Below are 54,874 nucleotides of genomic sequence, written 5' to 3' on the forward strand. Positions count from 1 at the left end.
ACAATCCTTTAAATAACAGTCTAACTTTTTGGGGTCAGATCAAAATAACCGCACTTTTTAATTAATGACAGTTTATGAATTAATCTATATAAATGGGAAAATGTCTTAGTGAGCAAGCACCTGTTTCACTGCTACATCCAATCCTGCAGTTGGACGGCCAAGCAATTTCTCAAGGATTTTGTCTTCTGAGAATAATGCACCGTTTGACGCATCTACATCCCATTGTGCGATTAAGCCTGCAAAGCCTTCATCTAATCCTGCTTGCACAAGTGCTGCGGCATAATCTGCTGCAAGAATATCCACGTAAGGGATATCTTTACCTGTTTGTTTGCTGATTTCTGCGGCAAGATCAGATAATGCCCAGCTGGTTGATCCGGCAAGCTCGTAAGTTTGGTTTTCATGGCCTTCACCTAAAGCCACATTTACGGCCGCTTCTGCAAGTTCTGCGCGAAGTACGGAGGAAATTTTGCCGTTTTTTGCCGAACCGTAGAAAGCATTGTTCGCTAATGCTGCCGGAATTGAAGCTGTGTAGTTCTCTGTGTACCAGCCATTGCGTAAAATCGTATAAGTGATGCCGGAGGCTTTTAATGCGGCTTCGGTTGCAACGTGTTCACCGGCAAGGGATTTCACAGTATTGTCGTTGGTGGCGCCGAGTAAGCTGGTGTAGATAATATGTTTCACACCTGCTTTTTTTGCCGCTTCAATCACGTTGTTGTGCTGTACAAAACGCTGACCGATTTCATTGCTTGACACCAAAATTAACGTATCCACGCCTTGTAATGCCTCTACTTGCCCTTTTGTTTTTGAATAATCAAATTTGCGGGCTGCTGCTCCTGAAATTTTTCCTGGAGAGCGTACAAGCGCGATGACGTTTGCTTGCTTTGCTTTTAATAAGTCTAATGCGATTGCGCCAAATTGACCTGTTGCACCAGTAATTGCGATAGTTTTAGTAGTCATGATATTTTCCTTCTTGTTAAGTTGAAATGATATTTGAACATTTGATTGTTCGCTTGATGTGGCGTATTATATTTTAAAACTTCCTTTTAGGAAGTACTTATAAAAATGTAAGTTTTGGAAAATTTAAAAATATTTTTTAATTAATTGATTTATAAGGAATTAAAAATGGAAAAAATTTTTGATCGGGGTAATGTATTGGCTTCAGCTTGTCCATCTCGCCAAATTTTGCAACATTTAACCAGTCGTTGGGGTGCATTGGTATTAGTAAGTTTACATTCGGGCACCAAGCGTTTTAGTGAACTTCGCCGTGCTATTGATGGTGTTAGCGAACGTATGTTGACTAAAACCCTGCAGGAATTAGAAGCCGATGGGATGTTAATTCGTAAATCCTATAATACCGTGCCACCGCAAGTGGATTACACATTAACAGAATTTGGGGCTGAAGCTTCCAATAAGATGTTTGAGTTAGTGGATTGGTTGGAAACAAATTTGACAGGAATTTTGGCTGCAACAAAAAAACATTAAGGAAATCTACCGCACTTTTAAGTAAAATAGCGCAATTTTTTAAAGAGATAATAAATATGAAAGCCAAATTAGTCAGTTTACTTGCGCAAGCAAATATAAAAATAAGTGATAAACAAATTCAGCAGTTGATTGATCTTGTCAATTTACTCAATAAATGGAATAAAGCTTATAATTTGACGTCAGTTCGTGATCCACAAGAAATGTTAGTCAAACATATTTTAGATAGTCTTGTTGTAAGCCCTTATTTACAAGGCGATCGTTTCATCGATGTCGGTACAGGCCCTGGCTTGCCTGGTCTACCTTTAGCAATTATTAATCCTTCTAAACAATTTGTTCTCCTTGATAGTTTAGGCAAACGTATTAGTTTTATTAGAAATGCAGTACGTGAGCTTGGGCTCACTAATGTAACGCCTGTTTTGAGTCGAGTAGAAGAATATCAACCTGAAGATAAATTTGATGGCGTATTAAGTCGCGCTTTTGCTTCGTTAAAAGATATGACTGAGTGGTGCCATCATTTACCCAAAGAAAACGGTCATTTTTATTCATTAAAAGGTATTTATCAGGAAGATGAAATTAATGAATTGAATGAAAAATATACTATTCAAGAAGTGATTGAATTACATGTTCCAGAACTTATAGGTGAACGACATTTAATCGTTTTGCGTTAAATAGTTACAATTTTGTAAAAAATTTTCTAAAAGTGTGATTTAGTTAACGTTTTTCAGTGCTTTTTAAGTTGAATCTAATTTGATCAAATGTATAATTAGGGCGTTTTAAGGTTTTAAAAATGTCGAGAATTGTACAACAAGCGAAAGTTCAGTATCAAAAAGCTATTTTTATTGAAATAGTCATTATGCTGCTATTGGCTTGTTTTTTTGCTTTATGGCAAATGAAAAGTGCGCTTGATTTTTTATTCGGATTTCTTTCGGCATTAATTCCTTTTGGTGTTTTTGTGTATGTGGTTTTTTATAGAAAACAACATTTAGCCACAAAATTAACCGCACTTTATAAAGGAGAAGCAATAAAGTTTGTTCTAACCATTGTTTTTATTAGTATTTCATTTAAATACTTTTCGGTTACAAATTTTATTATTTTTTTTAGTGGTTTTTTTATTGCATTAATGTTGAATAATTTAGTTCCATTTTTGCTTCGCCGAATTTGATTTTTATACTTGTACTAAGGGTTTATTATGTCTGGACAAACAACATCGGAATACATTAGCCACCATTTATCCTTTCTTAAAACAGGGGATGGATTTTGGAATGTTCATATAGATACGTTGTTCTTTTCTATTCTTGCTGCGGTTATTTTCCTATTTGTTTTTTCTCGAGTAGGGAAAAAAGCAACAACTGGCGTTCCAGGAAAAATGCAATGCTTAGTTGAAATTGTTGTGGAATGGGTTAATGGAATCGTGAAAGAAAATTTTCATGGTCCACGTAATGTGGTTGCGCCACTTGCATTAACCATTTTCTGTTGGGTATTCATCATGAATGCTATCGACTTAATTCCTGTTGATTTCTTACCTCAATTCTCAGGTTTGTTCGGTATTCATTATCTTCGTGCAGTCCCGACAGCAGATATTAGCGCAACTTTGGGTATGTCCATTTGCGTTTTCTTTTTAATTCTTTTCTACACAGTAAAATCTAAAGGATTCAAAGGTTTAGTTAAAGAATATACGCTTCATCCATTCAACCATTGGGCGTTTATTCCTGTTAACTTTATTCTTGAAACCGTGACTTTATTGGCTAAACCAATTTCACTCGCATTCCGTTTGTTTGGTAACATGTATGCAGGGGAATTGATCTTTATTCTTATCGCTGTGATGTATTCCGCTAATATGGCCATTGCAGCATTAGGGATTCCGTTACATCTTGCTTGGGCTATTTTCCATATTTTGGTTATTACCTTACAGGCTTTCATCTTTATGATGTTGACGGTTGTTTATTTAAGTATTGCTTATAACAAAGCAGATCATTAATCATTTTTTATTAACCGGCTCTAGGGCTAAAACTTAACTTCTATTGGAGAAAATTATGGAAACTGTAATTACAGCTACAATCATCGGTGCATCAATTCTTCTTGCATTTGCTGCATTAGGTACTGCAATTGGCTTTGCTATTCTAGGTGGTAAATTCTTAGAATCATCAGCTCGCCAACCAGAATTAGCATCTAGCTTACAAACTAAAATGTTTATCGTGGCTGGTCTTTTAGATGCGATTGCAATGATTGCTGTTGGTATTTCATTACTTTTCATTTTCGCGAACCCATTCATCGGTTTATTACACTAATCACCTTATTTGCTTATCAACGTAAAACAAGCATAGTAAGGAGGACGTTGTGAATTTAAATGCAACATTGATTGGTCAACTTATCGCATTCGCACTTTTTGTGTGGTTTTGCATGAAGTTTGTTTGGCCACCAATTATTAATGCGATTGAAACACGTCAAAGCCAAATTGCGAACGCTTTAGCGTCAGCTGAAGCAGCTAAAAAAGAGCAAGCAGATACGAAAAATCTTGTTGAACAAGAACTTTCAGCTGCAAAATTACAAGCTCAAGAGATTTTAGATGCTGCGAATAAACGTCGCAATGAAGTATTAGACGAAGTGAAGGCAGAAGCCGAAGAACTAAAAGCAAAAATTATTGCTCAAGGTTATGCAGAAGTAGAAGCAGAACGTAAACGTGTTCAAGAAGAATTACGTCTTAAAGTGGCTTCATTGGCAGTGGCTGGTGCTGAGAAAATTGTGGGTCGTTCTATTGATGAAGCGGCAAACAATGACATTATTGATAAATTAGTTGCAGAGTTATAAGAGGCTTAGCTTATGTCAGAATTAACTACAATAGCTCGCCCTTATGCAAAAGCTGCATTCGACTTTGCCATTGAACAAAGTGCGGTCGAAAAATGGACTGAAATGTTAGGTTTTGCTGCAGCCGTAGCTGAAGATGAAACGGTAAAAGCTTACTTAAGTAGTTCTCTTTCTGCACAGAAATTAGCTGATACAGTAATTTCTATTTGTGGCGAACAATTGGATCAATATGGGCAAAATCTTATTCGGTTAATGGCTGAAAATAAGCGTTTGAGTGCTATTCCTGCGGTGTTTGAAGAATTTAAACATCACGTAGAGGAGCACCAAGCTATTGCAGAAGTTGAAGTAACGTCTGCGCAACCATTGAATGCAACACAAATCGAAAAAATTGCAGCTGTAATGGAAAAAAGATTAGCTCGCAAAGTGAAATTAAATTGCAACGTGGATAACGCACTTATTGCTGGTGTGATTATTCGTACTGAAGACTTTGTGATTGACGGAAGTAGCCGTGGGCAACTTACTCGTCTCGCAAATGAGTTGCAATTATAAGAGGAATACAAGATGCAACTAAATTCAACTGAAATTAGTGAATTGATTAAAAAACGCATCGCTCAATTCGACGTGGTCAGTGAAGCGCGTAATACAGGGACAATTGTTTCTGTAAGCGATGGTATTATTCGCATCCACGGTTTAAGCGATGTAATGCAAGGTGAAATGATCGCCTTACCAGGTAATCGTTATGCGATGGCACTTAACCTTGAACGTGATTCTGTTGGTGCTGTAGTTATGGGACCTTACGCAGATTTAGCGGAAGGTATGGAAGTTCAATGTACAGGTCGTATTCTTGAAGTACCCGTTGGTCGTGGTTTATTAGGTCGTGTAGTTAATACGCTTGGTCAACCAATCGATGGTAAAGGCGAAATTGAAAATGATGGCTTCTCACCAGTAGAAGTGATTGCGCCAGGCGTTATCGATCGTCGTTCTGTTGATCAACCTGTTCAAACCGGTTACAAAGCCGTTGACTCAATGGTGCCAATCGGTCGTGGTCAACGTGAATTAATCATCGGTGACCGTCAAACTGGTAAAACTGCGTTAGCAATTGACGCTATTATTAACCAACGTAATTCAGGTATTAAATGTATCTATGTTGCGATTGGTCAAAAAGCCTCTACTATCGCAAACGTCGTGCGTAAATTAGAAGAACATGGTGCGCTTGCAAATACTATCGTGGTAGCCGCATCTGCATCTGAATCAGCAGCGTTACAATATTTAGCACCTTATGCTGGTTGTGCGATGGGTGAATATTTCCGTGATCGCGGTGAAGATGCGTTAATTGTTTATGATGATTTATCAAAACAAGCCGTAGCTTATCGTCAAATTTCATTATTATTACGTCGTCCACCAGGTCGTGAAGCCTATCCAGGTGATGTGTTCTATTTACATTCTCGTTTACTAGAACGTGCTTCTCGTGTAAACGAAGATTACGTAGAAAAATTCACTAAAGGTGAAGTAAAAGGAAAAACTGGTTCTTTAACCGCACTTCCGATTATTGAAACCCAAGCGGGTGACGTTTCAGCATTCGTTCCAACCAACGTAATTTCTATTACCGACGGTCAGATCTTCTTAGAATCTAACTTGTTTAACTCAGGTATTCGTCCTGCGGTAAACCCAGGTATTTCGGTATCTCGTGTTGGTGGTTCAGCGCAAACTAAAGTTATTAAGAAATTAGCGGGTGGTATTCGTACCGCGCTAGCTCAATATCGTGAATTAGCAGCTTTTGCACAGTTTGCATCAGATCTAGATGATGCGACTCGTAAGCAACTTTCTCACGGTGAAAAAGTAACTGAATTATTAAAACAAAAACAATTTGCTCCATTATCTGTTGCAGAACAAGCGGTTGTATTGTTTGCTGTTGAATTTGGTTATTTGGATGACGTGGAATTATCAAAAATTGCAAGTTTTGAGACCGCACTTTTAGATTATTCTAACCGTAATCACGCTGAGTTTATGCAAGAGCTTACTAAAACCGGTAACTATAATGACGAAATCAAAGATACATTAAAAGGTATTTTAGATAGTTTTAAAGCGAATAGTGCTTGGTAGTAACGGAGAGATAAGATGGCAGGTGCAAAAGAGATAAAAACCAAAATTGCCAGTGTACAAAGTACACAAAAAATTACTAAGGCAATGGAAATGGTGGCGACCTCGAAAATGCGTAAAACGCAGGATCGTATGGCTGCATCTCGTCCGTATTCTGAAACTATCCGTAACGTTATTAGTCATGTGTCTAAAGCAAGTATCGGTTATAAACATCCGTTCTTAGTTGAGCGTGAAGTGAAGAAAATCGGTATCTTGGTTATTTCAACAGATCGTGGTATGTGTGGTGGTTTAAATGTTAATTTATTCAAAACCACACTTAACCAAATCAAAAATTGGAAAGAACAAAATATCTCTACAGATTTGGGCTTAATAGGTTCAAAAGGGATTAGTTTTTTCCGTTCCTTTGGATTTAATATCAAAGGTCAACTTTCTGGTTTAGGCGATATGCCCGCTTTAGAAGAATTAATTGGTGTCGCAAACACAATGTTTGATGCTTATCGTAATGGTGAAATTGATGCAGTTTATATTGCATATAATAAATTTGTTAATACGATGTCGCAAAAACCTGTTGTACAACAATTAGTTCCTTTACCAGAATCTAAAGACGATCATTTAAATGAAAGACAACAGACTTGGGATTATCTTTATGAGCCAGAACCAAAAGTACTATTAGATAGTCTTTTAGTTCGTTATTTAGAATCCCAAATTTATCAAGCGGTTGTAGATAATTTAGCTTCAGAACAAGCGGCTCGAATGGTAGCAATGAAAGCAGCAACTGATAATGCAGGTAATTTAATTAATGATCTGCGGTTGGTGTATAACAAAGCTCGTCAAGCAAGTATCACAAATGAATTGAATGAAATCGTAGCCGGTGCGGCAGCGATTTAAGAAAAGAGGAACGGTAATGTCAGCAGGAAAAATTGTACAAATCATCGGTGCGGTGATTGACGTTGAATTTCCACAAGATGCAGTGCCAAAAGTTTACGATGCATTAAAAGTTGAATCAGGTTTAACACTTGAGGTGCAACAACAATTAGGTGGCGGTGTGGTACGTTGTATCGCATTAGGTGCTTCTGATGGTTTAAAACGTGGTTTAAAAGTAGAAAACACGAATGATCCGATTCAAGTACCGGTAGGCACAAAAACCCTTGGTCGTATTATGAATGTATTGGGTGAACCAATTGACGAACAAGGTCCAATCGGTGAAGAAGAGCGTTGGGCTATCCACCGTTCTGCACCAAGCTATGAAGAACAATCAAACAGTACGGAATTATTAGAAACTGGTATCAAAGTTATCGACTTAATTTGTCCATTTGCTAAAGGTGGTAAAGTTGGTTTATTCGGTGGTGCGGGTGTCGGTAAAACCGTAAACATGATGGAATTAATCCGTAACATCGCGATCGAGCACTCTGGTTACTCTGTATTTGCGGGTGTAGGTGAACGTACTCGTGAAGGTAACGACTTCTATCATGAAATGAAAGATTCTAACGTATTAGATAAAGTATCTTTGGTTTATGGTCAGATGAATGAGCCACCAGGTAACCGTTTACGTGTCGCGTTAACTGGCTTAACTATGGCTGAAAAATTCCGTGATGAAGGTCGTGATGTATTATTCTTCGTGGATAATATCTATCGTTATACCCTTGCTGGTACAGAAGTATCTGCGTTATTAGGTCGTATGCCATCAGCGGTAGGTTACCAACCAACTCTTGCTGAAGAAATGGGTGTGTTACAAGAACGTATCACTTCAACCAAAACAGGTTCTATTACCTCTGTACAAGCGGTATACGTACCTGCGGATGACTTAACTGACCCATCTCCAGCAACAACCTTTGCACACTTAGACTCAACCGTTGTATTAAGTCGTCAAATTGCATCTTTAGGTATCTACCCTGCGGTTGATCCATTAGATTCAACTTCACGTCAGCTAGACCCACTTGTTGTTGGTCAAGAACATTATGATGTTGCTCGTGGTGTACAAGGTATTTTACAACGTTATAAAGAATTGAAAGATATTATCGCAATTCTTGGTATGGACGAATTATCTGAAGAAGATAAATTAGTGGTAGCACGTGCACGTAAAATTGAACGTTTCTTATCACAACCATTCTTCGTTGCTGAAGTATTTAACGGTACTCCGGGTAAATATGTTCCATTAAAAGAAACCATTCGCGGCTTTAAAGGTATTTTAAGCGGTGATTACGACCATATCCCAGAACAAGCGTTCTATATGGTAGGTTCAATCGACGAAGCGCTAGAAAAAGCCAAAAATATGTAATCACTTCAAGTCATTTGAAGGAGAACAAAAATGGCGACATTTAATTTAACAATAGTAAGCGCAGAGCGAAAAATCTTTGAAGGTGAAGTAAAACAAATCCAAGCAACAGGTGTTGAGGGGGAATTAGGTATTCTCCCTGGACACACTCCATTGCTAACGGCAATTAAGCCAGGGATTGTTAAATTTACCCTTCAAGATGGAAATGAAGAAGTTATCTATGTTTCCGGTGGTTTTTTAGAGGTTCAACCAAATATTGTTACGGTACTAGCAGATGTTGCTATCCGTGGTAGTGAATTAGATGCTGATCGTATTCGCGAAGCAAAACGTAAAGCTGAAGAGAACATTGTATCTCATGCATCAGATGTAGATCATGATTTACTGGTTGCGAAACTTTCTAAAGAGTTAGCAAAACTTCGAGCTTATGAATTGACTGAAAAACTCTTGAAAACAAGACGGTAATAAAAAAGTGCGGTGAATTTTCACCGCACTTTTGTTTGTTTCCTTAAAGAAATTTTACATAGTTATTTCGCTTAAATTCAGGTCTAAATAATTCTTCTAGTTGCCCAAAATAGAGAAACAAATCCTGCTCTCCTGCTGCGTAAGGGGCGATTTCATAGACATCATAAATAAAATGTACACCTCTAGAATCTAAGTAAATATTGTTCGATAAATTAAAACTATCGGCTCCAATAAGAGGTTCATATTCCTTGTTGCTATTATTATATTGCTCCCATAAAAGTTTTTTTACTTTCGGTAAATCTTTTTCATTAAATAAATCATTTAATGTCAAAATATGGCGTGTAGTTAGATCAATCGTGAAATAGCGATTGCCTTCTATCCCATGAGCACCACCTTCATAGTCATAATAACTAATAGCAAAGGTTGCAAGTTTTTCTTTTTGTGCAATAAAATCTGTCCACATAGAATGAGAAATACCAAAAGATGGTGTTTCTTTTACTTCTTTTTTGTCTTCCTCAAAAGCTGTTTGATAACGTGCTACAAATTGTTCTCGAGAAATATTTTTCGTTTCTTCGTTTTCAGTCAATTTTTTCCATAACAAATCATTAAGCCAATCAATATTGGTTTTTATTGTTGAAATTGAATACTCAATTTTGGTTTCTTCAGGCTGATAATCTTCTTTCGATTTAGGATGTTTAATAATTTCAGATTGATTAAATATTTCATCATTTTCCACAAAAATTGCTGGGATTGTTTTTTCTATTTGATCTTTTAATTTGGTATTTTCAGCACTGAGTTGTGCTACTGTTTGATTTAGTTGTTTTATTTTTGCTTCAGTATCTTTATCTTGGCAGCCTGTGAGTAAAATGACAGAACTAATTAATGCAGCAACGAGCGTTTTTTTCATACTTTTTTCCTTTTTAAATCATAAATCAAAAACATTCTTATCGCGTAGAATATGGTCATTGCCTTTGCGACGTAAAAATCCCATTCGGTCGAAATATTCCATCAGTTGAACGGTAAGTTTGCGCCCGAAATTCAATTTATCACGTACTTCATTTACTGAAACTTTTCCTTTTTCTTCTGCGATTTGTTTGATGAGCCTTGCATAAGCATAGATGGTTTCAGTTAAGAAAAATCTATCTTTCACGATTGGTGTGAGGTAACCCAATTTCCCAGCTTTATACATAAAATTACGCATGGTACTTTCATCCATCGCCAAGGCATTCGCCATATCACGTACCCAAATGGCTTGACCTTGGGCTTTTTCAAATTCATCGAGTACACTTGACCAATATTTTTGTTCTTCTTGGCTAAATTGGATTTTATGTTCGGGTAAGTGAAGCCAACCTCGAGTTTGCTGTAATCTTCCCTCTTCTAACATTTCATCAATAAAATGATTGATCAAGTTTTCAGGCTGGTGTAAGGCAGTCATTCGATATAATCTGGCTTTGCTTACACCAAGTTGATCATTATGTTGCTCGTGATAAGTATTAAGTGCGGTTAAAATTTGCTGTGTTTTTTCTTGTACGTAATTAGTATTAAAACACCAATCTTGATAACGTACGGCGTCCCGCTCGGCGAGTGCTTTATCTAATTGCAAGGAAGTCAGTTGCTCCGTCCACATTAATTGGCGTGCTGTTGTCGCATTATGTTGAAGGGTAAGTGCAATACGTTGCGAAGCATTTTCTGCCAATGCTAAATTCGCTAAGAAATTTAACCGCACTTCAGTACGTTTATGACGTTTTGGCGAGTTAATTTCCAATACTCGTGCGCCAGCAATTAAGGTTTTTGTATCGCCACTGCGTAAAATAAGTTTGTCTCCAAAAGCCAAGAATAATGGCGAATCTAATATGATTTCAGCTAAAGTGCGGTCATTTTTTGCGACATTTTTTCCTTGTAATAAGGTGAGCTTACCCGTAGTGCGACTCGCTCCGTGATAAATATGCACAGGTTGGCTTTCATTTAATGGTACTTCAGCCAAAATTTGTACACTGATGCGATCTGTTGGTGAGAGGGGTTCATCCTGCAATAACCAATCGCCTCGTTTCATTGGTATGCGGTCTAAATCAGCATTTAAATTTAACGCTAAACGCTGCCCTGCAATACCTTGTTCGCTTGATGTATTTTGTGCGTGAATCGCTTTTACACGAACTTTCTGTCCAGTGGAAAGGTAAAGTTCATCGTTTACTTTCACTGTTCCTGAAAAGGCTGTGCCTGTCACGACGGTGCCCGCCCCTTTTACACTGAATACTCGGTCTATTGCGTAGCGGAAAGGTTTCTGGGTATCAGCCAATTCAGGTAGATTAGCTAAGTAATGACGTAATTCACTAATGCCTTGTCCCGTTTCTGCTGAGGTAACGAAGTAGTTAGCATCGCGTAAAAAACTATAATCTTGTTTAATTGTTTGGATTAACGATTCTATTTGCTCTGAATTTGTACGATCTGCTTTTGTGATGACAACAATAATTTCGTGGAATTGAAGTTGGCGTAATATCGCTAAATGTTCTTTTGTTTGCGCTGCAACGCCTTCATCCGCAGCCACAATTAACATTGCATAATGCACACCACCTAAGCCCGCCAGCATGTTTGACAAGAATTTCTCGTGCCCCGGCACATCAATAAAGCCAAGAACTTTATTTTCTAAAGGCAGATAGGCATACCCCAAATCAATGGTCATACCGCGTTTTTTTTCTTCTGGTAAATGCGCGGTACTTGTGCCAGTTAATGCTTTTAATAATGCTGTTTTGCCGTGATCAACGTGACCTGAAGTGACAATAATCATAGTTCGTCCAATGTATTTAATAATGTTTCAATATCCGCGAGGCTACGTAAGTCTAGCCAAATTTTTCCGTTTTCCATTCGCCCAATAATAGGTTGGGAAAGTTGTTTAAAACGAGATGAAAGTGCGGAAAGTTTTACGTTTGTTTTTTCTTCAATAGTAACAGCAATGGAAGGGATTCTTTCCATTGGTTGTGATCCACTACCGATTTGTGCTTGACTAGCTTCAATTTGAATCTCAAATTGTGAACTTAAGCGAGATTCTAACCGCTCTTTTAGACGCATAGCATTTATTTTGAGTTGCTCTAATGGCTGCGTGAGTAATCGCAAAGTCGGTAATTTTTCAGTTAATTTTTCAGGATTTAAATATAAACGTAATGTGGCTTCTAAGCCGGCTAAAATGACTTTATCGCAACGTAATACACGCTTGAGAGGATGGGCTTGTAATTGTTCGATCCATTCTTTTTTACCCACGATAATACCTGCTTGCACACCGCCAAGTAATTTATCGCCAGAGAAAGAGACCAAATCTACGCCTTGGGCGACTTTTTCTTGCACGGTCGGTTCTTTTGGCAAGCCATATTGGCTTAAATCAACTAACGCACCACTGCCTAAATCCGTTACTACGGGCACATTCATTTCTCGCCCCAGCTCTGAGAGTTCTTCTTCTGAAACTGAAGAAGTAAAACCACAAATTTGATAATTGCTGCTATGCACTTTCATTAAAAAAGCCGTATTTTCAGTGATAGCATTGCGATAATCTTTCAGGTGAGTACGATTAGTGGTGCCCACTTCCACTAAATGACATCCAGCTTGTTCCATAATATCTGGAATACGAAATGAGCCGCCAATTTCAATTAATTCGCCACGAGAAATAATTACTTCTTTACCTTGAGCAAAGGTCGCTAACATTAACAATACCGCAGCGGCGTTGTTATTCACTATACAGGCTGCTTCAGCACCTATGAGTTTGCATAATAATTCACTGATGTAATTATCGCGATGACTACGCTTACCTTCATCTAAATCATATTCAAGCGAAACATTTTTCTGCATCGCAGAAAGCGCTGCCTGTTGTGCTGCTTCAGACCAAAGTGCCCGCCCAAGATTTGTGTGTAACACCGTGCCAGTCAGATTATGTACCGCTTTGATTTGTACTTGGTTTTGTTTTTGTAGGCGAGAATGAATTTCTATAAAAGTGCGGTCAGAATTAGAAAAATATTCAGGAAGTTGATTGTTTTTTTGAATAAATTGACGAGCTTGCGTTAATAATTCTCGACATATTGCCACGACTGCAGTGTGACCAAATTCGGTAATGAGTTGTAGGCCTTGAGGTGTTTTGAGAATTTTGTCAACGGAAGGAAGTTGTTGAAAAAGTGCGGTCATTTTTGAATCCGTTTAAAATAACGTTGAATTGCTGATTAATTTACGCTAAAGTAACCGCAATTTCAACTACGGAGGGGCGTCATCTCCGGTGAGGTGGCAGGATTTCAAATCCTGTTGAGGACGCCAGCGTTCTTGGGTGGGTTCGACTCCCATTCCCCTCCGCCAATTCTATATATTTCATTTTTATCATTTCTATTTTTTATAAAAATAAAAGCGGTCAAAACCGTTTTTAATTTTGACCGCTCTTTAGGATTAATACCTAATTATTTTGCTGGAATGTCCGCGAGTACTCTTGTCAATAAATCCCAATAAGTTTGTACCGTTGCAATTTCCACTTTCTCATCTGGTGAGTGAGCATTTCGAATTGTTGGCCCAACTGAAATCATTTCTATGTGTGGATAATGTTCTTTTAAAAGACCACATTCTAATCCTGCGTGAATGACTTTCACTACAGGTTGCTCGCCTAGCACTTCAGCATAATGTTTGCGAGTAACGTCTAAGATGGTTGAGTCATTTACAGGTTGCCAGCCAGGATAAGGCGCAGAAAACTCAACTTTTGCATTTGCTAAGATTGCAAGTGAGCTAAGCATTTCAGTCACGTAATATTTACCGCTTTCAATTAATGAACGAACTAAAATAGTGCTTTTTACAACATTGCCTTCTGTTTTCAATACGCCAACGCTTAATGAACTTTCTACAACATTTTTAACTACATCACTATTGCGGATTACGCCGTTTGGCAATACGTTGAGTGCGTTAATAACCGTTTGAGTGCTTTGTGCTGTGAATACGGTAGGGGATTTTTCTGCAAATTCTACAAAAAGTGTGAAATTAGGTTCTGCAATTGCTAATTCTTCTTTAAGCACAACCGCAAGATTTTCTACCGCATTTTCTATGGTTTTTACATCGCCATTAAAGGCTAACACAGCCGCTGCTTCTCGAGGAATTGCATTACGAATTGAACCACCACGAATTTCAGAGAGAGCAAAGTGCGGTTCATTTTGAGAGAGTTTTGCTAATACTCGTGCTAAGACTTTAATTGCATTTGCACGCCCTGTGTGAATATCGCCGCCAGAGTGGCCGCCACGTAAACCTTTAAGGGTGATTTGTGCGCTGTGCTCAAACGTATTAGTTTCATATTGAACGGGAATTTCAAAGTTTGCGTTAATTCCGCCCGCACAACCAATGTAAATTTCGCCAATTTCTTCGGTATCTGTATTGATTAAAATTTCAGATTGTAACCAGTTATGACGTAAGCCTTTTGCGCCATCCATGCCGGTTTCTTCTGTCATTGTTAAAAGCACTTCAAGAGGTGGATGCGCTAAATCATCGCTTTCTAACACCGCTAAAGTAGAGGCTAAACCGATACCATTGTCAGATCCTAACGTTGTGCCTCGTGCTTTTACCCATTCTCCATCAATATAAGGTTGAATAGGATCTTTGGTAAAATCATGCGGGTTACCTTCATTAGCCTGTGGCACCATATCTAAGTGCGCTTGTAGAACAACAGGCGTGTGATTTTCCATTCCTTTCGTTGCGGGTTTACGAATGAGAACATTCCCCACTTCATCGCGTTCAACAAAAAAATTCTTTTCTTTCGCCCAATTTACAATAAAGTTAGCTAACACATCTTCATGATGAGAAGGGTGAGGGATTGCACAGATTTGATCGAACCATTTCCATAACAATGAAGGTTGAAGTGTTGTAATTTCAGACATATTTGCTCCTTTTTACTGAAAATATTCACGAAATAATAGCATAAAACACCATTTCGGGTTATCCTTACGCAATTTTTATTTATCGATAAATTTCTAAGGTGCAATTATGAGCGAAAAATATGTGGTGACTTGGGATATGTTTCAAATGCATGCCCGCAAATTATCAGAACGTTTACTTCCGGCTTCTCAATGGAAAGGTATTATTGCGGTGAGTCGCGGTGGTTTATTTCCAGCAGCTGTTTTGGCTCGTGAGTTAGGTCTTCGCCATATTGAGACTGTTTGTATCGCAAGTTATCACGATCATAACAATCAAGGTGAATTACAAGTTCTTCATGCCGCTCAAGTGCCAAATGGCGGAGAAGGGTTTATCGTAGTAGATGATTTAGTTGATACGGGTAATACAGCGCGTGCGATTCGTCAAATGTACCCTAATGCAAAATTTGTAACTGTATTTGCAAAACCTGCAGGTGCAGAATTAGTAGATGATTACGTGATTGATATTCCACAAAATACTTGGATTGAGCAACCTTGGGATTTAGGTTTAACCTTCGTTCCACCTCTCTCTAGAAAATAATTTTTATACAGATACAGAATAAAAGAGCGGTCAAAATAAAAGAAGTTTTGACCGCTCTTTTGTATGAGAATTAATTTATAAATTATTCTTCATCTTCTTTTGCCCATTCTAATGAGCGTTTAACTGCTTTTTTCCAGCCTTTGTAGCGACGTTCGCGTTTTTCATTGTCGCTGTCTGGACTGAAGGTGCGTTCTACACGGGCTTTATCGCGAAGCTCGTCTAAATCTTTCCAAAAGCCTGTTGCTAAACCAGCAAGATAAGCGGCACCTAGAGCGGTTACTTCTTTCACGACAGGGCGTTCAACATTTACATCTAAAATATCAGCTTGGAATTGCATTAAGAAATTATTGTTTGTCGCGCCACCATCTACACGGAGATATTGTAAGCGTTCACCCGAATCTGATTGCATAGCCTCTAAGACATCGCGGGTTTGGTAAGCGATAGATTCTAAGGTTGCACGAACAATATGATTACGGTTTGCACCGCGAGAAAGGCCAAAAATTGCACCGCGCGCATATGGATCCCAATATGGTGCACCTAAACCCGTGAAAGCTGGAACAACATATACGCCATTACTATCTGTCACTTTTTGTGCGAAGTATTCAGAGTCAAAACTATCGTGAACAATTTTGAGTTCATCACGGAGCCATTGGATTGATGCACCCGCGATAAATACAGAACCTTCTAAGGCATATTCTGGTTCGCCTTTTGCATTACAAGCAATGGTTGTGAGAAGTCCATTTTTGGATGTAATGGCTTTGTTACCTGTGTGGAGCAACATAAAGCAGCCTGTGCCATAAGTGTTTTTGGCTTGGCCTGCATGTACGCAAAGATGTCCGTAAAGCGCAGCTTGTTGGTCGCCCGCAATCCCTGCAACAGGAATACGAACGCCGCCTTTACCACCGATATTGGTTTGGCCGTAAATTTCAGAGGAATTACGCACTTCAGGTAACATTGAACGAGGAATATTCAAGATTTCAAGCATCTTGTCATCCCATTGTTTGGTGTGAATGTTAAATAACATGGTACGAGATGCATTGGTATAATCGGTTACGTGCACTCGGCCTTGAGTCAGTTTCCATACAAGCCAAGTATCAACGGTACCAAATAATAATTCGCCTCGTTCTGCTTTTTCTCGAGCACCTTCAACGTTATCCAAAATCCATTTTACTTTTGTACCAGAGAAGTAAGGATCAACCACTAGGCCAGTGGTATTACGAATGTATTCTTCATGACCATCGGCTTTTAATTTATCGGTAATGTCTGCTGTACGGCGACATTGCCATACAATAGCGTTGTAAACAGGCGTACCCGTTGCTTTTTCCCATACAATGGTGGTTTCACGTTGGTTGGTGATACCGATAGCGGCTATTTCATCAGATGTAATGCCCGCTTTGGCAACGACTTCATTTAAGGTTGAGCTTTGAGTTGCCCAAATTTCCATTGGGTTATGTTCTACCCAGCCAGCTCGAGGGTAGATTTGGGTAAATTCACGTTGTGCTATTTCAACCACATTCGCATTATGATCTAATAATACTGCGCGAGAGCTTGTTGTGCCTTGGTCTAATGCAATGATGTATTTTTTGTCTGTCATAGTATTACTCCTTCAAATAATTATTTACTATCGCAATTACAAGGTAAATTGCTGCCAATTGCTTTTTTGTATAACCATGCACCAGCTAATGCGCCTAAAACAGGTGCAACCATTGGAACGATAAAATAAGGGATTTCGCGACCGCCTGTTAAAGCGAGTTCGCCCCAGCCAGCGAGGTAAGCGAAAAATTTTGGTCCGAAGTCACGAGCTGGATTCATGGCAAAACCTGTTAATGGGCCCATAGCACCGCCGATAACCGCAATTAATACACCGATTAATAATGGAGCAAGTGGACCACGAGGTACACCGTTTCCATCGTCAGTTAATGCCATAATTAATGCCATAAGAATTGCAGTAATCACAAATTCCACAGCAAAGGCTCCACCAATGCTTAAACTTGGATGAGGATAAGTGGAGAATGTACCCGCAAGGCTTAAACTTTCTTGTGTACCACGAACAATGTTGTGGGCTGTTTCATAATCAATAAAAACATTGCGGTATAAGGTATAAACTAATGCTGCAGCAAAGAATGCGCCTAGCATTTGTGAAATGATGTAAGGAATTACTTTTTTGCCGTCAAAGCAAGCAAATTTCCAAAGGGCAATGGTTACTGCAGGGTTTAGATGTGCACCAGATAAACCAGCTGTTGCATATACTGCAAGTGCAACGCCCATCCCCCACATAATGCTGATTTCCCACAAGCCAAAACTAGCGCCAGCTACTTTTAGTGCTGCAACGCAGCCCACACCAAAGAAAATCAATAAGGCTGTACCTAAAAACTCGCCAATACAGTTCGCTTTTAATGATTTATCCATAGATCACTCCTTAGAAGTGCGGTTGAAATGAAGGGTGTTTTCCCTAAATAAAAGGGAAGAAGAATTTATTAGAATAGAATACGGAGTTTTTTGAAATAGCCTCCTTATTTGAATTCTAGGTTAGAACACCTAGATTGATTATGATGTTACTCTGTTAGAGTAGCCTTTTGACTTCTAATTGAAACCTATTTAATTGTGTTTTTTTCAGAATTTGTTACAAAAAAGGCGACTAAGCAATTTGCCCGCCGCCTTTTTTAAGCTAATTATTTAGTACCGTAGGTATCGCCTAATTTCGCTTTGTGTTTTCCTTCTTCAACCATTACGATTAAGAGTAATAACACCGCTAATACACCACCGCCGATCATTACGTAGAAACCACCGTCCCATCCGTAATGTTGAGCTGCCCAACCGATAACTGCAGATGCAGAAACTGTACCACCTAAGTAACCGAATAAACCAGTGAAACCTGCTGCAGTACCTGCTGCTTTTTTCGGTGCTAACTCAAGCGCGTGTAAACCGATTAACATTACAGGACCATAGATTAAGAAACCGATTAAAGTCATTAAAATGAAGTCAGTTAATTGGTATGGGTTTTGATACCATGCGCTGTAGTTTGCTAATTCAGCTTCTGGTGTAGCTGGGTTCATCCAGTACGCAACAACCGCTGCAGTAGTTAAGATCATGAAGATGAAACCTGTTAAACCACGTTTACCTTTGAACACTTTATCTGATACCCAACCACATAATAATGTACCCGGAACCGCTGCTAATTCATAGATTGTGTATGCCCATGCGGTACCTTTGATGTTGAAGTGTTTTACTTCGCTCAAGTAAACCGGAGACCATTTTAATACGCCGTAGCGGATTAAATAGACGAACACGTTAGCAATCGCGATGTACCATAACAATTTGTTTTTTAATACATAAGTTACGAAGATTTCTTTTGCAGTTAAATCGTTTTCGTAAGTTTTTTCGTTATAGTCATCAGGGTAATCATTACGCCATTTTTCGATTGATGGTAAACCACAAGATTGTGGAGTATCACGCATGACGAAGTACACAGGAATTGCACAGATCATCGCTGCAATACCAGGATAGTATAAAGATTGTTGCCAGATGTCTTTTGCTTGCGCTTCAATACCGTGAGTACTGAAGAAAATTGCACTAGCTAATAACACCATTGCACCTGGCATCATACCACCGATATTATGCGCTGTATTCCAAATTGACACGATAGTACCGCGTTCAGATTTAGACCACCAGTGCACCATTGTACGACCACATGGAGGCCAACCCATACCTTGGAACCAACCATTTAAGAAGATCATCACCCACATGATAGCGATACCAGAGGTCGCCCATGGGAATAGACCCATTAAGGTCATACATAAACCAGATAGTAATAAACCAAATGGTAGGAATACACGAGGGTTAGAACGGTCAGACATACCAGCCATTACGAATTTTGATAAACCGTAAGCAAGACCAGCTGCAGAACCGATTACACCAAGCTCAGCTTTTGTATAAAGGCCAGCTTGAATTAAACCAGGTTGTGCTAAGTCAAAGTTTGCACGCACGAAATAGTATGCGGCATAACCAAAGAAGATCCCTGCGAATACTTGCCAACGTAAGCGTTTATACGTGGAATCAATTTTTTCCGCCGGAAGTTCCGCAATATGCGGAGCGGGTTTGAATGGTCCAAACATAATTTTTTCTCCAACTTTTAATTATGTGTAAGTTTTATTCACCCTTTATTAGACAGTAAGGGATAGGCGCATAATAAAAGAAAATAAAAAATAAGGAAGTAAAAAAAGTAAAAAATGTGAAGTGTTTCACAAAAATTTTACACCATTTGAGCGAATGCGAAAATTATTGTGATCGGTATCACAAAATTGTTTTCTTTTGCGCTCAAAATGTTGTTAATTTTGCCGCACTTCTCTACAATGCCTGTGATTTTTATATTACTTTTTTGTTAAATTTTGGGAATTGGGGGTAAACATGGGATTATCGCCTAGCATATATAAAGATGTTGGAGATTTTTCGCCACTCAGTACCGATGTCATTATTATCGGTGGTGGCGCAACGGGTGCTGGTATTGCGCGTGACTGTGCACTTCGTGGTATTGATTGTATTTTATTGGAACGCCGCGATATTGCGACCGGTGCGACAGGACGTAACCACGGATTATTACACAGCGGTGCACGTTATGCCGTGAACGACCAAGAATCTGCTGAAGAATGTATTAAAGAAAACCGCATTTTGCGCAAAATTGCGCGTCATTGCGTAGATGAAACGGAAGGCTTATTTATCACGTTGCCTGAAGATTCTCTCGACTATCAAAAAACCTTCCTTGAGAGTTGTGCAAAATCTGGAATTGATGCGCAAGCCATTGATCCTGACTTAGCTAAAATTATGGAGCCTTCTGTAAATCCAGATTTAGTGGGGGCTGTTGTTGTGCCAGATGGTTCTATTGACCCATTCCGTTTAACGGCCTCTAATATGATGGATGCGACAGAAAACGGCGCAAAAATGTTCACTTATTGCGAAGTAAAAAATTTGATTCGTGAAGGTGGAAAAGTGATTGGTGTGAATGTGTTCGATCACAAAAATCGTAGAGAACGCCAATTTTTTGCACCGCTTGTTGTGAATGCTGGTGGTATTTGGGGACAAGGGATTGCGGAATATGCCGATCTCAAAATCAAAATGTTCCCAGCGAAAGGTGCATTGCTCGTAATGGGCCATCGCATTAATAAACTTGTCATTAACCGCTGCCGTAAACCAGCTGATGCCGATATTCTAGTTCCAGGCGACACAATTTGTGTTATTGGTACAACGTCAAGCCGTATTCCTTATGATCAAATTGATAATATGCAAGTGACGCCAGAAGAAGTGGATATTCTTTTCCGTGAAGGTGAAAAACTTGCCCCGAGCTTGCGTCATACTCGCGTATTACGTGCTTATGCTGGGGTGCGTCCATTAGTTGCGAGCGATGATGATCCATCAGGTCGTAATGTGAGCCGTGGTATTGTGCTACTTGACCACGCAGAACGTGATGGCTTAGATGGCTTTATTACTATCACTGGCGGTAAGTTAATGACTTATCGTTTAATGGCTGAATGGGCGACCGACCTTGTTTGTAAAAAACTTAATAAAACGGCTCGTTGTGTAACAGCGGAGCAACCTTTGCCGGGCTCTACTGAAAGTCGTCAAGAGACCAACCAAAAAGTCATTTCATTACCAAGTACCATTCGTTATTCTGCTGTGTATCGTCATGGTTCACGTGCTACTCGTTTGCTTGAAAAAGAACGTTTAGATCGTTCAATGGTGTGTGAATGTGAAGCGGTGACGGCGGGCGAAGTGCGCTATGCAATTGATGAACTTAGCGTAAATAACATTGTGGATTTACGTCGCCGTACTCGTGTTGGTATGGGTACTTGCCAGGCTGAGCTTTGTGCATGTCGTGCTGCTGGCTTAATGAACCGTTTTGAGGTGGCAACACCAACTCAATCAACCACTCAACTTTCTGCTTTTATGGAAGAACGCTGGAGAGGTATTGAGCCGATTGCTTGGGGTGAAGCTATTCGCGAAGCCGAATTTACATCTTGGATGTATGGTAGCGTATTAGGTTTAAATGATGTGAAACCACTTGATGAACAAGCACAACAAGGGACGGATAGCAATGAATTTTGATGTAGCCATTATTGGCGGTGGTTTGGCGGGTTTAACCTGTGGCATCGCCCTTCAACAACGCGGCAAACGTTGCGTGATTATCAACAACGGTCAAGCAGCCATTGATTTTGCATCCGGCTCTTTAGATTTATTAAGCCGTATGCCATCAACCAAAAATGGAGAAGGTCGCGCGGTAGAAAATTTAAAAGAAAATATCACCGCACTTCGTAATGAATTGCCAGCCCATCCTTATAGTTTATTGGGCGCAGAGAAAGTGCTTGCTAAAGCACAAGATTTTGAACGTTTAGCCAATGAATTAAATCTTGATTTACTTGGTTCTACGGAAAAGAACCATTGGCGTGTAACAGGCTTAGGCAGTTTACGTGGTGCGTGGCTTTCACCAAATAGTGTGCCAACTGTACAAGGCAATGAACGTTTTCCGCATAAACGTATTGCAGTGCTTGGTATCGAAGGTTATCACGATTTTCAACCTCAACTTTTAGCGGCGAATTTGGTGTTAAATCCACAATTTGAGCATTGTGAGGTGACCAGTGGTTTCTTAAATATTCCACAATTAGATGAACTTCGCAAAAATGCTCGTGAGTTCCGTAGTGTAAACATCTCTCAACTTCTAGAGCACAAACTTGCGTTCAATGATCTCGTTAAAGAAATTATTGAATCAGCGCAAGGCGCAGAAGCCGTATTTTTACCGGCTTGTTTTGGTTTAGAAAACCAAGAATTTATGACCGCACTTCGTGATGCAACTAAACTCGCATTATTTGAATTACCAACGTTGCCACCATCATTACTTGGTATGCGTCAACGTATTCAATTACGCCGTAAATTTGAATCCCTTGGCGGTTTAATGATTAATGGTGATAGTGCATTGAGCGCAACATTTGAAGGAAATCAAGTACGTTGTATCAACACTCGCTTGCTCGAAGATGAGGAAATTACCGCAGATAATTTCGTACTAGCTTCAGGCAGTTTCTTCAGTAAAGGTCTCATTTCTGAATTCGATAAAATTTATGAGTCAGTTTTTGAATCCGATATTATCGGTGTTGAAGGGTTTAACGATAAAGATCGTTTCACTTGGACTGCTCATCGTTTTGCTCATCCACAACCTTATCAATCAGCCGGTGTGGCAATAAATGCTCAATGCCAAGTGCAAAAGAGCGGTCAATATTTAACGAATTTATATGCCGTCGGTAATGTAATTGGTGGGTTTAATGCGCTTGAGCTTGGTTGTGGTTCGGGTGTCGCAGTTGTAACAGCCTTGGCAGTTGCTGATGAAATCTTGGCGAAATAAGGGGGAATAATATGGATAATAATATTCAACGACTCATTGATAGTGCAAAGCAATCCATTAATTCACCTGAAAGCCATAAATATATCGACGAAAGTTTTGAAAGCTGTATTAAATGTACGGCTTGTACCGCTGTTTGTCCGGTTTCACACAACAATCCGCTTTATCCTGGTCCAAAACAATCAGGCCCAGATGGTGAGCGTTTACGCTTAAAATCTGCAGAACTTTACGATGAAGCACTTAAATATTGTACCAACTGTAAACGTTGTGAAGTGGCTTGTCCATCTGATGTGAAAATCGGTGATTTAATTGTGCGTGCGCGTAATAATCACTTAGCACAGTCTAAAAAACCGTTAATGAATAAATTGCGTGATGCGATTTTAAGTAACACTGATGTAATGGGGAAAATCAATACGCCATTAGCGCCGATTGTAAACACCATCACAAGTCTAAAAGCCACCAAATTTATGTTGGAAAAAACGCTAAAAATCAGTAAAGAACGTACTTTACCTAAATATGCGTTTGGCACGTTCCGTAGCTGGTATATGAAAAATGCGTTACAAGACCAACAAAAATTTGAGCGTAAAGTCGCGTATTATCATGGTTGCTATGTGAACTATAATAATCCACAGCTTGGTAAAGAATTCCTTAAAGTGTTCAATGCGATGAACATTGGAGTGATGTTACTAGAAAAAGAAAAATGCTGTGGTTTACCATTAATGGTGAACGGTTTCCCAGAGCGTGCACGTAATATTGCACAGTTCAATACCGATTACATTGGAAAAATGGTAGATGAAAATGGACTAGACGTGATCAGTGAAGCATCGAGCTGTTCACTTAATCTGCGTGATGAATACCACCATGTTTTAGGTATCGACAATGCTAAAGTGCGTCCGCATATTCATATGGTGACGCCATTCTTATACCAACTGTTCAAAGAAGGTAAAACATTACCATTGAAACCACTTAAACTTCGAGTGGCTTATCACACCGCTTGTCACGTAGATAAGGCGGGTTGGGCACCTTATACTTTGGAAGTGTTGAAAAAAATTCCTGGTTTAGAAATCATTATGTTACCTAGCCAATGTTGTGGTATTGCTGGGACTTACGGTTTTAAATCAGAAAACTATGAGGTTTCACAATCTATTGGTAAAAACCTATTCGATAATATTAACGAAGGTGGGTTTGATTACGTCATATCTGAATGCCAAACCTGCAAATGGCAAATTGATATGTCATCCAATGTGACCTGTATTCACCCATTAACCTTACTCTGCATGTCGATGGATGCTTAGAAATAAGAAAAATGCACTTTGTAATGAAAGTGCATTTTTTATAAGTAGAAAAAAGTGCGGTAAATTTTATTTGTATCCAAAAAGCTAGACTAAACAAATTAACCATTGAGATGAAGATTTTATTATGGGTAAACATTACACAATCAAATTTAAAATAGGTTATCCAACCAATTCTGAATAGGAAAATGAGTATCAACAGATACTGCTAGTTTTTATAATAAATAAGATCAATGGTTCAAACCAAGGCTGGCGTATCAAATGGCAACTTATCGATGTTCAACTGAAATTAAAAGGACTGAATTCGACACAATATCATCATCAGTCCTTAATTAAATAGTCTAGGTTTTGTGGCAAATCAATTTACAGAATGTTTGAAAATTCTTCTAACATTTCTTTTGGCCATACGCTTGATTGCACTTCACCAATATGTTTTTTACGAAGTAAAAGCATCGCTAAGCGAGATTGACCGATACCACCGCCGATAGTTAATGGTAATTTCCCGCCTAATAAATCTTGGTGCCAATCCATTTTTAAACGGTCTTCATCGCCTGTTAAGCCAACTTGTAAGCGTAATGCACTTTCATCGACACGGATACCCATTGAGGAAAGTTCAAAGGCTTTGCCTAATTGGTCGTTCCATACCAAAATATCGCCATTTAATCCTTTGTAGCCATTTTCAGATTCTGTTGTCCAGTCATCATAATCTGGTGCGCGGCCATCGTGAGGTTTGCCATCTGAAAGTTTGCCACCAATTCCGATCAAGAATACTGCGCCGTATTCTTTACAAATTGCGTTTTCACGTTCTTTACTGCTTAAATCTGGATAGCGTTTGACTAAATCTTCACTATGCACAAAGGTAATCTGTTTTGGAAGAATGGAAGGAATATCAAAACGTGCTTCTACGGCTAATTCCGTTAAACGAATAGCACGATAAATAGAATTTACCGTTTCTTTTAAGTATGCAAAATTACGACGACCTTCAGGAATCACTTTTTCCCAGTCCCATTGATCCACATAAACAGAGTGAGTTGGGTCAAGAGAATCTTCATCTGGACGCAATGCTTTCATATGAACAAACAAGCCTTCGCCTTCTTTAAATTTGAAGCGAGCCAATGTATGGCGTTTCCATTTCGCAAGAGAATGTACAACTTCAAATACCGCATTTGGAATACATTTCACATTAACCTGTACGGCTTTTTCAATGCCAGATAAGTTATCTTGCATTCCGTTACCCACTTGGCTCAAGATCGGGCCTTGCACTTCAATAATGCCAAGTTGTTCAATAAGATTTTGGGTGAAAGTGTTCTTCACAAAGCTGATTTCTTGTTGTTGTAAAATAAATGTCTTTTTCATTTTGATAACCTTTTTAAAGAGAAGTAATGTTTTTGAGTATTATTCAGTAAATAATGATTTTATTTCAAGTATTTTGTTTACTTTCTTTTTCTAGTTGAATATTATCTAATTCATTAGGAAAAAATTAAATAAAATCTAAAAGAGGAAGTTTTATGCACAACATTGATAGTTTAGATCAAAAAATATTACGTGTACTCACTAAAGATGCGAGAACACCATACGCAGAAATGGCTAAAAATTTTGGTGTTAGTCCAGGAACGATTCATGTGCGAGTAGAAAAAATGCGTCAATCGGGCATTATTAAAGGCACAAAAGTGATTATTGATGAGCGTAAATTAGGTTATGACGTATGCTGTTTTATCGGTATTATTCTAAAAAGCGCAAAAGATTATGATAAAGTAATCAAAAAGCTAGAAAGCTTCGATGAGGTGGTGGAAGCCTATTATACAACGGGCAATTACTCAATTTTCTTAAAAGTGATGACGCACACAATCGCAGAACTACATTCTGTTTTGGCGACCAAGATTCAGTTAATAGATGAAATTCAATCCACTGAAACCTTGATTTCAATGCAAAATCCAATTTTGCGAGATATTAAACCTTAAAAGCACAGAAAAGTGCGGTAAGATTTTTATTCAAATTTATCTTGGTGTTTAAATTTCAATAAATCTCTCCGCTCTTTTTTGTTTGGGCGACGATCAGGATGGGGCATTGAAAGGGAATTATTTTTTCTTGCCCACGCTATTTCTTCTCTTTTTTTCACGCTATTTTCGGTTTCTTGATAAAGTAATTGCGCTTCTGGCGCACCTCGGCGTTGATCGCTTAACGCAAGGATTTGAATTTCTTTTTCTTCGTTTCCTTGGCGAAGTTTTAACATTGCACCCACTTCTACAATTTTACTTACTTTCGCACGTTGATTGTTGTAATGCACTTTACCACTTTCAATCATGGCTTTAGCAATGCTCCGTGTTTTGTAAAATCGGGCAGCCCACAACCATTTATCTAATCTGACTTCTTTTTCTGCCATTATTTTTTCCTTATTTTTGATTAAGCAAAATAGTACCACAAAGAATGCTAATGAACTGTTATTAAAAATTTTATTCTTTAATAAGACTTTTATTAAATGAAAAAAAATCAAAACAGGTTACTTTAAACATTTTTCAATAAAACAAAATTTATGTTAAAAAAACTTGAAAAATGGTCAAATTTTTGACAAGGTTGAGCGGTTTTCTTTTTTAAGCTCAAGGAACAATTTATGCATAACGAAAACTTAAAAGAATTGACCGTTCGAGGAATTATCCTCGGCGCATTGATTACAGTGATTTTCACTGCATCCAATGTGTATCTCGGTCTAAAAGTGGGAATGACATTTGCGTCATCTATTCCATCTGCTGTGATTTCTATGGCAGTACTCAAATTTTTCAAAGATTCTAGCATTCTTGAAAATAATATGGTGCAAACTCAAGCATCTTCAGCTGGTACGCTTTCTTCTGTGATCTTCGTCTTACCTGGTTTATTAATGATGGGCTACTGGCAAGATTTTCCATTCTGGCAAACTATGTTGATTTGTGCTGCTGGTGGTACATTGGGCGTGTTATTCACTATTCCACTACGCCGTGCGATGGTGGTAAATAGTGATTTACCTTATCCTGAAGGTGTAGCGGCTGCAGAAATCTTAAAAGCAGGTAATCATACAGATGGCGACAGCGGTGTGAAAGATATTGCTTACGGTGGTGTTTTAGCGAGCTTAGTTGCATTTTTAACTAATGGTTTACGCGTTATGGCTGATGGCGCAAGTGCTTGGATTCAAACGAGTAAAGTAGCGTTCCAATTACCAATGGGCTTTTCACTTGCCTTACTCGGTGCGGGTTATTTAATTGGTATTGTGGGCGGTATTGCAATGTTAGTCGGTGTAATTTTGACTTGGGGTGTGGCAGTGCCATATTTCACAATGTCAGGAGATATTGCCGCAGATGCAAGTTTAATTGATGCTGCGATGACCGTTTGGAAAACCAAAGTACGTTATATTGGTGTGGGGACAATTGGTATTGCTGCGATTTGGACATTGCTGATTTTAATGAAACCAATGATTGAAGGGATGGTTCATTCTTTCCGTATGCTGAAAGGTGGACAAGAGGCGTCAGAACATCGTATTGATATTGACCTTTCTCCAAAAACAATGATTTATATCTTAATTGCGACGGTTGCGTTAATTGTTATTTCATTACATCACTTTATTGCAGCGGCACCAATTTCGCCTGAGCTTTCCATTTTATTAGTGGTAGTTTGTACTTTCTTAGCTGTATTTATCGGCTTCTTTGTGGCTGCGGCTTCTGGTTATATGGCAGGTTTAGTGGGTTCATCTTCAAGCCCAATTTCTGGTATCGGAATTATTTCTGTTATCGTGATTTCATTAGTATTGGTGTCAATCGGTAATGCTTCGGGCTTATTTGAAACCGTAGATGGTCAGAAATTTTTAACCGCACTTACATTGTTTACGGCATCTATTGTAATCACTACAGCCTGTATTTCTAATGATAATCTACAAGATTTAAAAACGGGCTTATTAGTTGAAGCGACACCTTGGCGACAACAAGTCGCATTAATTATCGGCTGCTTTGTGGGTGCGCTTGTTATTGCGCCTGTATTAGAAATTTTATACCACGCTTATGGTTTCAGTGGTGCATTGCCGCGTCCAGATATGGATCCGTCACAAGCCTTATCTGCGCCACAAGCAACGTTAATGACCACCATTTCTCAAGGCATTTTCACAAATAAATTGGAATGGACTTACATCTTAACTGGTGTGGGCTTAGGTGCTGTGTTAATTACGATTGATGCGTTTTTGAAAAAAGTCAGCAACAAAGTCTTTGGCTTGCCAGTTATTGCCGTGGGGATTGGTATTTACTTACCGCCATCAATTAATATGCCTGTGATTGTCGGAGCATTCTTAGCGTGGATTATGGCTCGCCATATTGCAAAACTTGGTAACAAAGAAGTGTCAGCTAAAGCAGAACGTTTCGGTACGCTTTTCTCTGCAGGTTTAATTGTAGGCGAAAGTTTAATGGGGGTAATTTTAGCATTCATTATTGCGGCTTCTGTTACCACTGGTGGTTCTGAAGCGCCATTATCCTTAAATCTTGAAAACTGGGATACTATTGGCGAGTGGTTAGGGTTAATCGTATTTATCGTGGGCATTGTGATTTTTGCATCTCGCGTATTACGTGCGAAAAAATCTGATTAATCCTTAAATTTATTTTAGAATAGGCTACCTTTTGGATAGCCTATTTTTTATTATGAAATCTTACTTAAAAACACTTATTTTTTTCCCTCTAATTTTACAAGTAATCGTCACCGCACTTTTGATTTGGTTCGATGATGATTCAAGTGGCGTTATCGTTCCTTTTTCTAGATATGCTCTCACAGTATTTCTTCTCGCCACCATTCCCGCATTTTTAATCGCACTTTTAGCCGCAAAATTCCGTTATACACGTTATAATATTGCCTCGATTGTATTAGTTTCCTCTATCATTTCATTTGTTTACTGCAATATGGCATCTTATTTTTATTTGTTATTACTTGGCGAACAAGAATCATCCTTTTGGGAATGGGTAACGAATGGAGGATTATCGCTCGGATTAGTGAGTACGTGCGGAATGGTTTTTTATGCTCTATTTGTTATGCCGTGGTTGCTGCCAAAAACAAGAGAATAATTTTATGCTGACGCTAAACGAACATTTACTTAACCAAGTATTGTTGATTGCTTATCAAGCAGGTAAGCATTTGCAACAGTTTTATCAAAAACAGGTTCATGTTGAATTGAAAGAAGACAACACGCCTGTGACGGAAGCGGATCTTTTTGTGAGCCAATTTTTAACCGAAAAATTGACCGCACTTTTCCCTAATGTTCCCGTTCTTTCTGAAGAAAATTGTCATATTTCCTTTGAAGAACGTAAAAATTGGAAAGAATATTGGTTGATTGATCCTCTTGATGGCACACAACAATTTATTAATCGTACCGATCAATTTTCTGTGTTGATAACCTTAGTTCGTAAAAATAAACCCGTGTTAAGCGTTATTCATGCGCCAATTTTATCGATAACTTATTATGCAATGCGTGATTTCGGCGCATTTAAAAAACAACTGGATCAGGTAAAAAAACTCACTAAAAACACGACAAATTTTGACCGCCCTTTACGAATTGCCGTAGGTGCAACTACTTCACAAGAAAAAGTGCGGTCGATTTTACCGAAGGATTTTCCTTGTGAATTTGTTGTGGTCGGTTCAAGTAGCTTAAAAAGCGGTTTGGTGGCTGAAGGCGCAGTAGATTGTTATGTTCGTTTAGGACAAACAGGCGAATGGGATACAGCTGGTGCTGAAGTGCTGCTGGGGGAAACTCACGGTGCTATTTTTGACTCTCATTTTGAGCCTTTAACCTATAACCAGCGTGAAACCTTGATTAATCCGCATTTTGTCATGGTGGGTGATCAATCGTGCGATTGGCGTTCTGTCTTTCAATTTAATTGATTGGTTCGATTGGTTTTTTTCTCTAGAATACGGCATCATTTTCTGATATTACTCGGAATCTTATAAGGAATAATTATGCAAACTGATAATAACTGTATCGTCATTTTTGGCGCGTCTGGTGACTTAACTCACCGTAAACTCATTACAGCTCTTTATAATCTCTACAAAATCGGGCGTTTGAGTGAAAATTTTTCCGTTCTAGGTGTTGCTCGCTCTGAGTTGAACGATGAAACTTTCCGCGAAAAAATGCGTGAGGCGTTAATCCATAATGAAGAAACAACACCAGAAACCTTAGATGCTTTCTGCTCTCATCTTTATTACCAAGCTGTGAATACTTCGGATGCTCAAGATTATGGCAAACTTGTTCCACGCTTAGATGATCTTCATGATAAATATAAAACCTGTGGTAACACCCTTTACTATATGTCCACTCCGCCAAGTCTTTATGGCGTGATTCCTGAGTGTTTGGCTGCACATGGTTTAAATACGGAAGAATATGGCTGGAAACGTATTATCGTTGAAAAACCTTTTGGTTATGATGAAAAAACAGCGCAAGCATTAGACATACAAATCCATCGTTTCTTTGAAGAACACCAAATTTATCGTATCGACCATTATTTAGGTAAAGAAACTGTTCAAAACTTGCTTGTATTACGTTTCTCAAATGGTTGGTTTGAACCGCTTTGGAACCGTAATTTCATTGATTATGTAGAAATTACGGGTGCAGAATCTATTGGCGTGGAAGAGCGCGGTGGCTATTATGATGGTTCTGGCGCAATGCGAGATATGTTCCAAAACCATTTATTGCAAGTATTAGCAATGGTTGCAATGGAGCCGCCAGCGATTATTAATGCGAATTCAATGCGTGATGAAGTAGCAAAAGTGATGCATAGTTTGCGACCATTAACTGCAGAAGATATGGAGCATAATCTCGTTTTAGGTCAATACATTGCGGCTGAAATTAACGGCAAAATGGAAAAGGGCTATCTAGAAGAAAAAGGTGTGCCTGCAGATTCTCGCACTGAAACCTATATCGCATTGCGTTGTGAAATTGAAAACTGGCGTTGGGCTGGTGTGCCGTTCTATGTCCGTACGGGTAAACGCTTACCGGCTCGTGTGACCGAAATTGTGATCCATTTTAAAACCACACCACATCCTGTATTCAGCCAAAATGCACCAGAGAATAAATTGATTATTCGTATTCAACCTGATGAAGCTATTTCAATGCGTTTTGGTTTGAAAAAACCAGGTGCAGGTTTTGAAGCGAAAGAAGTATCAATGGATTTCCGTTATGCAGATTTAGCAGGCGCACAAGTATTAACCGCTTATGAACGCTTATTGTTAGATGCGATGAAAGGTGATGCAACCTTGTTTGCTCGTACTGATGCTGTGCATGCCGCATGGAAATTTGTGCAACCGATTTTAGATTACAAAGCTAATGGTGGTCGTATTCACGAATATGAAGCTGGCACTTGGGGCCCTGTGGCAGCCGATAAATTAATCGCAAAACAAGGTAAGGTTTGGCGTAAACCAAGTGGATTAATGAAGAAAAAAGTGTAACGATGATGAGCCTAGGGTAGGTATACCCTAGGCTAGCAAGAGTACTCCCTCTCTAGGGTAAAATTACTGTTCCCCAAAGGGGAACCACTATCACGATAATTAGCCGTGGGTATACCTACCCACGGCATCACAAACGGAACAGCAATGAACACCATCATTTTCCCTGCCGCTCAAGATGCGGTCGAAAAAATCGCTCAAGAATTTGTGATCTATAGCCAATTAACTCACCCTGTGCATATTTCCCTTTCGGGTGGCTCAACGCCTAAGTTGCTATTTAAAACCTTAGCCAAATCATCTTATGCTGAACAAATTAACTGGAAAAATCTGCATTTTTGGTGGGGCGATGATCGTATGGTTCCGCCATCTGATCCTGAAAGCAACTATGGCGAAGTGCAAAAACTCTTATTCGATCACATTCAAATTCCAGCAGAAAATATCCATCGAATTTGTGGTGAAAATGAACCGCACTTTGAGCTAAAACGTTTCGAAGAAGAATTAAGTGCGGTCATTCCAAACGGTATTTTTGATTGGATCATTTTAGGCATGGGAACTGATGGTCATACCGCCTCTCTCTTCCCACATCAAACCAATTTTGATGATGAAAACCTTGCTGTCATTGCCAAGCACCCTGAAAGCGGTCAAATCCGCATTTCTAAAACAGCCAAACTCATCGAACAAGCCAAACGCATTACCTATTTGGTGACAGGCGAAAGCAAAGCGGATATTTTAAAAGAAATCCAAACGACTCCAGCTGAAAACCTGCCTTACCCTGCAGCAAAAATTAAAGCAAAAAATGGGGTGACGGAATGGTATTTGGATAAAGCGGCGGCAAAATTGCTATAATAAATTGAGTATCGCAGGCTTGCAAAATGATAGACTACAAAGTGAATGAACCAATTGCAGTTAGACAATTTATTGAATTGCTAAATAAAACAACGCTCGGGGCACGCCGTCCGTTAGAGGATGAAAAACGCGTCGCAGCGATGTTGTACCATGCAGATTTATTAGTTACTGCTTGGGATGGTGAACAATTAGTGGGCATAGCACGTTCCGTGACGGATTTTGCCTATTGCTGTTATTTATCTGATTTAGCGGTTGATGAACAATATCAAAAACAAGGTATTGGATTGCAATTGATTGAACACACTAAACAAGCCTTACATCCAAAAGCCAAAATCGTGCTGTTATCAGCTCCACAAGCTGTAGATTATTATCCGCATATTGGATTTACACAGCATATGAGTGCGTGGACGAGGAGTTAATTTATTAGCATTGTACGGACTAAAATAAGATATAGATACATCAGATGCGGAGTTACTTTAATGTTAAATTTAGATAATAAAAAATTTATTGCTGTTGAAAACACTGCAAATGGTGAGGTCAGCAGCCAAACCGAATTTCATTACCATCAACAAGGTAAAATGATTTGGGCAGAATATGGTGGCGGTGAAATTTTAAAAGGCTTTTTAATTGGGAAATGGATTGACGATACTCAAATTGAATTTACGTATCAACATTTAAATCAATCTCTAGAAAATCGTTTGGGGCGTTGCTGTACAACATTTTCTTTAGAAGAAAGTAAACTCATCGGTCATGAAAAATGGCAGTGGCTAGACACGTTAGAGCAAGGCAGCTCTTTAATTAAAGAAATTTAAAAGAAGTTTTGCTATAGAATATCAGAAACAAGGTATCATCTTGTAGTTGATTGAACACACTAAACAAGCCTTGCCCCACAAGCACAAAATTGTGCTTTTATCTACTTCACAAGCCGTGAATTATTATCCATATATTGGATTTTCTCAGCATGTGAGTGCGTGGACGAAGAGTTAAAAAAATACTTGGAAAGGTGGCCGCACTTTTGTGTAGCAAGAAGATAGATTACTGATAGCGCACGCTTCATAGCGTGCACCATCATAGGGAGAAAGCAATGACTACAATTAATAAAGACTATGAGTTTTTAGGAAGAATATTTACTGAGTTTTTCAAACAAAAACATATTATCAATAGATTAAATGAAATTGATGAACACAACGTATATGGTTGGGAGATTTGGCTTCAAGTTGAATTACTTTTATTTTTTCGTAAAAATGCAGAACAACTTGATATAGCAGAAGTTTATAGGGAAGAGCCTTGTTTAATGGATCGTAGAAAAGGCACCTCAATAAAGTGTTCTATAGATTTTATTATTCGACAAAAAAGAGCACATAGTTTTATTCCTGTTGAAATTAAACAGTGTTTTTATGCTCCACGTTGTCTTAACCAAATGGTTAGAGACATCGAAAAGTATTCTTTAGAGTCCGTGATTTACCTACAGATAGAGCGATTTGGTGTCTTGGTGTGCATCAAGAGCCAATAAATCAGAAAGAATTTGATAAGAAATTAGAAGATTATTCACCAAAGATTTCTTGTCAGCCAATTAAAAATACAAATTATATGTTTACATTATTTTAAATATAGTGGAGTCACACCTTTGATAGCGCGCGTCTCCCGACGCGTGCTGATAACTTACTAAATTTGTAAGGCACGCGTCGGAAGACGCGCGCCAGCGTAAATAAAAAAACAATTGAAAAAACGACCGCACTTTTGCGTAGCAAGAAGATGGATTACTGATAGCCCACGCTTCATAGCCTGTGCTTGTAAATAAAGGCACACGTTGGGAAATGTGTGCTATCGTGGGGAAAAAAAGGCGTGACGGAATGGTATTTGGATAAAGCGGCGGCCAAAAATCTTGATGTTAAGATGCTATTGGTGAAAAAATATCAAGATATTTTTAAAGAAAACCAAGAAATAATCGATACTTTACTAAGTAACTCCAATTTATCAAAAATTCATTTGGGATTTGTGCCTGATGATTTTAAGAAGAAAAAACATCAAATTTTAATTGTAGGGAGAGAAACTAGAGGTTGGGATTTAAAGTATCTAGAAAAATATGATAAGAACTCGGTTTATCAATTAATGGATTTGAGTAAATCTTGGGTTATTCGTAATCTAGAAAGGTCTGATTCAGTAAATAAAAAAGGAAAATGTTTCTTTAATTTCTTTAGAAAAGTATCTCAAGAAAATCCTAATGCAAGTATTTTATGGGCGAATATATTCTGTGTGTCTTATAAAAAATCGAATCCTAGTAAAATAGACACTAAATCAGTATTTGCAAATATAAAGAAAATATCAGAATTTTTATTAAAAGCTCAAATTGAAATTTTACAACCTAATATCATCATATTTGCATCTGGACTTGATAGACAAGCAATCATTGCTAGAAGGGCTTATTTTAAAGATGATTTAAAACCATCAGGTAAAAGTGTGGTGTCTGGTTTAGATAAAAAATATTTAGAACAGTTTTATTTTTCAGGTAATTACGATGAGGATATTTTATGTTATAGAACTGTTCATCCATCTAGTATAAGAGAGCATTCAGTGATTGCGTTAAAAGAACTTAGAAAAATCTTAAAATCAAAGACAATGGATTAATATAAAAACAGGAGAAAACAATGTCAGTAAAAGGCGACATCGGTGTTATTGGCTTAGCCGTAATGGGGCAAAACCTCATTTTAAATATGAATGATCATGGCTTTAAAGTGGTGGCATATAATCGTACCACATCTAAAGTGGATGAATTTTTACAAGGTTCGGCAAAAGGCACCAATATTATTGGCGCATATTCTTTAGAAGATTTAGCTGCTAAATTAGAAAAACCACGTAAAGTGATGTTAATGGTACGCGCGGGTGAGGTAGTGGATCAATTCATTGAAGCATTACTGCCACATTTAGAAGAAGGCGACATCATTATTGATGGGGGTAACTCAAACTATCCTGATACCAACCGTCGTGTAAAAGCATTGGCTGAAAAAGGCATTCGCTTTATCGGTTCGGGTGTTTCGGGCGGTGAAGAAGGGGCGCGCCATGGGCCATCTATCATGCCTGGTGGTAACCACGAAGCATGGCCATATGTTAAACCAATCTTCCAAGCAATCTCAGCTAAAACAGAACAAGGCGAACCTTGCTGTGACTGGGTTGGTGGTGAAGGTGCTGGCCACTTTGTGAAAATGGTTCACAATGGTATCGAATATGGCGATATGCAATTAATCTGTGAAGCGTACCAATTCTTAAAAGAAGGTTTAGGCTTAAGCTATGAAGAAATGCAAGCGATCTTCGCAGAATGGAAAAAGACCGAACTTGATAGCTATTTAATCGATATCACCACCGATATTCTTGGTTATAAAGATGCTGATGGTGAACCTTTAGTTGAAAAAATCTTAGATACCGCTGGCCAAAAAGGAACAGGTAAATGGACAGGTATCAATGCATTAGATTTCGGTATTCCATTAACCTTAATCACTGAATCCGTCTTTGCTCGTTGCGTGTCTTCATTTAAAGATCAACGTGTTGCAGCAAATCAATTATTCAATAAAACAGTTGTTTCAGTTGAAGGTGATAAGAAAGTTTGGATTGAAGCAGTGCGTAAAGCATTATTGGCGTCAAAAATCATTTCTTATGCGCAAGGCTTTATGCTTATTCGTGAAGCCTCTGAACAATTTGGTTGGGATATTAACTATGGTGCAACGGCGTTATTATGGCGTGAAGGTTGTATCATTCGTAGCCGTTTCTTAGGTAACATTCGCGATGCGTACGAAGCGAACCCAGATTTAATCTTCTTGGGGTCAGATAGTTACTTCAAAGGCATTTTAGAAAATGCATTAAGCGACTGGCGTAAAGTGGTGGCAAAATCTATCGAAGTGGGTATTCCAATGCCTTGTATGGCGTCTGCGATTACCTTCTTAGATGGCTATACTTCAGCACGTTTACCTGCAAACTTATTGCAAGCACAACGTGACTATTTCGGTGCGCACACTTACGAGCGTACTGATAAACCGCGTGGTGAATTCTTCCATACTAACTGGACTGGTCGTGGTGGGAATACTGCCTCTACCACTTACGATGTGTAGTTAAAAATATCGCTAAAAATTACCGCACTTTGAGATATTAAAGTGCGGTAATTTTTTATCTATTTTCTGTTTATATTTGGGAAATAAAAAACGGTGCTATTTCAGCACCGTTCTTTGTTATCGAATCACATTTTAAAGAATAACGTGAGAAAGACCTAAACCGATTAATAAGCAGAAAAGCATGCTTAATAAACCCGGAAGCATAAAGCTGTGGTTTAAAATGTATTTACCGATTTTGGTTGTGCCCGTGGTATCGAAGTCAAGAGACGCGATGATTGGGCCATAGTTAGGGATAAAGAAGTAACCATTTACAGCAACAAATACACCGATTAATACTGGTGCTGGGATACCTAATGCGATACCAAGTGGGAACAATGTTGCTACTGTTGCGCCTTGGCTGTTTACTAATACTGAAAGTACAAATAGCGCGAAAGCAAATGCCCATGGTGCAGTTTCAACTAAGCCTTTCACCATTTCTTTTACTTCAGTTATGTGCGCTTGCATCAAGGTATCACCTAACCATGCAATACCGAAGATTGCGATTACTGCACGCATACCTGCGTGGAACACTGAACCTTTAGTGATTTCAGTGCCATCTGGTTTACAAGTTAAGATAATTAACGCACCAATCGCTAACATAATGATTTCGATAGTGTGTGCCATCCCCATTGGTTTACCATCAAATACTGGACGTAAAGATGGAACCGCACCCATGATTACAACAAGTAATGAACCAAATAAGAACAAAGAAACAGAAATTTTAGCGGTTTTGCTCACTTCTACTTCTTTGACTGAAGTGGTAGAAGCAAAAGTATCTGCATATTTTGGATCATTTAAACGACGTTGATATTCCGGATCATCTTTTAATTCTTTACCCATTTTGTTTACAAATAAACAAGCAATAAAAATACCTAAGATGGTTGAAGGAATAGTTACCATTAATACGTCGCCAAGATGGATGCCTTGAGGTTCAAGATAAGCAACGACCGCTACAACAGCTGCCGCAATAGGGCTTGCTACGATAGCAAATTGTGATGCGATTACGGCCATTGACATCGGACGTTCTGGACGGATACCGTTTTGACGGCTCACTTCAGCGATAACTGGTAATACAGAATATGCCACATGGCCAGTACCTGCTAAGAAAGTGAATAACCAAGTTACTGCCGGAGCGATAAAAGTAATGTGTTTAGGATTACGACGTAATATTTTGGTTGCGATTTTGATCATGTAGTCTAAACCGCCAGCCGCTTGCATTGCTGCTGCTGCAGAAACTACAGCCATAATCATAAACATAACATCAATAGGTAAACCTGCTGGTTTTAAACCAAAGCCAAAAGAAAGAATAGCAAGACCTAAACCACCAAATACACCTAAACCGATACCACCTACTCGTGCACCCACAAAGATACACAATAATACGATGGCAAATTGTAGTAAGAACATTGCAGACATACTGCCCCCTAAGTTAATTAAAAAACATCTTTGTTTTATTTGTTAAAACAGCGACTAATATAGCAACAAATAGGTATCGATTCCATAACATGGATCAATAAATTGTGGTCAAAAGTGCGGTTATTTCTAGTTTAGTTATAGATGTATAATTCAAGGTATTTAACGTTCATAAGAATTTTTTTGAAAGATAACCCAAGTGCGGTTATACTTGAGCCCTATTTTGACGTACTTAATCAGTAGAGAAAACAATGCAAGAATTTATCCCAATGGCAACAGAGTTTGCTCAAAAACATACTCTTTTAGCGGTTTCTTGGTTTGCGATTTTCGTGATGGTAATTTATACCTTCTATAAAGGCGCAACGAGTAAATTTAAAGTAATTACTCACAATGAGGTGATTCGTTTAATCAATGCGGATGAAGCTATTGTGGTGGATTTACGTAGTATTGAAGAATTTCAACGTGGTCATATCATTGATAGCATTAATTTACTTCCAAGCGAAATTAAAAATCAAAACATCGGTAAAATTGAACAACACAAAGAGAAAGCAATTGTGTTGGTAGATATTAACGGTGTTTCCGCACCAGCTTCAGCTACACTTTTAGCGAAACAAGGTTTTAACCGTGTGTTTGTGTTAAAAGAAGGCATTTCTGCATGGGCTGCGGCAAATTTACCTTTAGTTAAAAAACATAAATAATAAGGAATAGAAAATGTCAGAACAAAAACAAGACGTTGCAGCAACAGAAGAACAACAATCCGTTCTTCAAATTCAACGTATTTATGTGAAAGATGTGTCTTTTGAAGCACCAAATCTTCCACATATTTTCCAACAAGAATGGAAACCAAAACTTGGTTTTGATTTAAGCACCGAAACGATTCAAGTTGGTGATGATTTATACGAAGTAGTATTAAACATTTCTGTTGAAACTACACTTGAAGATAGTGGTGATGTCGCATTTATTTGTGAAGTAAAACAAGCGGGCGTATTCACTATTAGCGGTTTAGAAGATGTTCAAATGGCACATTGTTTAACCTCTCAATGCCCGAATATGCTTTTCCCTTATGCGCGTGAATTAGTGTCTAACTTAGTAAATCGTGGTACGTTCCCTGCGTTGAATTTATCTCCAGTAAACTTTGATGCATTGTTTATTGAATATATGAATCGTCAACAAGCAGAAAATGCAGAAGAAAAATCTGAAGAAGGTCAAACTAAACACTAATTAAGTGGTAAAACAAAAGGCAAGCTAGGAATCCTAACTTGCCTTTTTTGTTGTTAAAGTGCGGTCAATTAATAGCTTGAATTGATTAACACTTCTTCGCCATAGCCGCCTAAAGTTGGCATTGGTTGATAAGTTGAGTTTGCGGCACGCATTAAACGAATACCACGAACACCTGCTTCTTTAGCTGCTAGCACATCATCATCGCTATCGCCGTAGTGAATACTCACTTTATGTGAAATGATTGCAGGCGTTTTGTTATATTTTGTTGTACGTTCACGGCTACCCATAAATTCAACTGGGTGCATATTCTTAATATTGAACGTTTTTTCTAAAATTGGTGTTACGCCATCCACTTTACCTGCAGTACGACCAGTGAAAAAGTAAACTTGGTCGCCACGTGCTTGGTGCATATTAATTAAATCTATGGCAATTTGTTTTGGAATAGAATATTTATCGCAACCTGCGTTTACTTCATTCCAGAAATCTTGATTTTTCAAATAATCGTGTTTACCTGGTGAGAATTTTTGTTGTCCGTGGTAAAAGCAAGGGCTACTGAAAAGCACGGTATCATCAATATCAAAGCTTACATTAATTGGTGCTTTACCTTCTAAACTTTGTTTGATTTGATCAACACTAATCCAATGAATAGGTTGCTCTTGTAACATTTCACGAGCATTAGTGCCAGATTGAGTATAAGGTTCTGTTTTGCCTGCCATCGCTGGAACTGCAGCTGCAGTTAAAAGTGCAATTACAGATAATTTCATGATGTTTTTCATTGTGTTTCCTCACAAACGTTGATTTAAAAACCGCTCAGATCATACACTTTTTTAATATGCATTCAATAATTAGCAATCGTTTGCTGTTTCAAAGTATGATCAACTTCACATTTTTTATTTATGAGTGAAGAATAAATCTACAATATAAATTTCCCTCTTGAATTTAATCAATTTGTCGCCATATAACGAACAACTTTTCACTTTATAAAAAGGACTGAATAATGACAACGATTGTAAGCGTACGTCGCAATGGACAAGTCGTCGTAGGCGGTGATGGACAAGTTTCTTTAGGCAATACCGTAATGAAAGGTAATGCCCGTAAAGTACGCCGTTTATATAATGGCAAAGTGCTTGCTGGTTTTGCAGGTGGTACGGCTGATGCATTTACGCTTTTTGAATTATTTGAACGTAAACTTGAAATGCATCAAGGGCACTTACTAAAAAGTGCGGTGGAATTAGCAAAAGATTGGCGTACAGATCGTGCACTCCGTAAGTTAGAAGCGATGCTAATTGTGGCGGATGAAAAAGAAAGTTTAATCATCACGGGTATTGGCGATGTGGTTCAGCCCGAAGAAGATCAAATTTTAGCAATCGGATCTGGTGGTAACTATGCGTTGTCTGCAGCACGTGCATTGGTGGAAAATACCGAACTTTCTGCTCGTGAAATTGTTGAAAAATCTTTGAAAATTGCTGGTGATATTTGCGTGTTCACAAATACCCATTTCACTATTGAAGAATTACCGAATTAAGGAAAAAGCTATGTCTGAAATGACTCCTCGCGAAATAGTTTCTGAATTAGATCAACATATTATTGGTCAAGCCGATGCAAAACGTGCAGTGGCAATTGCGCTACGTAACCGTTGGCGTCGTATGCAGCTTCAAGAACCTTTGCGTCACGAAGTAACCCCAAAAAATATTTTAATGATTGGTCCAACTGGTGTGGGTAAAACTGAAATTGCGCGCCGTTTAGCCAAATTAGCTAACGCACCATTTATCAAAGTGGAAGCAACGAAATTTACCGAAGTGGGCTATGTGGGGAAAGAGGTGGATTCCATTATTCGTGATTTAACGGATAGTGCGATGAAGCTTGTTCGCCAACAAGAAATTGCGAAGAACAGAGCAAGAGCTGAAGATGCGGCTGAAGAGCGTATCTTGGATGCTTTACTTCCTCCAGCAAAAAATCAATGGGGCGAAGTTGAAAGCAATGATAACAGTAGCACACGACAAACATTCCGTAAAAAATTACGCGAAGGTCAATTAGATGATAAAGAAATCGAAATTGATGTGTCTGCAGGCGTGTCTATGGGTGTTGAAATTATGGCTCCTCCTGGCATGGAAGAAATGACAAATCAACTACAATCATTGTTCCAGAATTTGGGTTCAGACAAAACGAAAAAACGCAAAATGAAAATTAAAGATGCGTTGAAAGCGTTGATTGATGATGAAGCAGCGAAATTAATTAACCCTGAAGAACTTAAACAAAAAGCCATTGATGCTGTAGAACAAAATGGTATCGTCTTTATCGATGAAATCGACAAAATTTGTAAGAAAGGTGAATACAGTGGTGCAGATGTATCACGTGAAGGTGTGCAACGTGATTTACTTCCGTTAGTGGAAGGTTCGACTGTTAGTACCAAACATGGAATGGTAAAAACCGATCACATCTTATTTATTGCATCGGGAGCATTCCAAGTTTCTCGTCCTTCAGATTTAATTCCAGAGTTGCAGGGTCGTTTGCCGATTCGTGTTGAACTAACCGCATTAAGTGCGGCTGATTTTGAGCGTATTTTAACGGAGCCACATGCTTCTTTAACCGAGCAATACAAAGCCTTGATGGCAACAGAAGGGATGAATATAGAATTCACAACAGATGCGGTGAAGAAAATTGCTGAGGCTGCATTCCGAGTGAATGAAAAAACAGAAAATATCGGTGCACGCCGTTTGCATACCGTAATGGAACGTTTAATGGATAAAATTTCTTTCAGTGCAAGTGACATGAATGGTCAAACGGTCAATATTGATGCGGCTTATGTAGCGGATGCACTTGGCGAAGTGGTTGAAAATGAAGATTTGAGTCGTTTTATTCTTTAATGATAAAGATCTTACATATAAAAGTGTGGTGAATTTTGGATCTATATCCCAAAATTGAATAGTTAATCAAATACTGAGTTCCGTATTGTACGGGACTCAGCTTTTTTATAAGTCTATTAATGGGACAAAATAGAGTTTATTTTGCCCAACTCGAAATTCTGTCACATCGGTGCGAACTGTTTTTGGGGAAGCTCAAGGTTCACCGCACTTTTTTGTTAGATAAGAAACTTAAAGAATCGTTAAGAGCTGGGCAAAATCATCAAACACCCAATCTGGATTGGATTCACTGATAGGGATATTGTAATTGTAACCGTAAGTTAAACCAACAACTGCACAGCCAGCAGCGTGGCCTGCGATAATATCATTTTTAGAATCACCCACGAAAAGCACTTGGCGTGGTTCAAAACCAAATTTTCCGCATAAATAATAAAGCGGACCTGGATGTGGTTTAATGGCAGGTAAAGATTGCCCACCCAACATTTCACTAAATAAATGATCAATTCCAAACGCTGCCAATACTGGTTGAACGTGCTTTGTCGGTTTATTGGTAACAACCGCTAAGACATAACCTTTTTCTTTCAAGGTTTCTAAAGTTTCTTTTACATTTGGATACAGGCGACTGACATTACATAAATTCTCGCCATAATAAAAATTAAAACGCTCTGTTACCTGTTTAATCTCTTCTTCAGTCAAAACTTTTCCTGTTTGTTTTTGCGCCCAATCTAACGCTCGTGCAATTAATACAGGCGCGCCATTGCCGATCCAAGTTAAAACTAATTCTTCAGGTGCTTGCGGTAAATTAAATTCAGCCAAGGCAGAATTTACGGATAACGCTAAATCAGGCAGGCTATTTACCAAGGTGCCATCTAAATCAAAGCCAATAAGTTTAAATTGTGTATTCATTGTTTTTCTCTGTTCTATTGCAATTGCATTTCATTAAAATGACAGTTATGCGCTCACACTCGCTAACTGTATACGCATTTGGTCAATAACTTGTTTATAATCAGGCTTACCAAAAATTGCAGAACCCGCCACAAACATATCTGCACCCGCCGCGGCGATTTCTGCGATGTTATCAACCTTCACACCGCCATCTACTTCAAGACGAATGTCATAACCACTTTCATCAATGATCTTACGAGCCTGTTGTAATTTCTTTAATGTTGCAGGAATAAAAGATTGTCCGCCAAATCCGGGATTCACTGACATTAATAAAACCACATCCACTTTATCCAAAACGTAATCTAAATAGCTCAATGGCGTCGCAGGATTAAAAACTAATCCAGATTTACAACCACAATCGCGAATAAGCTGCAAAGAGCGGTCAATATGTTCGCTAGATTCTGGGTGGAAAGTAATGTAGTTTGCACCTGCTTTAGCAAAATCGGGAATAATGCGATCGACTGGTTTTACCATTAAATGCACATCTATCGGTGCGGTAATGCCATAATCACGTAAAGCTTGACATACCGCAGGACCAAAAGTGAGATTAGGTACATAATGATTATCCATTACATCAAAATGAATAACATCCGCGCCCGCATTAAGTACGTTTTGTACATCATCACCAAGACGAGCGAGATCGGCAGAAAGAATTGATGGGGCGATAAGATAAGGTTTCATAAAGGTTCTCCGTTGAGAAAATGAGTGCATTTAGTTTACTCACTTAAGTTCAAAAAACCAATAGTAATCCTTATATGAAATAACAAGATAAACAAAGAAAGGGCAGTTGAGTGCCCTTTCAGTTATTAATATAAATAGACGGAAATTTACACGTCCAAATTTGCTCTTAACGCATTCAGCTCAATGAACTCACGGCGTGGCTCAACTTCATCTCCCATTAAGGTCGTGAAGAGTTGATCCGCTGCAACGGCATCCTTAATAGAAACTTTCAACATACGACGTGAATTTGGATCCATTGTGGTTTCCCACAGTTGATCTGCGTTCATTTCACCAAGTCCTTTATAACGTTGTACTTCAAGGCCTTTACGAGATTCTTTTACTAGCCATTCAACGGCTTGTTCAAAGCTACGCACTGGTTGTACTTTTTCACCACGTGTGACATAAGCGCCTTCTTCTAATAAACCATTGAGTTGTTTATTAAGAGAAACAATTTTCGCGTATTCATTGCCGTGAACAAAATCAAAATTCAAGAAATAATCGGTATCAATACCGTGTTTACGAACAGTAATCACCGCTTCATACACTTGGCGTTCCGCGTTAAATTGTGTACGCACTGAATATTGATGCGCTTCTGTTTCTTTTGCAGTCAGTTGTTCAACAAAAGATTTACCCCAATTTTCCACCGCACTTTCACCTTTCATCATTTCAACAGAAATTGGCGACTGATAAATTAATCCTTGCAATACAGGGGCTGGATAATGGCGGCTTAAACGACCGATAAGTTTTTGTACGCTGTTATATTCTGCCACCAATTTTTCAAATACAAGGGCATTCATTGCCGGTGCATTTGCGCTAATATGTAATTCTGCGCCATCTAAAGCAAGGGTTAATTCATATTGCTCCATTTCATCCGCATCTTTAATGTAGCGTTCTTGTTTTCCTTTTTTGACTTTATAAAGTGGCGGCTGAGCAATGTAAACATAACCACGCTCAATAAGCTCAGGCATTTGACGATAGAAGAATGTTAAAAGCAACGTACGAATGTGAGAACCATCCACATCAGCATCGGTCATGATAATGATATGATGATAACGTAATTTATCTGGATTATATTCATCACGACCGATACCGCAGCCTAAAGCAGTAATTAATGTGCCCACCTCTTGAGAAGACAACATTTTGTCGAAACGTGCTTTTTCTACGTTTAAGATTTTACCTTTCAATGGCAAAATTGCTTGAGTTTTACGATCACGACCAACTTTTGCAGAACCACCCGCGGAGTCACCCTCCACCAAGTAAAGTTCAGAAAGCGCAGGATCTTTTTCTTGGCAGTCTGCAAGTTTACCCGGTAAACCTGCAATATCTAATGCCCCTTTACGGCGCGTCATTTCACGAGCTTTGCGTGCTGCTTCGCGCGCACGAGCAGCCATAATAATTTGGTTTACAATGATTTTTGCATCTGCAGGATTTTCCAATAAATATTCCTGCATTTTTTCATTCATGGCAGATTCCACCGCACTTTTAACTTCTGAAGACACAAGTTTGTCTTTAGTTTGCGATGAGAATTTTGGATCAGGCACTTTAACGGAAATAATCGCTACCAAACCTTCACGTGCATCATCACCTGAAGTCGCCACTTTTTCTTTTTTCAGCATACCCTCGTTTTCCATGTAGCTATTTAAGCTACGGGTTAAAGCCCCACGGAAACCAGCTAGGTGAGTACCGCCATCACGTTGAGGAATGTTATTGGTGAAGCAATACACGTTTTCATTTACACCATCATTCCACTGCAATGCGACTTCTACCCCGATGCCATCTTTCTCAGCTGTAAAATAAAATGGCTTCGGATGAATTGGGTTTTTATTTTTGTTCAAATATTCGACGAATGCTTGAATACCGCCTTCGTAATGGAAATGATCTTCAGAGCCATCGCGTTTATCAATTAAACGAATAGATACGCCTGAGTTCAAGAAAGAAAGCTCTCGTAAGCGTTTTGCTAAGATTTTGTAATCAAAGGTTGTGATAGCAAAAATATCTGAGCTTGGCCAGAAACGAACCGTTGTCCCCGTTGCCTCTGTATCGCCAATCACTGTTAATGGCGCTTGTGGCTCACCTAAATGATAAAACTGCTCATGAACGTGACCTTGACGACGAATGGTTAATTGTAATTTATCAGAAAGTGCATTTACTACTGATACGCCCACACCGTGTAAACCGCCCGATACTTTATAAGAGTTATCGTCAAATTTACCGCCAGCGTGAAGCACGGTCATGATAACTTCTGCTGCAGAAACACCTTCTTCTGGATGAATATCCACCGGAATACCACGCCCATCATCTTGCACCGATACTGAATTATCATCATGAATTGTCACGATAATATCGGAACAATGGCCAGCGAGGGCTTCATCAATGGCATTATCCACCACTTCAAATACCATATGGTGCAAACCAGTACCGTCATCGGTATCACCGATATACATACCTGGACGTTTACGCACCGCATCAAGGCCTTTTAATACTTTAATGCTCGATGCACCATAGTTATCATTGGTCGTTTCTGACATAATTTATCTCATTCTTTTGTAAATAAAAATTGGGCGGGATTATAGCAAAAAATCGCCGTTTTGGCGATGCTTTTCGGGAAAGGAAAGATATAAAAAAAGGGCGAATAATCTCGCCCTATAACTTGTTATTTTTTCCAATTTTTTAGCGCATCAGCAAAGGCATTGCCCATCGCATTATTACCTCTTGAATTACGCTCCTCTCGTTGCGTATTTCCACGAGGTCTTGCAGATAAAGTGCGGTCAGATTTGCCATCATTTTTGACCGCACTTTCATCTAATCGCATCGTCAATGCAATGCGTTTACGTGGCACATCCACGTCTAACACTTTAACTTTTACAATGTTGCCTGTTTTTACCACTTGATGGGGATCTTCCACGAATTTATCGCTTAATGATGAAATATGTACTAAACCATCTTGATGAACACCAATATCCACAAATGCGCCAAAATTGGTTACATTAGTAACAGTTCCTTCTAAAATCATTCCAGATTTCAAATCCGTGATTTCTTCCACGCCTTCTGCGAATACAGCAGTTTTAAACTCACCACGCGGATCGCGCCCTGGTTTTCCCAATTCTTTGAAAATATCTTGAATGGTCGGTAAACCAAATTGCTCATCAATAAATTGTTTAGCATCAAGCTGACGTACCACACCCGCATTCCCCATTAAATCTTGGATAGATTGTGCAGTGGCTTGCAAGATTTTTTCGACCACAGGGTAAGCTTCTGGGTGAACACCTGAAGCATCAAGTGGATTTTTCCCGCCTGCAATACGCATAAAGCCTGCACATTGCTCAAAAGCTTTTGGTCCTAAACGCGGCACTTTTTTCAATTCGCTGCGACTTTCAAAACGGCCATTTTCATCACGATATTCCACAATGTTTTGCGCTAAGGTTTTTGTCATCCCCGCTACGCGAGCAAGCAATGGCGTGGATGCCGTATTCAAATCCACACCTACTGCGTTTACACAGTCTTCCACCACAGCATCGAGTTTACGCGCAAGTTGGGTCTGGTTTACATCGTGCTGATATTGCCCTACGCCAATGGCTTTTGGTTCGATTTTCACTAACTCCGCCAACGGATCTTGTAAACGACGAGCAATAGACACCGCACCACGTAAAGACACATCTAAGTTCGGGAATTCATTTGCGGCAAATTCAGAAGCAGAATAAACGGATGCGCCCGCTTCACTCACTACAACAGTTTGCGGTTTATTTTCTTTGATTTCTTTAATCACTTCTTTCGCAAAACGTTCGGTTTCACGAGAAGCCGTACCGTTACCAATGGCAATTAATTCCACGTTATGTTTGCGGATTAAGCTGAAAATCGCCACTTGTGCTTCAGCTTCACGCCCCGTGTGTGGATAAATGGTGGCGGTATCTAATAATTTACCTGTGTTATCCACCACTGCAACTTTAACGCCTGTACGCAAGCCTGGGTCCAAGCCCATGGTACTTTTCGCGCCAGCGGGTGCTGCCATTAAAAGTGCGGTCAGATTTCGAGCGAAAACATCAATGGCTTCTTCTTCCGCTTTTTCACGTAAACTTGCCATTAATTCGGTTTCTAAATGCAACGAAACTTTGATTTTCCACGTCCATGCAATCACTTGTTCACGCCATTTATCCGCTGGTTGACCCGTGAAACGGGCATCTAAATAATCACGAATAATCTCTTCACAATAGCTTTGGCGACTACCCTCTTCTGCATCAGGATCAGCATTTAAGCTTAATTGTAAAATGCCCTCATTACGTCCACGGAACATGGCTAATGCACGGTGAGAAGGTACATTTTTCAATAATTCTTGGTGGTCGAAATAATCTTGGAATTTTGCGCCTTCCGTTTCTTTGCCTTCGATCACTTTAGATACAATAACCGCATTTTTCGCTAAATAATCACGGACTTTAGCTAATAAACCCGCATCTTCAGCAAAACGTTCCATTAAAATATAGCGTGCACCGTCTAACGCAGCTTTGCTATCAGCTACGCCTTTTTCAGCATCAACAAAGGAAAGTGCGGTTGATTCTGGATCATTTTTTGGCTCGTTCCAAAGTAAATCAGCCAATGGCTCAAGACCCGCTTCAATCGCAATTTGCCCTTTAGTACGACGTTTCGGTTTGTATGGCAAATACAAATCTTCTAATTCGGTTTTGCTTTGTGTCGCATGGATTTTGTCACGCAATTCATCGGTCAATTTCCCTTGCTCTTCAATAGATTTCAAAATGGTTTGACGACGATCTTCTAATTCACGTAAATAAATTAAACGGGTTTCAAAATGACGAAGTTGGGTGTCATCTAAGCCACCGGTAGCTTCTTTACGATAACGGGCGATAAATGGAATGGTGTTGCCATCATCTAATAATTGAATGGCGGCGAGGATTTGTTGGGGTTGAACGGTTAATTCTGCCGCAATAATTTGGCTAATTTGTTGATTTAACATTGTCATACTTCTTTGTTATGAAAGGATTCGAGAAAAAACGGGGATAGAATACTGGTTTTAAGCTGTTGGCTCAAATATAATTCGAAAAACTTTCTTTTATTTTTATTATGGCAAAATCAAATTATATTACCCGTCAAGGCTGGAATGAGCTTGACCAAGAACTCAAGTTTTTGTGGAAAGAAGAACGCCCCAAAGTTACCCAAGCAGTCTCAGATGCAGCCGCGCTAGGCGATCGTAGCGAAAATGCCGAATATATTTATGGTAAACGTCGCTTACGTGAAATTGATCGTCGTGTACGTTTTTTAACTAAAAGATTGGAAGTACTACAAATTGTCGATTACAACCCAAAGCAAGAGGGAAAAATTTTCTTTGGCGCATGGGTAGAATTGGAAAATGAAGATGGTGAAATTAAGCAATATCGTATCGTCGGTTGCGATGAATTTGCCCCTGCAAAAAATTGGATATCCATTGATTCCCCAGTTGCTCGAGCTTTAATCGGAAAAACATTAGACGATGAAGTGCGGGTAGAAACGCCCTCAGGTTTCATCACACTTTATGTGAATAAAATTTGGTATGAGAAATAACTCGGAAAAATAAAAGATAGTGAATATCTAAGTACAAAGAGAAAACTAATAGGCTAGATATAAACTATCTTACTTGCCTCTTTCCTTATTAGCAGCAAAATCAGCACCTTTTGCAAGCATTCTCAACTGCAAAATCACACGAGCTTTAAGTTGCTCACGCTCAGCTTTACTCATATCTAAAGCATTCGCCCCAGCAGTGAATACGATTGTTACGATGCCTTCCGCTTGAACATAAGCAACATATTGCGAATATTGATGTTTGTAGGAAATATATTCAGCTAACTCATCAACAAAATGCTTAATTTCACGTGCTGCCGCAGTACGAAAAGCTTGAGATGTTCCAGAACTTTCGCGTAATAGCAAGCGAAAAACGTTCGTACTGTTAGTGATAAATTCAAAAAATGTATCCACAGAAACAGAAATAACGCTACCGCCAGCATCAATACGTTTACGCGCTTGACGCATTAATTGGCGCAACATCAAACCAGCCTCATCCACCATTTCTAAGCCGAGTTCATCCATATCGCTAAAATGACGATAGAAAGATGTAGGCGCAATTCCAGCCTCGCGCGCAACCTCTCGCAAACTCAAATTAGAAAAACTTTTTTCTGCGCTAAGTTGATTAAATGCCGCATCCACTAAAGCTCGACGAGTCTTTTCTTTTTGAACAGCACGAACACCAGCCATTATTTCAACCCACCTAGAATAGATTTAACTTTATCGCTGACCGCACTCGCCACACGCTCGTAACGATTACGCAATGGTGAACCAGGACGATAAACTAACGCAATAGTGCGTGATGGCTCAGGCGAATAACAAGGAATATATTTCACACCTTTTCGCGTGCCTTCATTCAGTACCGCTAATTCAGGCATAAAAGTGATACCTGCGTTTGCTGCCACCATATTGCGCAAAGTTTCAAGGCTAGTCGCTTGGAAATGCGAATTTTCTTTTGCGCCAGCAGTGAAACAATAATCTAGCGCTTGATTACGTAAACAATGACCATCATCAAGCATTAACATTTCTTGACCATTTAATTGGTTCATTGGAAGTTTACTTTCTTGAGCCCAAGGATGATGCTCTGATACGGCGAGTAACATTTTCTCGTTGAAAATAGGTACTTCAATAAAAGCCTCAGTTTCTGGAACAGTGGCAACGATGGCACAATCTAAACGCCCCGTTTCCAATTGTTCTAATAATTGATGCGTTTGCGCTTCATAAAGAAAAACTTCTAAATCAGGGAATGCTGCTTTTAACGTTGGCACAATATAAGGGAGCAAATAAGGACCAACTGTTGGAATTAAACCGATGTGTAATGGCCCGGTCATTTCTTTACCTTGATTGCTCGCCATTTCTTTCAATAATTTTACTTCTCGAAGAACTGTGCGAGCCTGATCAACCAATAGCATTCCAGATTGAGTAAACAACACTTTACGACTAGTGCGCTCTAACAAGATAATACCGAGCTCATCTTCTAATTTACGAATTTGACCACTTAATGTTGGTTGGCTCACATTACAAGAATCGGCAGCACGGCGGAAATGTTTATATTCAGATAAGGCAACAAGATATTCTAGATCACGGATATTCATGAGATTTTCCCTATAGAAAAATTCAATTAAAAGAATAGAATTAATTGATTATGACTATATCATAATTTTCCCTATAATACAGCGCATAAAATTTAAATTAACAACCAATAGGAGAAAAAACGATGTCTAATATGGAAGGAAAAAAAGTCCCTCAAGTGACATTCCGCACTCGTCAGGGTGATAAATGGGTTGATGTAACTACCTCTGAATTATTTGATAACAAAACAGTGATCGTGTTCTCATTACCAGGCGCATTCACTCCAACTTGCTCATCATCACACTTACCACGTTACAACGAATTAGCGCCAGTATTCAAAAAATACGGTGTAGACGATATTCTCGTTGTATCTGTAAATGATACTTTCGTAATGAACGCATGGAAAGAAGATGAAAAATCTGAAAACATCACTTTCATTCCAGATGGTAATGGTGAATTTACCGAAGGTATGGGTATGTTAGTTGGCAAAGAAGATTTAGGTTTCGGTAAACGTTCATGGCGTTATTCTATGCTTGTAAAAAACGGCGTAGTTGAAAAAATGTTTATCGAACCAAACGAACCAGGCGATCCGTTCAAAGTATCAGATGCTGACACTATGTTGAAATACCTTGCACCACAACACCAAGTGCAAGAGTCTATTTCAATCTTCACAAAACCTGGCTGTCCTTTCTGTGCAAAAGCAAAACAACTTTTACACGATAAAGGCTTAAGCTTCGAAGAAATCGTATTAGGTCACGATGCAACAATCGTGAGCGTACGTGCAGTTTCAGGTCGCACTACTGTTCCACAAGTATTTATCGGTGGTAAACACATTGGCGGTAGCGACGATTTAGAAAAATACTTTGCATAAGCAGGCAAGTATTTAGCTGATTATTATTTGGGAATGTAATTTAAAGGGCGCATTTAGCGCCCTTTTCATTTGTACGATTTTATTGCAAAATTTAATAATGTGGCGGGGGTGTTTCTTCAGATTGGCTTGCAATGTTAGACGGTTGAAAATCTTTTAATTTATTTGCCATATAACGTAATTGGACTTGCATTTTATCAATATCAAATTGCTGTTGAACTAAAGCGTGATTTAATTCATCTAATAACTGTTCCTGAAATGCAATTTTCGTTTCAAGTTCTTCGATGCGATTTTCTAACATTTGTTGAATTTGCATAAATTTTCTCTAAATTCTAAAAAAAAGTTGAGAATAGATAGAAAGCAATTTAATCTATTCCTCGTATTATTCCATTCATTATAAAGGATTAACTCATATGTTAAAAATTCAAAAATTATCTATCGCAGCATTAATGGTAAGTGCGGTGATTTCTGGCCAAGTTTTTGCAGAAGATAACGCATTCGATGAAAAAGCAGCATCTTATGCTGTAGGTACGTTAATGGGCAGTCAAATGAAAGATCTGGTTGATTCCCATAAAGATGTTATCAAATATGATAATGCTCGTATTTTAGATGGCTTAAAAGATGCTTTAGAAGGCAAAGTGGATGTGCGTAAAGATGAAAAAATCCAAAAAACCTTAGAATCTATTGAAGCAAAATTAGCGGCTGCATCAAAAGCAAAAGCAGAAGCGATTGCTAAACAAGCAAAAGAAGAAGGCGATAAATTCCGCGCTGAATTTGCTAAAGGTAAAGATGTAAAAACTACGCAATCTGGTTTAATGTACAAAATTGAAAACCCTGGTAAAGGCGATGCAATTAAAGCAACAGATATTGTTAAAGTACATTACACGGGTAAATTACCAAATGGAAAAGTATTTGATAGCTCCGTAGAACGCGGTCAACCTGTAGAGTTTCAACTTGATCAAGTAATTAAAGGCTGGACAGAAGGTCTTCAATTAGTGAAAAAAGGCGGAAAAATTCAATTAGTTATTGCACCTGAATTAGGATATGGCGAACAAGGTGCTGGCGCATCTATTCCACCAAATTCAACATTAATTTTTGATGTAGAAGTATTAGACGTCAATCCAAAATCTGCAAAATAATTAATGAGTTTAATAGCGCGCGTTGTTTAACGCGTGCTTTTTATTATAAAAAACGAGCAGAATTTTTACCGCACTTTTAACCTAAAACTATGACATTAAACGATAAATATCCTTTCACTGACGAAGATCACGCTATCATAAATTCCTACAAAGCGGTCGTTGATGGTGTAAGTGCACTGATTGGCGAACACTGCGAAATCGTGCTTCATTCTCTAGAAGATATTGAACATTCTGCTATTTGTATTTCCAACGGACATAACACTAATCGACAAGTTGGTTCGCCAATCACCGATCTTGCCTTACGTTCGCTACGAAATATGCAAAGCGAAAGTGTTTCAAAGCCTTATTTTACACGAGCAAAAGGCAGCGTACTGATGAAATCAGTTACTATCGCTATTCGTAATAAAACTCAACGTATTATTGGTTTGCTTTGTATCAATATCAATTTAGATGTACCCGTGTCTCAATTTTTGCAATGCTTTATGCCAACGGAGCATACGAATGAAACATCTTCGGTTAATTTTGCGAGTTCTGTGGAAGACTTGGTTGCGCAGACTATTGAAAAAACCATAGAAGAAGTCAATGCAGATCTCTCTGTTGCCAATAATACTAAAAACCGACAAATCGTCCTTTCTCTTTACGAAAAAGGTATTTTTGATATTAAAGATGCGATTAATTTAGTCGCAGAACGCTTAGATATTTCCCGACATACGGTTTACCTGTACATCCGTCAAATCAAACAAGAGCAAGAATAATGCGCTATGTTATCGCCGTCAAAAGCCCCATTTACGGAAAACAAGGGGCGTTTTTAGCTTATCAATTTGCAGAAGCCTTAATCAAAAAAGGACATGAAATCTCACAGATTTTTTTCTTTCAAGATGGGGTAACTAATGGAAACGCATTGGTATATCCAGCCAATGATGAAGTTAATTTACAAAAACATTGGCAAATGTTTTCCATCACCCACAATGTTCCTTTGCATTTATGTGTTGCAGCATCTCAACGACGAGGTGTCGTCGATAACTTAACCACATCAACCATAGATCACTACAATCTTGCAGAGGGATTCATAATTGCAGGCCTTGGTGAATTTATAGTAGCAAGTTTAAAAGCAGATCGAGTGATAACTCTATGAAAATAGCCTTTTTATTTCGCACATCGCCACATGGCACATCTATTTCACGAGAAGGCTTAGATACAATTCTTGCCGCAACAGCTTTTTGTGATCCAGATGACATTGGCGTATTTTTTATAGATGATGGCGTATTAAATCTTATCAACGCTCAACAACCTGAACTTATTCAACAGAAAGACTTCATTAGAACCTTTAAATTATTAGATTTATATGATGTAGAACAACGCTTTATCTGCACAGCGTCTTTACAGAAATTTAAGCTAGACGATAAGCAACTCATCCTATCTTGTGAAAAAATTGACCGCTCTTTATTGATAGAAAAACTTAATCAAGCAGAAAAATTGTTTACTTTCTAAGGAATATTATGCTCTATACATTTTCCCTATCAGATTACCCTAAAACTGAACTAAATGATTACTTTTCATACATTACAGAAAAAGATGCGGTAATATTATGGCAAGATGGTGTGTTATTGGCAGTTAAATATCCTGATTATTTTGCCAAATGTAAAGGGAATTGCATGATATTGAAACAAGATATTTTAGCAAGAAATCTCTCCGCACTTTTACCTCAAAGCAGCAAAATAAAATTAATTTCAATAGAAGAACTTGTTGGAATCACTGAAAATTATTCACCGCAGCTATCACTATAAAAATCAAATAATCTAGTAAATACTTAAGCGAAATATCAGACGCAGAATAAACAAAAAGTGCGGTGAATTTTGATCTGCACCCCAAAAGTTGGACTCAACAAACCAACAATT

Annotated in this window: 56 protein-coding genes, 1 tRNA gene and 1 pseudogene; 39 read left to right on the forward strand and 19 right to left on the reverse strand. The window is 38.7% G+C overall.

All coding sequences use genetic code 11. The annotated features are described in order from the left end of the window. Positions 1 to 105: 105 nt before the first annotated feature. A complete protein-coding gene (locus ABW51_RS06050) occupies positions 106 to 957 on the reverse strand; it encodes an SDR family oxidoreductase (protein WP_053465995.1) in 852 nt (283 codons plus the stop codon). A 165-nt stretch (positions 958 to 1,122) separates the two neighbouring features. On the opposite strand from ABW51_RS06050, the gene ABW51_RS06055 reads away from it, so the two are divergent. From ABW51_RS06055 to ABW51_RS06105, 11 genes are all read left to right on the forward strand, one after another. Further along, positions 1,123 to 1,482, forward strand: a complete 360-nt coding sequence (locus tag ABW51_RS06055) for a winged helix-turn-helix transcriptional regulator (RefSeq protein WP_053465996.1) — start codon at positions 1,123 to 1,125, stop codon at positions 1,480 to 1,482. Between the two features lie 56 nt (positions 1,483 to 1,538). Then, positions 1,539 to 2,150, forward strand: a complete 612-nt coding sequence (gene rsmG / locus ABW51_RS06060) for a 16S rRNA (guanine(527)-N(7))-methyltransferase RsmG (protein WP_053465997.1) — start codon at positions 1,539 to 1,541, stop codon at positions 2,148 to 2,150. Between the two features lie 119 nt (positions 2,151 to 2,269). Beyond that, the gene (locus ABW51_RS06065) at positions 2,270 to 2,644 is read left to right on the forward strand and encodes an ATP synthase subunit I (protein ID WP_053465998.1); all 375 of its coding nucleotides are present in this window, start codon (positions 2,270 to 2,272) and stop codon (positions 2,642 to 2,644) included. 27 nt (positions 2,645 to 2,671) lie between these two features. Then, positions 2,672 to 3,460: a F0F1 ATP synthase subunit A gene (gene atpB / locus ABW51_RS06070; protein ID WP_053465999.1), complete on the forward strand. Its 789-nt coding sequence runs from the start codon at positions 2,672 to 2,674 to the stop codon at positions 3,458 to 3,460. A 55-nt stretch (positions 3,461 to 3,515) separates the two neighbouring features. Next, a complete protein-coding gene (gene atpE, locus ABW51_RS06075) occupies positions 3,516 to 3,770 on the forward strand; it encodes a F0F1 ATP synthase subunit C (protein ID WP_005629249.1) in 255 nt (84 codons plus the stop codon). A gap of 49 nt (positions 3,771 to 3,819) precedes the next feature. Then, positions 3,820 to 4,290 (forward strand): F0F1 ATP synthase subunit B, encoded by a 471-nt coding sequence (gene atpF / locus ABW51_RS06080; RefSeq protein WP_053466000.1) that lies wholly within the window; start codon positions 3,820 to 3,822, stop codon positions 4,288 to 4,290. A 12-nt stretch (positions 4,291 to 4,302) separates the two neighbouring features. Beyond that, positions 4,303 to 4,836 carry a F0F1 ATP synthase subunit delta gene (gene atpH / locus ABW51_RS06085; RefSeq protein WP_053466001.1) on the forward strand — a complete coding sequence of 178 codons (534 nt, stop codon included), beginning with the start codon at positions 4,303 to 4,305 and terminating at the stop codon, positions 4,834 to 4,836. Between the two features lie 12 nt (positions 4,837 to 4,848). Next, positions 4,849 to 6,390 (forward strand): F0F1 ATP synthase subunit alpha, encoded by a 1,542-nt coding sequence (atpA, locus tag ABW51_RS06090; RefSeq protein ID WP_005629241.1) that lies wholly within the window; start codon positions 4,849 to 4,851, stop codon positions 6,388 to 6,390. Positions 6,391 to 6,405: 15 nt separating this feature from the next. Further along, positions 6,406 to 7,275, forward strand: a complete 870-nt coding sequence (atpG, locus tag ABW51_RS06095; RefSeq protein WP_053466002.1) for a F0F1 ATP synthase subunit gamma — start codon at positions 6,406 to 6,408, stop codon at positions 7,273 to 7,275. A gap of 16 nt (positions 7,276 to 7,291) precedes the next feature. Continuing rightward, positions 7,292 to 8,665 (forward strand): F0F1 ATP synthase subunit beta, encoded by a 1,374-nt coding sequence (gene atpD, locus ABW51_RS06100; protein ID WP_005632228.1) that lies wholly within the window; start codon positions 7,292 to 7,294, stop codon positions 8,663 to 8,665. Positions 8,666 to 8,695: 30 nt separating this feature from the next. Next, complete coding sequence (locus ABW51_RS06105; protein ID WP_005629232.1) at positions 8,696 to 9,124, forward strand: F0F1 ATP synthase subunit epsilon; 429 nt, start codon at positions 8,696 to 8,698, stop codon at positions 9,122 to 9,124. 43 nt (positions 9,125 to 9,167) lie between these two features. On the opposite strand, the gene ABW51_RS06110 is transcribed toward ABW51_RS06105, so the two are convergent. From ABW51_RS06110 to selA, 3 genes are read right to left on the reverse strand one after another with little or no spacing between them, the layout of a single operon-like run. Next, positions 9,168 to 10,031, reverse strand: a complete 864-nt coding sequence (locus ABW51_RS06110; protein ID WP_053466003.1) for a DUF3298 domain-containing protein — start codon at positions 10,029 to 10,031, stop codon at positions 9,168 to 9,170. Positions 10,032 to 10,049: 18 nt separating this feature from the next. Beyond that, the gene (gene selB, locus ABW51_RS06115) at positions 10,050 to 11,909 is read right to left on the reverse strand and encodes a selenocysteine-specific translation elongation factor (protein ID WP_053466004.1); all 1,860 of its coding nucleotides are present in this window, start codon (positions 11,907 to 11,909) and stop codon (positions 10,050 to 10,052) included. Then, the gene (selA, locus tag ABW51_RS06120; protein WP_053466005.1) at positions 11,906 to 13,291 is read right to left on the reverse strand and encodes an L-seryl-tRNA(Sec) selenium transferase; all 1,386 of its coding nucleotides are present in this window, start codon (positions 13,289 to 13,291) and stop codon (positions 11,906 to 11,908) included. Before selA ends, selB begins: the two co-directional genes overlap by 4 nt. 70 nt (positions 13,292 to 13,361) lie before the next feature. Between selA and ABW51_RS06125 the strand changes: the two genes are divergently transcribed. Next, positions 13,362 to 13,456, forward strand: a tRNA-Sec gene (locus ABW51_RS06125). Positions 13,457 to 13,554: 98 nt separating this feature from the next. Here ABW51_RS06125 and ABW51_RS06130 read toward each other — a convergent pair. Beyond that, on the reverse strand, positions 13,555 to 15,009 hold the full coding sequence (locus ABW51_RS06130; protein WP_053466006.1) for an aminoacyl-histidine dipeptidase: 1,455 nt from the start codon (positions 15,007 to 15,009) through the stop codon (positions 13,555 to 13,557). A gap of 106 nt (positions 15,010 to 15,115) precedes the next feature. Here ABW51_RS06130 and gpt point away from each other — a divergent pair, with 106 nt between their 5' ends. Continuing rightward, positions 15,116 to 15,583, forward strand: coding sequence for a xanthine phosphoribosyltransferase (gene gpt / locus ABW51_RS06135; protein ID WP_005632242.1), 468 nt, complete (start codon positions 15,116 to 15,118; stop codon positions 15,581 to 15,583). Positions 15,584 to 15,665: 82 nt separating this feature from the next. Here gpt and glpK read toward each other — a convergent pair whose 3' ends face one another. From glpK to glpT, 3 genes are all read right to left on the reverse strand, one after another. Then, complete coding sequence (gene glpK / locus ABW51_RS06140) at positions 15,666 to 17,177, reverse strand: glycerol kinase GlpK (protein WP_005635293.1); 1,512 nt, start codon at positions 17,175 to 17,177, stop codon at positions 15,666 to 15,668. 20 nt (positions 17,178 to 17,197) lie between these two features. Then, a complete protein-coding gene (locus tag ABW51_RS06145) occupies positions 17,198 to 17,992 on the reverse strand; it encodes an MIP/aquaporin family protein (RefSeq protein ID WP_053466007.1) in 795 nt (264 codons plus the stop codon). A 263-nt stretch (positions 17,993 to 18,255) separates the two neighbouring features. Then, a complete protein-coding gene (glpT, locus tag ABW51_RS06150) occupies positions 18,256 to 19,698 on the reverse strand; it encodes a glycerol-3-phosphate transporter (protein ID WP_053466008.1) in 1,443 nt (480 codons plus the stop codon). Positions 19,699 to 19,990: 292 nt separating this feature from the next. Here glpT and glpA point away from each other — a divergent pair, with 292 nt between their 5' ends. Genes glpA through glpC form a run of 3 tightly spaced genes read left to right on the forward strand, consistent with a single transcriptional unit; the run spans position 19,991 to position 24,262 of the window. Continuing rightward, positions 19,991 to 21,682 (forward strand): anaerobic glycerol-3-phosphate dehydrogenase subunit A, encoded by a 1,692-nt coding sequence (gene glpA / locus ABW51_RS06155; protein WP_053466009.1) that lies wholly within the window; start codon positions 19,991 to 19,993, stop codon positions 21,680 to 21,682. Beyond that, positions 21,672 to 22,970 carry a glycerol-3-phosphate dehydrogenase subunit GlpB gene (gene glpB / locus ABW51_RS06160; RefSeq protein WP_053466010.1) on the forward strand — a complete coding sequence of 433 codons (1,299 nt, stop codon included), beginning with the start codon at positions 21,672 to 21,674 and terminating at the stop codon, positions 22,968 to 22,970. The genes glpA and glpB overlap by 11 nt, the downstream gene beginning before the upstream one ends. Before the next feature lie 11 nt (positions 22,971 to 22,981). Beyond that, positions 22,982 to 24,262 (forward strand): anaerobic glycerol-3-phosphate dehydrogenase subunit GlpC, encoded by a 1,281-nt coding sequence (glpC, locus tag ABW51_RS06165; RefSeq protein WP_053466011.1) that lies wholly within the window; start codon positions 22,982 to 22,984, stop codon positions 24,260 to 24,262. Positions 24,263 to 24,622: 360 nt separating this feature from the next. Here the strand turns inward: glpC and asnA are convergent, their stop codons facing one another. Next, complete coding sequence (asnA, locus tag ABW51_RS06170) at positions 24,623 to 25,615, reverse strand: aspartate--ammonia ligase (RefSeq protein ID WP_053466012.1); 993 nt, start codon at positions 25,613 to 25,615, stop codon at positions 24,623 to 24,625. Between the two features lie 152 nt (positions 25,616 to 25,767). Between asnA and asnC the strand changes: the two genes are divergently transcribed. After that, a complete protein-coding gene (gene asnC / locus ABW51_RS06175) occupies positions 25,768 to 26,220 on the forward strand; it encodes a transcriptional regulator AsnC (protein ID WP_053466013.1) in 453 nt (150 codons plus the stop codon). A 26-nt stretch (positions 26,221 to 26,246) separates the two neighbouring features. Here the strand turns inward: asnC and hslR are convergent, their stop codons facing one another. Beyond that, positions 26,247 to 26,642: a ribosome-associated heat shock protein Hsp15 gene (gene hslR, locus ABW51_RS06180; protein ID WP_053466014.1), complete on the reverse strand. Its 396-nt coding sequence runs from the start codon at positions 26,640 to 26,642 to the stop codon at positions 26,247 to 26,249. Between the two features lie 228 nt (positions 26,643 to 26,870). Here hslR and ABW51_RS06185 point away from each other — a divergent pair, with 228 nt between their 5' ends. The 11 genes and pseudogenes from ABW51_RS06185 (at position 26,871) to gnd (ending at position 36,648) form a co-directional block, all read left to right on the forward strand. Next, entirely contained in the window at positions 26,871 to 28,859 is a 1,989-nt protein-coding gene (locus tag ABW51_RS06185) for an OPT family oligopeptide transporter (protein ID WP_053466015.1), read from the forward strand. Between the two features lie 52 nt (positions 28,860 to 28,911). Further along, complete coding sequence (locus tag ABW51_RS06190; RefSeq protein ID WP_053466016.1) at positions 28,912 to 29,328, forward strand: hypothetical protein; 417 nt, start codon at positions 28,912 to 28,914, stop codon at positions 29,326 to 29,328. Positions 29,329 to 29,332: 4 nt separating this feature from the next. Further along, complete coding sequence (gene cysQ / locus ABW51_RS06195; protein WP_053466017.1) at positions 29,333 to 30,142, forward strand: 3'(2'),5'-bisphosphate nucleotidase CysQ; 810 nt, start codon at positions 29,333 to 29,335, stop codon at positions 30,140 to 30,142. Positions 30,143 to 30,217: 75 nt separating this feature from the next. Continuing rightward, complete coding sequence (zwf, locus tag ABW51_RS06200; protein ID WP_053466018.1) at positions 30,218 to 31,702, forward strand: glucose-6-phosphate dehydrogenase; 1,485 nt, start codon at positions 30,218 to 30,220, stop codon at positions 31,700 to 31,702. 144 nt (positions 31,703 to 31,846) lie between these two features. After that, positions 31,847 to 32,545 (forward strand): 6-phosphogluconolactonase, encoded by a 699-nt coding sequence (gene pgl / locus ABW51_RS06205; protein WP_053466019.1) that lies wholly within the window; start codon positions 31,847 to 31,849, stop codon positions 32,543 to 32,545. A gap of 26 nt (positions 32,546 to 32,571) precedes the next feature. Beyond that, complete coding sequence (locus tag ABW51_RS06210) at positions 32,572 to 32,964, forward strand: GNAT family N-acetyltransferase (RefSeq protein ID WP_053466020.1); 393 nt, start codon at positions 32,572 to 32,574, stop codon at positions 32,962 to 32,964. 60 nt (positions 32,965 to 33,024) lie between these two features. Next, the gene (locus tag ABW51_RS06215) at positions 33,025 to 33,357 is read left to right on the forward strand and encodes a hypothetical protein (protein ID WP_053466021.1); all 333 of its coding nucleotides are present in this window, start codon (positions 33,025 to 33,027) and stop codon (positions 33,355 to 33,357) included. A 16-nt stretch (positions 33,358 to 33,373) separates the two neighbouring features. Continuing rightward, positions 33,374 to 33,532: pseudogene (locus ABW51_RS10360) on the forward strand (GNAT family N-acetyltransferase); the annotation flags it as partial. Between the two features lie 97 nt (positions 33,533 to 33,629). Continuing rightward, positions 33,630 to 34,058, forward strand: coding sequence for a hypothetical protein (locus tag ABW51_RS06220; protein ID WP_053466022.1), 429 nt, complete (start codon positions 33,630 to 33,632; stop codon positions 34,056 to 34,058). Positions 34,059 to 34,366: 308 nt separating this feature from the next. Continuing rightward, on the forward strand, positions 34,367 to 35,173 hold the full coding sequence (locus ABW51_RS06225) for a hypothetical protein (protein WP_231625712.1): 807 nt from the start codon (positions 34,367 to 34,369) through the stop codon (positions 35,171 to 35,173). A gap of 20 nt (positions 35,174 to 35,193) precedes the next feature. Next, positions 35,194 to 36,648, forward strand: a complete 1,455-nt coding sequence (gene gnd / locus ABW51_RS06230) for a decarboxylating NADP(+)-dependent phosphogluconate dehydrogenase (RefSeq protein WP_053466023.1) — start codon at positions 35,194 to 35,196, stop codon at positions 36,646 to 36,648. Positions 36,649 to 36,780: 132 nt separating this feature from the next. Here the strand turns inward: gnd and ABW51_RS06235 are convergent, their stop codons facing one another. After that, positions 36,781 to 38,103 carry an anaerobic C4-dicarboxylate transporter gene (locus ABW51_RS06235; RefSeq protein WP_053466024.1) on the reverse strand — a complete coding sequence of 441 codons (1,323 nt, stop codon included), beginning with the start codon at positions 38,101 to 38,103 and terminating at the stop codon, positions 36,781 to 36,783. A 248-nt stretch (positions 38,104 to 38,351) separates the two neighbouring features. Between ABW51_RS06235 and ABW51_RS06240 the strand changes: the two genes are divergently transcribed. Further along, positions 38,352 to 38,798, forward strand: coding sequence for a rhodanese-like domain-containing protein (locus tag ABW51_RS06240; RefSeq protein ID WP_005635667.1), 447 nt, complete (start codon positions 38,352 to 38,354; stop codon positions 38,796 to 38,798). Positions 38,799 to 38,811: 13 nt separating this feature from the next. Further along, a complete protein-coding gene (gene secB, locus ABW51_RS06245) occupies positions 38,812 to 39,321 on the forward strand; it encodes a protein-export chaperone SecB (RefSeq protein ID WP_053466025.1) in 510 nt (169 codons plus the stop codon). A 68-nt stretch (positions 39,322 to 39,389) separates the two neighbouring features. Here the strand turns inward: secB and aphA are convergent, their stop codons facing one another. Further along, positions 39,390 to 40,097, reverse strand: coding sequence for an acid phosphatase AphA (aphA, locus tag ABW51_RS06250; protein ID WP_053466026.1), 708 nt, complete (start codon positions 40,095 to 40,097; stop codon positions 39,390 to 39,392). 221 nt (positions 40,098 to 40,318) lie between these two features. Here aphA and hslV point away from each other — a divergent pair, with 221 nt between their 5' ends. Further along, a complete protein-coding gene (hslV, locus tag ABW51_RS06255) occupies positions 40,319 to 40,846 on the forward strand; it encodes an ATP-dependent protease subunit HslV (protein WP_021034624.1) in 528 nt (175 codons plus the stop codon). A 10-nt stretch (positions 40,847 to 40,856) separates the two neighbouring features. Further along, a complete protein-coding gene (gene hslU, locus ABW51_RS06260) occupies positions 40,857 to 42,188 on the forward strand; it encodes an HslU--HslV peptidase ATPase subunit (RefSeq protein ID WP_053466027.1) in 1,332 nt (443 codons plus the stop codon). A gap of 228 nt (positions 42,189 to 42,416) precedes the next feature. On the opposite strand, the gene ABW51_RS06265 is transcribed toward hslU, so the two are convergent. The 4 genes from ABW51_RS06265 to ABW51_RS06280 all read right to left on the reverse strand — a co-directional run bounded on the left by ABW51_RS06265 (position 42,417) and on the right by ABW51_RS06280 (position 48,816). Next, positions 42,417 to 43,091 carry a phosphoglycolate phosphatase gene (locus tag ABW51_RS06265; protein ID WP_053466028.1) on the reverse strand — a complete coding sequence of 225 codons (675 nt, stop codon included), beginning with the start codon at positions 43,089 to 43,091 and terminating at the stop codon, positions 42,417 to 42,419. A gap of 45 nt (positions 43,092 to 43,136) precedes the next feature. Next, positions 43,137 to 43,811, reverse strand: a complete 675-nt coding sequence (gene rpe / locus ABW51_RS06270) for a ribulose-phosphate 3-epimerase (protein ID WP_053466029.1) — start codon at positions 43,809 to 43,811, stop codon at positions 43,137 to 43,139. A gap of 146 nt (positions 43,812 to 43,957) precedes the next feature. Then, positions 43,958 to 46,378 (reverse strand): DNA topoisomerase (ATP-hydrolyzing) subunit B, encoded by a 2,421-nt coding sequence (gyrB, locus tag ABW51_RS06275; protein ID WP_053466030.1) that lies wholly within the window; start codon positions 46,376 to 46,378, stop codon positions 43,958 to 43,960. Between the two features lie 125 nt (positions 46,379 to 46,503). Further along, on the reverse strand, positions 46,504 to 48,816 hold the full coding sequence (locus ABW51_RS06280) for a Tex family protein (protein WP_053466031.1): 2,313 nt from the start codon (positions 48,814 to 48,816) through the stop codon (positions 46,504 to 46,506). 107 nt (positions 48,817 to 48,923) lie between these two features. On the opposite strand from ABW51_RS06280, the gene greB reads away from it, so the two are divergent. Continuing rightward, positions 48,924 to 49,400: a transcription elongation factor GreB gene (greB, locus tag ABW51_RS06285; RefSeq protein ID WP_053466032.1), complete on the forward strand. Its 477-nt coding sequence runs from the start codon at positions 48,924 to 48,926 to the stop codon at positions 49,398 to 49,400. A 69-nt stretch (positions 49,401 to 49,469) separates the two neighbouring features. Here the strand turns inward: greB and fabR are convergent, their stop codons facing one another. Continuing rightward, positions 49,470 to 50,087, reverse strand: coding sequence for an HTH-type transcriptional repressor FabR (gene fabR, locus ABW51_RS06290; protein WP_005629669.1), 618 nt, complete (start codon positions 50,085 to 50,087; stop codon positions 49,470 to 49,472). Beyond that, positions 50,087 to 50,992: a DNA-binding transcriptional regulator OxyR gene (oxyR, locus tag ABW51_RS06295; RefSeq protein ID WP_053466033.1), complete on the reverse strand. Its 906-nt coding sequence runs from the start codon at positions 50,990 to 50,992 to the stop codon at positions 50,087 to 50,089. The genes fabR and oxyR overlap by 1 nt, the downstream gene beginning before the upstream one ends. Before the next feature lie 122 nt (positions 50,993 to 51,114). Between oxyR and pgdx the strand changes: the two genes are divergently transcribed. After that, on the forward strand, positions 51,115 to 51,840 hold the full coding sequence (gene pgdx, locus ABW51_RS06300; protein WP_009499556.1) for a hybrid peroxiredoxin PGdx: 726 nt from the start codon (positions 51,115 to 51,117) through the stop codon (positions 51,838 to 51,840). A 91-nt stretch (positions 51,841 to 51,931) separates the two neighbouring features. Here the strand turns inward: pgdx and ABW51_RS06305 are convergent, their stop codons facing one another. Continuing rightward, complete coding sequence (locus ABW51_RS06305; RefSeq protein WP_005630530.1) at positions 51,932 to 52,153, reverse strand: SlyX family protein; 222 nt, start codon at positions 52,151 to 52,153, stop codon at positions 51,932 to 51,934. A 97-nt stretch (positions 52,154 to 52,250) separates the two neighbouring features. Here ABW51_RS06305 and fkpA point away from each other — a divergent pair, with 97 nt between their 5' ends. From fkpA to ABW51_RS06330, 5 genes are all read left to right on the forward strand, one after another. Further along, a complete protein-coding gene (gene fkpA, locus ABW51_RS06310; protein ID WP_053466034.1) occupies positions 52,251 to 52,976 on the forward strand; it encodes an FKBP-type peptidyl-prolyl cis-trans isomerase in 726 nt (241 codons plus the stop codon). Positions 52,977 to 53,065: 89 nt separating this feature from the next. Then, positions 53,066 to 53,731, forward strand: coding sequence for a helix-turn-helix transcriptional regulator (locus ABW51_RS06315; protein WP_053466035.1), 666 nt, complete (start codon positions 53,066 to 53,068; stop codon positions 53,729 to 53,731). After that, complete coding sequence (gene tusD, locus ABW51_RS06320; RefSeq protein ID WP_053466036.1) at positions 53,731 to 54,111, forward strand: sulfurtransferase complex subunit TusD; 381 nt, start codon at positions 53,731 to 53,733, stop codon at positions 54,109 to 54,111. Before ABW51_RS06315 ends, tusD begins: the two co-directional genes overlap by 1 nt. Next, positions 54,108 to 54,467 carry a sulfurtransferase complex subunit TusC gene (gene tusC, locus ABW51_RS06325; RefSeq protein WP_053466037.1) on the forward strand — a complete coding sequence of 120 codons (360 nt, stop codon included), beginning with the start codon at positions 54,108 to 54,110 and terminating at the stop codon, positions 54,465 to 54,467. Before tusD ends, tusC begins: the two co-directional genes overlap by 4 nt. Before the next feature lie 8 nt (positions 54,468 to 54,475). Continuing rightward, positions 54,476 to 54,763: a DsrH/TusB family sulfur relay protein gene (locus tag ABW51_RS06330; RefSeq protein WP_053466038.1), complete on the forward strand. Its 288-nt coding sequence runs from the start codon at positions 54,476 to 54,478 to the stop codon at positions 54,761 to 54,763. Positions 54,764 to 54,874: the final 111 nt, after the last annotated feature.

This window comes from Haemophilus sp. C1, from assembly GCF_001276515.1.
In the GTDB taxonomy this organism is placed as follows: domain Bacteria; phylum Pseudomonadota; class Gammaproteobacteria; order Enterobacterales; family Pasteurellaceae; genus Haemophilus.

Coding starts and splice junctions, on each gene's coding strand:
- ABW51_RS06050 (WP_053465995.1), bottom strand. CDS start 957: ATGACTACTAAAACTATCGCAATTACTGGTGCAACAGGTCAATTTGGC.
- ABW51_RS06055 (WP_053465996.1), top strand. CDS start 1,123: ATGGAAAAAATTTTTGATCGGGGTAATGTATTGGCTTCAGCTTGTCCA.
- rsmG (WP_053465997.1), top strand. CDS start 1,539: ATGAAAGCCAAATTAGTCAGTTTACTTGCGCAAGCAAATATAAAAATA.
- ABW51_RS06065 (WP_053465998.1), top strand. CDS start 2,270: ATGTCGAGAATTGTACAACAAGCGAAAGTTCAGTATCAAAAAGCTATT.
- atpB (WP_053465999.1), top strand. CDS start 2,672: ATGTCTGGACAAACAACATCGGAATACATTAGCCACCATTTATCCTTT.
- atpE (WP_005629249.1), top strand. CDS start 3,516: ATGGAAACTGTAATTACAGCTACAATCATCGGTGCATCAATTCTTCTT.
- atpH (WP_053466001.1), top strand. CDS start 4,303: ATGTCAGAATTAACTACAATAGCTCGCCCTTATGCAAAAGCTGCATTC.
- atpA (WP_005629241.1), top strand. CDS start 4,849: ATGCAACTAAATTCAACTGAAATTAGTGAATTGATTAAAAAACGCATC.
- atpG (WP_053466002.1), top strand. CDS start 6,406: ATGGCAGGTGCAAAAGAGATAAAAACCAAAATTGCCAGTGTACAAAGT.
- atpD (WP_005632228.1), top strand. CDS start 7,292: ATGTCAGCAGGAAAAATTGTACAAATCATCGGTGCGGTGATTGACGTT.
- ABW51_RS06105 (WP_005629232.1), top strand. CDS start 8,696: ATGGCGACATTTAATTTAACAATAGTAAGCGCAGAGCGAAAAATCTTT.
- ABW51_RS06110 (WP_053466003.1), bottom strand. CDS start 10,031: ATGAAAAAAACGCTCGTTGCTGCATTAATTAGTTCTGTCATTTTACTC.
- selB (WP_053466004.1), bottom strand. CDS start 11,909: ATGATTATTGTCACTTCAGGTCACGTTGATCACGGCAAAACAGCATTA.
- selA (WP_053466005.1), bottom strand. CDS start 13,291: ATGACCGCACTTTTTCAACAACTTCCTTCCGTTGACAAAATTCTCAAA.
- ABW51_RS06130 (WP_053466006.1), bottom strand. CDS start 15,009: ATGTCTGAAATTACAACACTTCAACCTTCATTGTTATGGAAATGGTTC.
- gpt (WP_005632242.1), top strand. CDS start 15,116: ATGAGCGAAAAATATGTGGTGACTTGGGATATGTTTCAAATGCATGCC.
- glpK (WP_005635293.1), bottom strand. CDS start 17,177: ATGACAGACAAAAAATACATCATTGCATTAGACCAAGGCACAACAAGC.
- ABW51_RS06145 (WP_053466007.1), bottom strand. CDS start 17,992: ATGGATAAATCATTAAAAGCGAACTGTATTGGCGAGTTTTTAGGTACA.
- glpT (WP_053466008.1), bottom strand. CDS start 19,698: ATGTTTGGACCATTCAAACCCGCTCCGCATATTGCGGAACTTCCGGCG.
- glpA (WP_053466009.1), top strand. CDS start 19,991: ATGGGATTATCGCCTAGCATATATAAAGATGTTGGAGATTTTTCGCCA.
- glpB (WP_053466010.1), top strand. CDS start 21,672: ATGAATTTTGATGTAGCCATTATTGGCGGTGGTTTGGCGGGTTTAACC.
- glpC (WP_053466011.1), top strand. CDS start 22,982: ATGGATAATAATATTCAACGACTCATTGATAGTGCAAAGCAATCCATT.
- asnA (WP_053466012.1), bottom strand. CDS start 25,615: ATGAAAAAGACATTTATTTTACAACAACAAGAAATCAGCTTTGTGAAG.
- asnC (WP_053466013.1), top strand. CDS start 25,768: ATGCACAACATTGATAGTTTAGATCAAAAAATATTACGTGTACTCACT.
- hslR (WP_053466014.1), bottom strand. CDS start 26,642: ATGGCAGAAAAAGAAGTCAGATTAGATAAATGGTTGTGGGCTGCCCGA.
- ABW51_RS06185 (WP_053466015.1), top strand. CDS start 26,871: ATGCATAACGAAAACTTAAAAGAATTGACCGTTCGAGGAATTATCCTC.
- ABW51_RS06190 (WP_053466016.1), top strand. CDS start 28,912: ATGAAATCTTACTTAAAAACACTTATTTTTTTCCCTCTAATTTTACAA.
- cysQ (WP_053466017.1), top strand. CDS start 29,333: ATGCTGACGCTAAACGAACATTTACTTAACCAAGTATTGTTGATTGCT.
- zwf (WP_053466018.1), top strand. CDS start 30,218: ATGCAAACTGATAATAACTGTATCGTCATTTTTGGCGCGTCTGGTGAC.
- pgl (WP_053466019.1), top strand. CDS start 31,847: ATGAACACCATCATTTTCCCTGCCGCTCAAGATGCGGTCGAAAAAATC.
- ABW51_RS06210 (WP_053466020.1), top strand. CDS start 32,572: ATGATAGACTACAAAGTGAATGAACCAATTGCAGTTAGACAATTTATT.
- ABW51_RS06215 (WP_053466021.1), top strand. CDS start 33,025: ATGTTAAATTTAGATAATAAAAAATTTATTGCTGTTGAAAACACTGCA.
- ABW51_RS06220 (WP_053466022.1), top strand. CDS start 33,630: ATGACTACAATTAATAAAGACTATGAGTTTTTAGGAAGAATATTTACT.
- gnd (WP_053466023.1), top strand. CDS start 35,194: ATGTCAGTAAAAGGCGACATCGGTGTTATTGGCTTAGCCGTAATGGGG.
- ABW51_RS06235 (WP_053466024.1), bottom strand. CDS start 38,103: ATGTCTGCAATGTTCTTACTACAATTTGCCATCGTATTATTGTGTATC.
- ABW51_RS06240 (WP_005635667.1), top strand. CDS start 38,352: ATGCAAGAATTTATCCCAATGGCAACAGAGTTTGCTCAAAAACATACT.
- secB (WP_053466025.1), top strand. CDS start 38,812: ATGTCAGAACAAAAACAAGACGTTGCAGCAACAGAAGAACAACAATCC.
- aphA (WP_053466026.1), bottom strand. CDS start 40,097: ATGAAAAACATCATGAAATTATCTGTAATTGCACTTTTAACTGCAGCT.
- hslV (WP_021034624.1), top strand. CDS start 40,319: ATGACAACGATTGTAAGCGTACGTCGCAATGGACAAGTCGTCGTAGGC.
- hslU (WP_053466027.1), top strand. CDS start 40,857: ATGTCTGAAATGACTCCTCGCGAAATAGTTTCTGAATTAGATCAACAT.
- ABW51_RS06265 (WP_053466028.1), bottom strand. CDS start 43,091: ATGAATACACAATTTAAACTTATTGGCTTTGATTTAGATGGCACCTTG.
- rpe (WP_053466029.1), bottom strand. CDS start 43,811: ATGAAACCTTATCTTATCGCCCCATCAATTCTTTCTGCCGATCTCGCT.
- gyrB (WP_053466030.1), bottom strand. CDS start 46,378: ATGTCAGAAACGACCAATGATAACTATGGTGCATCGAGCATTAAAGTA.
- ABW51_RS06280 (WP_053466031.1), bottom strand. CDS start 48,816: ATGTTAAATCAACAAATTAGCCAAATTATTGCGGCAGAATTAACCGTT.
- greB (WP_053466032.1), top strand. CDS start 48,924: ATGGCAAAATCAAATTATATTACCCGTCAAGGCTGGAATGAGCTTGAC.
- fabR (WP_005629669.1), bottom strand. CDS start 50,087: ATGGCTGGTGTTCGTGCTGTTCAAAAAGAAAAGACTCGTCGAGCTTTA.
- oxyR (WP_053466033.1), bottom strand. CDS start 50,992: ATGAATATCCGTGATCTAGAATATCTTGTTGCCTTATCTGAATATAAA.
- pgdx (WP_009499556.1), top strand. CDS start 51,115: ATGTCTAATATGGAAGGAAAAAAAGTCCCTCAAGTGACATTCCGCACT.
- ABW51_RS06305 (WP_005630530.1), bottom strand. CDS start 52,153: ATGCAAATTCAACAAATGTTAGAAAATCGCATCGAAGAACTTGAAACG.
- fkpA (WP_053466034.1), top strand. CDS start 52,251: ATGTTAAAAATTCAAAAATTATCTATCGCAGCATTAATGGTAAGTGCG.
- ABW51_RS06315 (WP_053466035.1), top strand. CDS start 53,066: ATGACATTAAACGATAAATATCCTTTCACTGACGAAGATCACGCTATC.
- tusD (WP_053466036.1), top strand. CDS start 53,731: ATGCGCTATGTTATCGCCGTCAAAAGCCCCATTTACGGAAAACAAGGG.
- tusC (WP_053466037.1), top strand. CDS start 54,108: ATGAAAATAGCCTTTTTATTTCGCACATCGCCACATGGCACATCTATT.
- ABW51_RS06330 (WP_053466038.1), top strand. CDS start 54,476: ATGCTCTATACATTTTCCCTATCAGATTACCCTAAAACTGAACTAAAT.